Origin of the sequence: Lysobacter enzymogenes (assembly GCF_900106525.1) — a bacterium.
In the GTDB taxonomy this organism is placed as follows: domain Bacteria; phylum Pseudomonadota; class Gammaproteobacteria; order Xanthomonadales; family Xanthomonadaceae; genus Lysobacter; species Lysobacter enzymogenes.
The window spans coordinates 518,514-576,184 of the sequence record NZ_FNOG01000005.1; the positions used below are offsets into that span (position 1 = coordinate 518,514).

41 protein-coding genes (1 of these 41 only partly in view) are annotated in these 57,671 nt (G+C 69.2%); 16 read left to right on the top strand and 25 right to left on the bottom strand.

The features are described from left to right. Positions 1 to 24 precede the first annotated feature (24 nt). Entirely contained in the window at positions 25 to 549 is a 525-nt protein-coding gene (locus BLU84_RS15090; RefSeq protein ID WP_074868742.1) for a glycoside hydrolase family 108 protein, read from the top strand. A 72-nt stretch (positions 550 to 621) separates the two neighbouring features. Further along, positions 622 to 1,095, top strand: a complete 474-nt coding sequence (locus BLU84_RS15095; RefSeq protein ID WP_074868744.1) for a GNAT family N-acetyltransferase — start codon at positions 622 to 624, stop codon at positions 1,093 to 1,095. A gap of 259 nt (positions 1,096 to 1,354) precedes the next feature. Here BLU84_RS15095 and lolA read toward each other — a convergent pair whose 3' ends face one another. Beyond that, complete coding sequence (gene lolA / locus BLU84_RS15100) at positions 1,355 to 1,990, bottom strand: outer membrane lipoprotein periplasmic chaperone LolA (RefSeq protein WP_074868747.1); 636 nt, start codon at positions 1,988 to 1,990, stop codon at positions 1,355 to 1,357. Positions 1,991 to 2,167: 177 nt separating this feature from the next. On the opposite strand from lolA, the gene BLU84_RS15105 reads away from it, so the two are divergent. Further along, the gene (locus tag BLU84_RS15105; protein WP_074868750.1) at positions 2,168 to 2,398 is read left to right on the top strand and encodes a DUF6289 family protein; all 231 of its coding nucleotides are present in this window, start codon (positions 2,168 to 2,170) and stop codon (positions 2,396 to 2,398) included. 163 nt (positions 2,399 to 2,561) lie between these two features. Here the strand turns inward: BLU84_RS15105 and BLU84_RS15110 are convergent, their stop codons facing one another. Together BLU84_RS15110 and BLU84_RS15115 are read right to left on the bottom strand one after the other, a co-directional pair. Continuing rightward, positions 2,562 to 4,841 carry a DNA translocase FtsK gene (locus tag BLU84_RS15110; RefSeq protein WP_425479395.1) on the bottom strand — a complete coding sequence of 760 codons (2,280 nt, stop codon included), beginning with the start codon at positions 4,839 to 4,841 and terminating at the stop codon, positions 2,562 to 2,564. 370 nt (positions 4,842 to 5,211) lie between these two features. Continuing rightward, positions 5,212 to 6,282, bottom strand: a complete 1,071-nt coding sequence (locus tag BLU84_RS15115) for an alanine dehydrogenase (RefSeq protein WP_074868755.1) — start codon at positions 6,280 to 6,282, stop codon at positions 5,212 to 5,214. Positions 6,283 to 6,731: 449 nt separating this feature from the next. On the opposite strand from BLU84_RS15115, the gene trxB reads away from it, so the two are divergent. The 5 genes from trxB to infA all read left to right on the top strand — a co-directional run bounded on the left by trxB (position 6,732) and on the right by infA (position 10,670). Next, on the top strand, positions 6,732 to 7,685 hold the full coding sequence (trxB, locus tag BLU84_RS15120) for a thioredoxin-disulfide reductase (RefSeq protein ID WP_074868757.1): 954 nt from the start codon (positions 6,732 to 6,734) through the stop codon (positions 7,683 to 7,685). A gap of 92 nt (positions 7,686 to 7,777) precedes the next feature. After that, a complete protein-coding gene (locus BLU84_RS15125) occupies positions 7,778 to 8,233 on the top strand; it encodes a GNAT family N-acetyltransferase (RefSeq protein WP_074868760.1) in 456 nt (151 codons plus the stop codon). Next, complete coding sequence (locus tag BLU84_RS15130; protein WP_083382631.1) at positions 8,230 to 9,453, top strand: GNAT family N-acetyltransferase; 1,224 nt, start codon at positions 8,230 to 8,232, stop codon at positions 9,451 to 9,453. The genes BLU84_RS15125 and BLU84_RS15130 overlap by 4 nt, the downstream gene beginning before the upstream one ends. Next, positions 9,450 to 10,220 carry a leucyl/phenylalanyl-tRNA--protein transferase gene (aat, locus tag BLU84_RS15135; RefSeq protein ID WP_074868763.1) on the top strand — a complete coding sequence of 257 codons (771 nt, stop codon included), beginning with the start codon at positions 9,450 to 9,452 and terminating at the stop codon, positions 10,218 to 10,220. The genes BLU84_RS15130 and aat overlap by 4 nt, the downstream gene beginning before the upstream one ends. Positions 10,221 to 10,451: 231 nt before the next feature. Next, the gene (infA, locus tag BLU84_RS15140; RefSeq protein ID WP_031372296.1) at positions 10,452 to 10,670 is read left to right on the top strand and encodes a translation initiation factor IF-1; all 219 of its coding nucleotides are present in this window, start codon (positions 10,452 to 10,454) and stop codon (positions 10,668 to 10,670) included. Positions 10,671 to 10,791: 121 nt separating this feature from the next. Here the strand turns inward: infA and BLU84_RS15145 are convergent, their stop codons facing one another. Next, positions 10,792 to 10,992, bottom strand: coding sequence for a hypothetical protein (locus BLU84_RS15145; protein ID WP_139175022.1), 201 nt, complete (start codon positions 10,990 to 10,992; stop codon positions 10,792 to 10,794). A 69-nt stretch (positions 10,993 to 11,061) separates the two neighbouring features. Next, complete coding sequence (locus BLU84_RS15150) at positions 11,062 to 11,262, bottom strand: hypothetical protein (RefSeq protein WP_074868771.1); 201 nt, start codon at positions 11,260 to 11,262, stop codon at positions 11,062 to 11,064. A 638-nt stretch (positions 11,263 to 11,900) separates the two neighbouring features. On the opposite strand from BLU84_RS15150, the gene BLU84_RS15155 reads away from it, so the two are divergent. Continuing rightward, positions 11,901 to 12,251, top strand: a complete 351-nt coding sequence (locus BLU84_RS15155) for a DUF6491 family protein (protein WP_074868774.1) — start codon at positions 11,901 to 11,903, stop codon at positions 12,249 to 12,251. 360 nt (positions 12,252 to 12,611) lie between these two features. Here BLU84_RS15155 and clpA read toward each other — a convergent pair whose 3' ends face one another. Both clpA and clpS read right to left on the bottom strand, forming a co-directional pair. Next, complete coding sequence (gene clpA / locus BLU84_RS15160) at positions 12,612 to 14,891, bottom strand: ATP-dependent Clp protease ATP-binding subunit ClpA (protein WP_074868778.1); 2,280 nt, start codon at positions 14,889 to 14,891, stop codon at positions 12,612 to 12,614. A 90-nt stretch (positions 14,892 to 14,981) separates the two neighbouring features. Next, entirely contained in the window at positions 14,982 to 15,302 is a 321-nt protein-coding gene (gene clpS / locus BLU84_RS15165; RefSeq protein WP_074868781.1) for an ATP-dependent Clp protease adapter ClpS, read from the bottom strand. A gap of 185 nt (positions 15,303 to 15,487) precedes the next feature. Here clpS and BLU84_RS15170 point away from each other — a divergent pair, with 185 nt between their 5' ends. From BLU84_RS15170 to hflD, 4 genes are read left to right on the top strand one after another with little or no spacing between them, the layout of a single operon-like run. Then, complete coding sequence (locus BLU84_RS15170) at positions 15,488 to 16,120, top strand: hypothetical protein (protein ID WP_139175023.1); 633 nt, start codon at positions 15,488 to 15,490, stop codon at positions 16,118 to 16,120. A gap of 1 nt (position 16,121) precedes the next feature. Beyond that, positions 16,122 to 16,619, top strand: coding sequence for an NUDIX hydrolase (locus BLU84_RS15175; RefSeq protein ID WP_074868784.1), 498 nt, complete (start codon positions 16,122 to 16,124; stop codon positions 16,617 to 16,619). A gap of 5 nt (positions 16,620 to 16,624) precedes the next feature. Beyond that, on the top strand, positions 16,625 to 17,761 hold the full coding sequence (mnmA, locus tag BLU84_RS15180; protein ID WP_074868789.1) for a tRNA 2-thiouridine(34) synthase MnmA: 1,137 nt from the start codon (positions 16,625 to 16,627) through the stop codon (positions 17,759 to 17,761). Beyond that, the gene (gene hflD, locus BLU84_RS15185) at positions 17,761 to 18,369 is read left to right on the top strand and encodes a high frequency lysogenization protein HflD (protein ID WP_074868792.1); all 609 of its coding nucleotides are present in this window, start codon (positions 17,761 to 17,763) and stop codon (positions 18,367 to 18,369) included. Before mnmA ends, hflD begins: the two co-directional genes overlap by 1 nt. A gap of 255 nt (positions 18,370 to 18,624) precedes the next feature. On the opposite strand, the gene acnB is transcribed toward hflD, so the two are convergent. The 3 genes from acnB to BLU84_RS15200 form a co-directional block, all read right to left on the bottom strand. Beyond that, on the bottom strand, positions 18,625 to 21,222 hold the full coding sequence (acnB, locus tag BLU84_RS15190; RefSeq protein ID WP_074868795.1) for a bifunctional aconitate hydratase 2/2-methylisocitrate dehydratase: 2,598 nt from the start codon (positions 21,220 to 21,222) through the stop codon (positions 18,625 to 18,627). 121 nt (positions 21,223 to 21,343) lie between these two features. Next, complete coding sequence (locus BLU84_RS15195) at positions 21,344 to 21,742, bottom strand: type II toxin-antitoxin system VapC family toxin (protein ID WP_074868799.1); 399 nt, start codon at positions 21,740 to 21,742, stop codon at positions 21,344 to 21,346. Between the two features lie 4 nt (positions 21,743 to 21,746). Beyond that, a complete protein-coding gene (locus tag BLU84_RS15200; protein WP_074868802.1) occupies positions 21,747 to 21,971 on the bottom strand; it encodes an AbrB/MazE/SpoVT family DNA-binding domain-containing protein in 225 nt (74 codons plus the stop codon). A 906-nt stretch (positions 21,972 to 22,877) separates the two neighbouring features. On the opposite strand from BLU84_RS15200, the gene acnA reads away from it, so the two are divergent. Further along, a complete protein-coding gene (acnA, locus tag BLU84_RS15205; protein WP_074868805.1) occupies positions 22,878 to 25,646 on the top strand; it encodes an aconitate hydratase AcnA in 2,769 nt (922 codons plus the stop codon). Between the two features lie 1,102 nt (positions 25,647 to 26,748). Here acnA and BLU84_RS15210 read toward each other — a convergent pair. The 6 genes from BLU84_RS15210 to BLU84_RS15235 form a co-directional block, all read right to left on the bottom strand. Further along, positions 26,749 to 27,969: a VWA domain-containing protein gene (locus BLU84_RS15210; protein WP_074868808.1), complete on the bottom strand. Its 1,221-nt coding sequence runs from the start codon at positions 27,967 to 27,969 to the stop codon at positions 26,749 to 26,751. Further along, positions 27,959 to 30,331 carry a DUF5682 family protein gene (locus BLU84_RS15215; RefSeq protein ID WP_074868812.1) on the bottom strand — a complete coding sequence of 791 codons (2,373 nt, stop codon included), beginning with the start codon at positions 30,329 to 30,331 and terminating at the stop codon, positions 27,959 to 27,961. Before BLU84_RS15215 ends, BLU84_RS15210 begins: the two co-directional genes overlap by 11 nt. Positions 30,332 to 30,338: 7 nt before the next feature. Then, a complete protein-coding gene (locus BLU84_RS15220; RefSeq protein ID WP_074868815.1) occupies positions 30,339 to 31,418 on the bottom strand; it encodes an ATP-binding protein in 1,080 nt (359 codons plus the stop codon). A gap of 40 nt (positions 31,419 to 31,458) precedes the next feature. Then, complete coding sequence (locus BLU84_RS15225; RefSeq protein WP_074868819.1) at positions 31,459 to 32,997, bottom strand: DUF5691 domain-containing protein; 1,539 nt, start codon at positions 32,995 to 32,997, stop codon at positions 31,459 to 31,461. Next, positions 32,994 to 34,334, bottom strand: coding sequence for an SWIM zinc finger family protein (locus BLU84_RS15230; protein ID WP_074868822.1), 1,341 nt, complete (start codon positions 34,332 to 34,334; stop codon positions 32,994 to 32,996). Before BLU84_RS15230 ends, BLU84_RS15225 begins: the two co-directional genes overlap by 4 nt. Positions 34,335 to 34,484: 150 nt before the next feature. Further along, on the bottom strand, positions 34,485 to 34,961 hold the full coding sequence (locus BLU84_RS15235) for a Cif family virulence factor (RefSeq protein ID WP_139175024.1): 477 nt from the start codon (positions 34,959 to 34,961) through the stop codon (positions 34,485 to 34,487). A 304-nt stretch (positions 34,962 to 35,265) separates the two neighbouring features. Here BLU84_RS15235 and BLU84_RS15240 point away from each other — a divergent pair, with 304 nt between their 5' ends. Both BLU84_RS15240 and BLU84_RS15245 read left to right on the top strand, forming a co-directional pair. Next, positions 35,266 to 36,945: a long-chain fatty acid--CoA ligase gene (locus BLU84_RS15240; protein WP_074868826.1), complete on the top strand. Its 1,680-nt coding sequence runs from the start codon at positions 35,266 to 35,268 to the stop codon at positions 36,943 to 36,945. A gap of 200 nt (positions 36,946 to 37,145) precedes the next feature. Further along, positions 37,146 to 38,009 (top strand): crotonase/enoyl-CoA hydratase family protein, encoded by an 864-nt coding sequence (locus BLU84_RS15245; RefSeq protein ID WP_074868830.1) that lies wholly within the window; start codon positions 37,146 to 37,148, stop codon positions 38,007 to 38,009. A gap of 25 nt (positions 38,010 to 38,034) precedes the next feature. Here the strand turns inward: BLU84_RS15245 and BLU84_RS15250 are convergent, their stop codons facing one another. From BLU84_RS15250 to BLU84_RS15290, 9 genes are all read right to left on the bottom strand, one after another. Then, positions 38,035 to 40,230: an ATP-binding protein gene (locus BLU84_RS15250; protein ID WP_074868834.1), complete on the bottom strand. Its 2,196-nt coding sequence runs from the start codon at positions 40,228 to 40,230 to the stop codon at positions 38,035 to 38,037. A 7-nt stretch (positions 40,231 to 40,237) separates the two neighbouring features. Then, entirely contained in the window at positions 40,238 to 41,296 is a 1,059-nt protein-coding gene (gene rpfG, locus BLU84_RS15255) for a cyclic di-GMP phosphodiesterase response regulator RpfG (protein ID WP_074868838.1), read from the bottom strand. Between the two features lie 417 nt (positions 41,297 to 41,713). Beyond that, the gene (gene lysS, locus BLU84_RS15260) at positions 41,714 to 43,231 is read right to left on the bottom strand and encodes a lysine--tRNA ligase (RefSeq protein ID WP_074868842.1); all 1,518 of its coding nucleotides are present in this window, start codon (positions 43,229 to 43,231) and stop codon (positions 41,714 to 41,716) included. A gap of 310 nt (positions 43,232 to 43,541) precedes the next feature. Further along, a protein-coding gene (prfB, locus tag BLU84_RS15265) for a peptide chain release factor 2 (protein WP_096378748.1) occupies positions 43,542 to 44,670 on the bottom strand; the annotation gives its coding sequence in 2 pieces (ribosomal slippage) (positions 43,542 to 44,594 and positions 44,596 to 44,670; 1,128 coding nt in all). A 274-nt stretch (positions 44,671 to 44,944) separates the two neighbouring features. Then, entirely contained in the window at positions 44,945 to 47,893 is a 2,949-nt protein-coding gene (locus tag BLU84_RS15270) for a VIT domain-containing protein (protein ID WP_233431151.1), read from the bottom strand. A 257-nt stretch (positions 47,894 to 48,150) separates the two neighbouring features. Then, positions 48,151 to 50,796 carry a beta-mannosidase gene (locus BLU84_RS15275; RefSeq protein ID WP_083382634.1) on the bottom strand — a complete coding sequence of 882 codons (2,646 nt, stop codon included), beginning with the start codon at positions 50,794 to 50,796 and terminating at the stop codon, positions 48,151 to 48,153. Between the two features lie 330 nt (positions 50,797 to 51,126). After that, on the bottom strand, positions 51,127 to 53,994 hold the full coding sequence (locus BLU84_RS15280; RefSeq protein ID WP_083382636.1) for a TonB-dependent receptor plug domain-containing protein: 2,868 nt from the start codon (positions 53,992 to 53,994) through the stop codon (positions 51,127 to 51,129). Between the two features lie 189 nt (positions 53,995 to 54,183). Continuing rightward, on the bottom strand, positions 54,184 to 56,580 hold the full coding sequence (locus BLU84_RS15285) for a family 20 glycosylhydrolase (protein ID WP_074868850.1): 2,397 nt from the start codon (positions 56,578 to 56,580) through the stop codon (positions 54,184 to 54,186). A gap of 116 nt (positions 56,581 to 56,696) precedes the next feature. Next, positions 56,697 to 57,671 carry the end of a GH92 family glycosyl hydrolase gene (locus BLU84_RS15290; protein WP_074868855.1) on the bottom strand. The gene runs 1,503 nt beyond the window's last position, so 975 of the gene's 2,478 nt are visible here — the last part of the coding sequence; the start codon falls outside the window, past its right edge; it ends in the stop codon at positions 56,697 to 56,699.

A 57,671-nucleotide genomic window follows, 5' to 3' on the forward strand; every position in this document is an offset into this window, starting at 1 on the left:
CCGTCCGCATCGCCCCCGCCGACCATGGCCGACTTCTCCCTGTACTTCCCGCAGCTGCTGACCTTCGAAGGCGGCTACGTCGACAACCCCGCCGATCCCGGCGGCGCCACCAACCGCGGCATCACCCTGGCGGTGTTCCAGGCCAACGCGCGCGCCCTGCTGGGCGTGGCGCCGACGCTGGAGAACCTTCAGGCCCTGACCGAGCCGCAAGCCGCCGCGCTGTACAAGGCGCTGTACTGGGACCGCATCGACGGCGACGCGATCGCGTCGCAACTGCTGGCCGAGATCGTGTTCGACTTCTACGTCAACGCCGGCTTCCACGCGATCACCCTGCTGCAACGCCTGCTCGGCCCGCCGCTGGCCAGCGACGGCCTGTTCGGGCCGGACACGCTCAAGGCGCTGCAGGACGCCGATCAAGCCGCGTTGTACGCGCGCTATCGCCAGGGCCGGATCGACTACTACACCGAGCTGGCGCAAGCGCATCCGATCCTGCAGCGCTTCCTCGCCGGATGGCTGCGGCGCGCGACCTGGTTCCCGGCGCAGGCCTGAGCGCCACGGCGCCGTTGCCGCCCGCCGGCGCGGCGCCGACAATGCGCGCAGTCCCCCGCACCTGCCGAACCGATGTCCGACGCCCCGCTCGTCCGCCCCGCCCTGCCCGGCGACCGCACCGCGGTGCTGGCGCTGCTGGCGGAAACTTTCGCCGACACCTGGCGCCCGCAACTCACCGCCCAGGCCATCGCCGACTATCACGACAATCGCGTGGCCGAACGCTACGTCGACGCGCAGCTGACCCAGTTGCTGGTGGCCGAACTCGACGGCGACGTGCTCGGCTTCGCCGGCCGCGACGGCGGCTTCGTCGATTCGCTGCACGTCGGCGCGCGCGGCCGCCGCCGCGGCATCGCCCGGGCGCTGATGCAGGCGCTGGAGAACGCGATGCGCGCGGAAGGACACAGTCTGGCGAGCCTGGAAACCGACACCTTCAACACCGGCAGCCAGGCGCTATACCTGGCCCTGGGCTATCGCGAGACCGCGCGTTATCCCGACGAAGAATGGAACAGCGGGCTGACTACGATCCGTTACGAGAAGACGCTGTAACTGGGCCGCTAGCTCCTGTCGCCAGAAAACTACCTGTAGGAGCGACGCAAGTCGCGACCGCGCTCGTTCCGCTCGCGCCGAAAGCCCCCGCAACCCGGTAACACAGGCCACCCCGCTTTCGCCGTCACCTCAGTGGCGCGGTCGCGGCTTGCGCCGCTCCTACAGGTAGCCCATGTAGTCGCGCGGCCAGCATCAGCGCCAAAACGAAAAACGCGGGCCGAAGCCCGCGTTTCCCCAATCCCATATCGCGACCGCTGGCTCAACCTTCGCCGATCACATCCACACCCTTGCCCGGCGAGTACTTGAACGTGCTCGCCGGAAAGCTGGGATTGCGCTTCCAGCCCGAGAAACTGATCTCGGTCTTCTGTCCCAGCGCATCGACGATCTCCATCTTGCTCAGCACGCCGCCGCCGAAGCCCAGGCGCGCGCTGCGGAAGCTGGCCTCGCCCTGGCGCTTGGGCGTGAGCAGCAGCCAGTTCAGGCCGCCGTCGCCGCCGAGCTCCTTGACCGCGAACATCGCGTCGAGCTTGCTCGGGTCGACCAGCGCCGCCAGCGGGCTGTTCTGTTCTTCCACGCCTTGCGGACGCACGCTGACCTGCTGCAGGTCCGGTTCGTACACCCACACCTTGTTGCCGTCGGCGACGATCAACTGCGGATAGGGCTTGGCGTACTCCCAGCGGAACAGCCGCGGCGCCGACAGCGCGACCTGGCCGGTCGAGGATTCCTTGAGCTTGCCGTTGGGATCGAACACCTGCTGGGCGAACTGGCCGTCCAGGCCCTTGAGGCCGCGGGTGAAGGCGTTGAGGTCGTCGCGCGCGCCGGCGCTGGCGGCGCCGGCGAACAGGGTCGCCGACAGCGACAACGCGAGGGCGGCTTGGCGGACGAAACGGTTCACGGGGCGACTCCTGAGTGAGAGGACGGCAGTGTGCTGGGCCGAAACTGAACGGGCTCGCGACAGCCGAATACGGGTTCACGGCACATTTTGCCATGCCGGCCGCGGCTACCTTCGCACGGCAGCACCCGCAACGACGCGCCCATCCCATCGGAACACCCTTCAGAACAAGGAGTTCGCATGCGCATCAAGAGCGTTCTGTCCGCCGCCGCGCTGATCGCCGGCCTGTCGATCGCCGGCACCAGCGTCGCCAACGCGCCGCCCTACGGCACCGAGCAGTTCGAAGAATGGTTCGACGCCGGCGGCAATCTGGTCGGCTACGTCCACTGGACTTGCGACGGCCACCGCGAGACCTGGGGCAGCCGCAACGGCCGGCTCGAAGTCACCCGCCGCGCCTGCCCGCAGCCCTGAGCGGCGGCGCCGATGTTCGAACGGGCCGGCCGCGAGCGTTCGCGGCCGGCCCGTTGTTTTTCAGGCTGCGCGCGCGAATCCCGCGGCGCGTGGCCGACGCCGGGCGATTCCGCGATGCGACTTGCGAGGATCGCTCGAAGCGCGCGCTAACTACGCGCTCTACTCACTTCGGCGGCGGCGGCGCCAGCACCGAACGGTCGCCGTTGTGCTCCGGCGGCGTCACCACGCCGGCCGCTTCCATCGCCTCGATCAGGCGCGCGGCGCGGTTGTAGCCGATCTTGAGCCGGCGCTGCACGCCGGAAATCGACGCGCGGCGGGTCTCGGTGACGATGCGCACGGCCTCGTCGTAAAGCGGATCGGACTCGTCGCCACCCGAGCTGGGCGCTTCCGGCAGACCGGTCGCGCCGACCACGGTGCCGTCGCCCATGGTCTGGGTCTCGTCGAGCACGCCTTCGATGTAATCCGGGCCGCCACCGATCTGCTTGAGGTGCTCGACCACGCGATGCACTTCCTCGTCGGACACGAACGCGCCGTGCACGCGCTCGGGCATCGCGGTGCCCGGCGGCAGGTACAGCATGTCGCCATGGCCCAGCAGCGTCTCCGCGCCGGACTGGTCCAGGATCGTGCGCGAGTCGATCTTGCTCGACACCTGGAAGGCGATGCGGGTCGGGATGTTGGCCTTGATCAGGCCGGTGATCACGTCCACCGACGGGCGCTGGGTGGCCAGGATCAGATGGATGCCGGCCGCGCGCGCCTTCTGCGCCAGGCGCGCGATCAGCTCTTCGACCTTCTTGCCGACGATCATCATCATGTCGGCGAATTCGTCGATGAAGATGACGATGAACGGCAGCGTCTCCAGCGCGATCGGCACCTCGCCGAGTTCGGCGTTGGGCTTGAACAGCGGGTCCATCATCGGCTGGCCCGCGTCCTGCGCGTCCTTGACCTTCTTGTTGAAGCCGGCCAGGTTGCGCACGCCGACCATCGACATCAGCTTGTAGCGCCGCTCCATCTCGGCCACGCACCAGCGCAGGCCGTTGGCGGCCTCCTTCATGTCGGTGACCACCGGCGCCAGCAGGTGCGGGATGCCCTCGTAGACCGAGAGTTCCAGCATCTTCGGGTCGATCATCAGCATCCGCAGCTCTTTCGCGGAGGCCTTGTACAGCAGGCTCAGCACCATCGCGTTGACCGCGACCGACTTGCCCGAGCCGGTGGTGCCGGCGACCAACAGATGCGGCATGCGCGCCAGGTCGGCCACCGTCGGCCGCCCGGCGATGTCCTTGCCCAGCGCCAGCGTCAGCGGGCTGCCGGACTTGTCGTATTCCTTCGAGCGCAGCAGCTCGGACAGGAAGATCATTTCGCGCGTGGTATTCGGCGTTTCCAGGCCGATCACCGACTTGCCCGGGATCACGTCGACCACGCGCACCGACTTGACCGACAGGCCGCGGGCGATGTCCTTGTCCAGCGAGGAGATCTGGCTGACCTTGACGCCCGGCGCGGGTTCGATTTCGAAGCGGGTGATGACCGGGCCCGGATAGGCGCCGACCACCTGCGCGTCGATGCGGAAATCCTTGAGCTTGAATTCGATCTGCCGCGACAGGGTTTCCAGCGTCTCTTCGCTGTAGCCCTTGGGCTGCGGCTTGGGATCGTCGAGCAGCGCCAGCGGCGGCACGCCGGAACCGTCGCTGGTGTGGAACAGCGGGATCTGGGTCTCGCGCTTGGCGCGTTCGCTCTTCTCCACCACCGGCGCCGGCGGCGGCTCGATCTTGACCTTCTCGCGCTTGGCGCGCAGTTCGGTGTCGGCCTTGCGCGCTTCCTCGCGCTCCTCGCGCATGACCTGGGTCTGGCGCCACTCGGTGGCCTGCTGGCTGCTGCGCCGGAACAGCTTGCTCAGCAGCGGGCCGGCGGTCAGCACGCGCTTGCCGATCCAGTCCATCACCGCGAACCAAGACACGCTGGTGGCCAAGGTGAAGGAGATCAGCAGCAGCGCGGCCAGGAACAGATTGCCGCCGACCGGGCCGAAGCCCGAATACAGCGAACGCCCGACCAACTGGCCGAGGATGCCGCCCGCACCGGCCGAGAAGTTCTCGACCGTGCCGACGCGCAATTGCAGCAGCCCGGCCAGGGACACCAGCGAGCCGACGATGCCGACCAGGCGCAGCGCCGGGCCGAGATCGGCCTCGCCGTCGCCGTCGGTGTCCATGCCGAACAGCGCGATCCAGGCGATCGCGCCGAGCATGAAGGGCAGCAGGAAGGCGACATAGCCGCACAGGTACAGCAGCACGTCGGCGATCCAGGCGCCGACCCGGCCGCCGAGGTTGTGCAGCGGCGCGGTGATCGAGCCCGAATGCGACCAGCCCGGATCGGTCGGCGAGAACGTGAACAGACTCGCCAGCAAATACAGCAGCAAGGGCGCGATCACGATCAGCGAGATATCGCGCATCAACCGCTGCCGCTTCGGCGACGGCGGCGCGGACGCAGCCGCGCGCGACTCGGCCTCGGCCGGCGCCTTGGCCTTCTTGCGACTGGCTGTGGGTGCGGACGCCACCGTGATGTGCTGCCTTAGCTAGATTGCGTTAGTCGTTGAATATACAGGAAGAGCTGTGGAGTGAGTAACGCGAGGCGAGAAACGGCCGGCAAGCGCCCGGCGGCGCCCCGTTCAGTCGGACCAACCCAAGCCGGGAGCCGCCGTCCCACCATAAAAGCACAAAGGGTCGGACGGAATACTCCGCCCGACCCTTCGTTGGCTGCGTGAGCGCGTCCCGGGCGCGGAAACAGCGTCCGGATCCCGGTTTCCCGCTCGCGAATGCCGGCTCTTACAGCTTCATGTCCTGCAGCGCCGGATGGACGATCTTGCCGCCCTCGACGTTGATGCCGCGCACCAGCGCCGGGTTGTTGCGCCAGTCGGCGCCGGCGGCGAGCTTGTTGACCCACGGCAGGATCGCCGCGCAGATCGCCTGCGACGAGGTCTGCGGCACCGCGCCGGGCATGTTGGTCACGCAGAAGTGGGTGACGCCCTCTTCCACGTAGGTCGGCTCCTTCCAGGTGGTCGGACGCGAGGTCTCGAAGCAGCCGCCCTGGTCGATGGCGATGTCGACCACCACGCTGCCGTCTTCCATCTCGCGCAGCATCTCGCGGGTCATCACGTGCGGGGCCTTGGCGCCGGTGATCAGCACCGCGCCGATCACCAGGTCGGCCGAGGCGACTTCACGCGCGACCACATCGTGGTACGGATACAGCGCGGTGACGTTGTTGCCCAGGCGCATCATCTCGTCCATGCGGTCCTGGCGCATTTCGAACACGGTGACGTTGGCGCCGGCCGCGGCGGCCAGCGCGGCCGACGCGCCGCCGGCCTTGCCCGCGCCGAACACCACGACCTTGCCGCGCTCGGTCGAAGGCAGGCCGCCGAGCAGCTTGCCCTTGCCCGACATCGGCTGGTGCAGCAGGTGGGTGCCGACCTGGACGCCGATCTTGCCGGCGATGACCGACATCGGCGCCAGCAGCGGCAGGTCGCCGTTGGGCAGCTCGACGGTCTCGAAGGCGACGCCGGTCAGGCCGATGTCGAGCAGGTGCTTGGTCAGCGCCGGCTCGGCCGCCAGGTGCAGGTAGCAGAACAGCAGATGATCCTTGCGCAGGTGCTGCAGGTCGCCGGCGATCGGCTCCTTGACCTTCACGATCAGCTCGCCCTTCTCGTACAGGGCCGCCGCGTCCGGCGCGATCTTCACGCCCAGACGGGTGTAGTCGGCATCCTTGAAGCCGCTCTTGACGCCCGCGTCCTGTTCCAGCCAGACCTCGTGGCCGCGCTTGACCAGGTCGCCCGCCGCGGCGGGGACGAGCGCGACGCGCCCTTCGAGAGTCTTGGTTTCCTTCGGTACGCCGATACGCATTGCTGTCTCCAGTGCGGCCCAGAAAAAACGCCGCATAGGCGGCGCGACGAGCCAGGTTGTGTTTTTTGTGAGCGGTGTGGGGTGGAACGTTTGCAAGGTGCTGCGTGGCGAGGAGCGGCGCCGCACCATCCCATGCCGTGCGCAGCGCGCCCGTGACGCGGCTCCGTCCGGCGGGGCCGGCGCCCGCACACGCGGCTTTTTACTCTCACCATCGCCGCAATGCCAGCTACGGTTTGGCGGTTCGCGCCGGCGGCCGCGTCGCGCAACGTTGCGTCCGCGCGCCACGCCTTGTTTTGCCGGGTCCGCGCCTCCAAGCTATGCCCTGCCCCGGAATTTTCTAGACGCCGGCGTATGGGTCGATAAACCGATTACAAGACCCGGCGCTGCGCAAAAATCCCGCCCATTCCCTACTGCGCGCAGCGCATTCTCAACAGCCCGCGATTATATACATGAGCCCAACCAAGCACTCCCGCGTCGTCATCCTCGGTTCCGGCCCCGCCGGCTGGACCGCCGCCGTCTACGCCGCCCGCGCCAACCTCAAGCCGCTGGTGATCACGGGCCTGCAGCAGGGCGGCCAGCTGATGACCACCACCGAGGTCGACAACTGGCCCGGCGACGCGCACGGGCTGATGGGCCCGGACCTGATGACGCGCATGCAGGCGCACGCCGAACGCTTCGACACCGAAGTGCAGTTCGACCACATCCACACCGCCGACCTGTCCAAGCGCCCGTTCCGCCTGATCGGCGACAGCGGCGAGTACACCGCCGACGCGCTGATCATCGCCACCGGCGCCACCGCCAAGTACCTGGGCCTGCCCTCGGAAGAGGAATACAAGGGCCGCGGCGTGTCCGCCTGCGCGACCTGCGACGGCTTCTTCTACAAGGACCAGGACGTGGCCGTGGTCGGCGGCGGCAACACCGCGGTCGAGGAAGCGTTGTATCTGTCGAACATCGCGCGCAAGGTCTACCTGGTGCATCGCCGCGACACCCTGCGCGCGGAGAAGATCATGCAGGACAAGCTGCAGGCCAAGATCCAGGCCGGCAAGATCGAGCCGGTGTGGCACCACACCGTCGACGAGGTGGTCGGCAACGATGCCGGTGTCACTGGGCTTAAGCTCAAGTCGGTGCAGGACGGCTCGTCGCGCGAGCTGGCGATCCACGGCCTGTTCGTCGCCATCGGCCACACCCCGAACACCAGCCTGTTCGACGGCCAGTTGGAGATGAAGAACGGCTACCTGACCATCCGCACCGGCCTGGACGGCAACGCCACCCAGACCTCGGTGGAAGGCGTGTTCGCCGCCGGCGACGTCGCCGACCAGGTCTACCGCCAGGCGATCACCTCGGCCGGCTTCGGCTGCATGGCCGCGCTGGACGCCGAGAAGTTCCTCGACAAGGACGCCTGAGCGCGCCGCACCTCGGCCCTTCCGGCCGCCGGCCCGCCGCGACGATCGCGGCGGGCCGTTCGCGACGCATCCCTGCCGGATCCTCCCGCCCCATGGCCGCCACGATGCTGAGCTTCCGCGACGACGCCCTGTCCGATGCCGATTTCGCCGTCGTCCACAGCTTCCTGGCGCAGACCTACTGGGCCGCCGGCATCCCCGCCGCGACCCTGCGCCGCGCCCTGGACGGCTCGCTGTGCTACCGCGGCTACGTCGACGGCGAACTGGTCGCCTTCGCCCGCGCCGTCACCGACCAAGCCACCTTCGCTTATCTGGCCGACGTGTTCGTCGCGCCCGAACAGCGCGGCCGCGGCTACGGCCGCGCGGTCGTGGAAGCTTTGATGGCCGACCCGCGCGTGCAAGGCCTGCGCCGCTGGCTGCTGGTCACCAGCGATATGCAGCCGCTGTACGCCAAGCTCGGCTTCACCGCGCTGGCGCGGCCCGAGCAGCACATGCAGAAGCACGATCCCGACGTGTACCTGCGCGTCGCCGAGGCCTCGCCCGCACCGTGAGCGACGCTGGCGACGCGTTCTCGATCCGCCTGCTCGGCGCGCTCGCCGAGGTTCCGGCCGCGCACTGGGACGCGCTGCACGACGGCGCCAACCCGTTCGTCGCCCACGCCTTCCTGCACGGCCTGGAAGCCACCGGCTGCCTGCGCGCCGACTGGGGCTGGACGCCGCACCACCTCACGCTCTGGCGCGACGACGAACTGATCGCGGCGATGCCGGCCTACCTGAAGCAGAACTCGCACGGCGAGTTCGTGTTCGACCACGCCTGGGCGCACGCCTACGAGCAGCACGGCCTGGACTATTTCCCCAAATGGCTGGCCGCGGTGCCCTACTCGCCGGTGACCGGCCCGCGCCTGCTCGCGCGCGAGCCCGCGCACCGGCGCCTGCTGCTGCGCGCGATGGCGCAGTTGTGCGCGCGCCAGGAGCTGTCCTCGGCGCACGTCAACTTCCACCTGCAGGACGAGGACGCCGCGTTCGCGGCCGAAGCCGACGGCGACTGGCTGGCGCGCGTGGACGTGCAATACCACTGGCGCAACGAGCCCGACGCGCACGGCCGGCGCTGGGGCGATTTCGACCAGTTCCTCGCCGCCTTCGACCACAAGCACCGCAAGAACATCCGCCAGGAGCGGGCCAAGGTCGCGCGCGCCGGCGTGCGTTTCCGCGTGGTCGAAGGCAGCGACGCCAGCGAGGCCGACCTGGCGACCATGTACGGCTTCTACCGCAGCACCTTCGACCAGTACGGCAACCACGCCGCGCTGACTCTCGACTTCCTGCGCCACCTCGCCCAAACCATGCCGCGCGCGCTGGTGATGTTCCTGGCCGAATACCAGGGCGTAGCGGTCGCCGGCGCGCTGTGCCTGCGCGGCGCCGACACGCTCTACGGCCGCTACTGGGGCGCGCGCGCCGAACTGCCGGGGCTGCATTTCGAGACCTGTTATTACCAGGGCATCGAGTACTGCCTGCGCGAAGGCCTGCGCGCGTTCGAGCCCGGCGCCCAGGGCGAACACAAACTCGCCCGCGGCTTCCTGCCCACCGAAGTGCGCAGCCGCCACTGGATCGCCCACCCCTCGTTCCGCGACGCGTTGCGGCCGTGGTGCCGCGAGGAGGCGGCCTCGGTGCGGCGCTACGCCCAGACCCTGCGCGCGCATTCGCCGTTCAAGGCCGCCGGCGACGACGGCGGTCTCGGCGCGACGACGCCGGATCGGCCATCGTCGCGCGCATGAAGCGCCTGCCGTTCCTGTTGCCCAGCGACCCCGAAGCGCCGTTCCCGCCCGGCGAGCGCGCCCTGGACGAACCCGACGGCCTGCTCGCGGTCGGCGGCGACCTCAGCCCGGCGCGCCTGCTCAATGCCTATCGCAGCGGCGTGTTCCCGTGGCCGAGCGAGGGCTATCCGCTGCTGTGGTGGTGCCCGGACCCGCGCACGGTGTTCCACACCGATGCGGTGCGCCTGTCCTCCAAGTTCCGCCGCGGCCTGCGCCACAGCGCCTGGACGGTGCGCGCCGACACCGCCTTCGAGGCCGTCATCGCCGCCTGCGCCGCGGCGCCGCGGCCGGGCCAGGACGGCACCTGGATCGTCCCGGCGATGATCGAGGCCTATACCCGCATGCACCGGCTCGGCCATGCCCACTCAGTGGAAGTCTTCGACGGCGAGGCCTTGGTCGGCGGCATCTACGGCATCGCCATCGGCCGCATGTTCTATGGCGAGAGCATGTTCAGCGCGGTCTCCGGCGGCTCCAAGGTCGCACTGGCGGCGCTGGCGCGGCGCCTGCACGGCTGGGGCTGGCCGCTGCTCGACGCCCAGGTCGAGAACCCGCACCTGCTCAGCCTGGGCGCGCGGTCGCTGCCGCGCGCGCGATTCCTGGCCCAGGCCGCTGAACTGGCCGCCGCGCCGGGCTTCGCGCACGGCGCGTGGACCGGGCGCTTCGGCGAACTGGCGGTGGCAGAGCTGGCCGATCCGTTGCCGGCCGGCCTGGAGCTTCCCGCCCCCTGAGCCGAGCGCCCCGGAAGCGAGCGTTTCAGCACCGGCCGAGCCGCAATCCGCCGATCCCCACCCGCCCGTTCGCCCGCCAGACCCAGGCTGAGCGCCCCGGTTCCCAGCGCATTAACGGTTTTTTTGCGCCCGGGCCGCCTTCGTGGCAAAATGCGCGGCTTCGCGGGCGCGCGACACGCCCAACACCCGACTCCAGGACTCCTCTTGCGAGTCCACCTTCCTGGGAAACACATGGCAAAAGACGACGTGATCGAATTCGAGGGCACGGTGGCGGAAACTCTTCCGAACACCATGTTCCGCGTGCGTCTCGAAAACGGGCACGAAATCATTGCCCACATCTCGGGTCGCATGCGCAAGAACTACATCCGAATCCTGACCGGCGACAAGGTCAAGGTCGAGATGACGCCCTACGACCTGACCAAGGGCCGGATCACTTACCGCATGAAGTAATCGCGGTAACTCACTGAAAAAGGCGGCCAATGGCCGCCTTTTTCGTGTCCGCGCGAAACGCCCGGGCAAGGTTCGCCAAGGCCCGCGGACCTGCGCGGCGGCGCTGCCGCCGCCGCGCCGCTCACTCCAGCGGGCACCCCGCCGCGATCAGGCACTGACTGAACGGCGTTTCGCAATCGCGGGTGCCGGCTTCGCCGCCGTTGGCCTGGCAGATCTGGTACTCGGTACGGCATTGCTTGCAGCCGCCGCCCGGGCCGGCGACCGCCGCGGCCGAGAACACGAACGCGGCCAGCGCCGCGAGCAGCATGTGGCGAGTTTTCATGGACGCTCCTTTATTCGCTCATCGGCGCCGCGCCGCCCCGCTCGCGCGGGACGCGCGCGGCTACGGCGCTCACCACGGCGGGTTCGGGCAGCCGTTGTTCTTCAGGCACATCTCGACCTGGTACTCGCAGGTCTGCACGTCCATGACCGCCACGCACTTGTTGTAGCGCGTCCAGCAGGTCTGGCAGGCATCGCCGGCGGCGGTGGCGGTGGTGATCACCGCGCAACCGAACACGAATGCGGCCAAGGCCGCGAGAGAACGTTTCTTCATCGCATCGGACTCCTGTTCCCGGTTAAGACGGCCGCAGCGGCCGCCGCCCGCGATCTGCGGGCGTGCGGACGCTAGCACCGGGCCGCGCGCGCCCCCGGCGCGCACTGGCAAAACCGACAGGGCTCACGCGGGTTCGCGCATCGCGCCTGCGACGCAGGGCGCGTTTCGCGCGGGCTGGGCGCTGCAACGCAGCACGCGCGAGTGATGGCGCTCGCGCGTCGAACTTCGCCTTGCAACGATGCAGCGGGTTCGCGCGAGTCGCGCATGGGCGCGAGGCTTGCGCGTTCGGCGCAGACTGCGCCGCGCCGCATCGCCTCATCGCAGCGACCCGCACGCACCGCGTTGTCGTCGCTCCACTGCATCGCATCGAACTCGCATCGCGCGGTGCGCACCGTGCGCATGCGCAGGCGACGAGCGCGCAACGCGCTGCAACCATTCGACGCGCACATGCATCTACGCATCCAGCCAGACACGAAACGCCGCGCAGCAACGCGGCGATGGCGAAGCGCTGCCGCGCGTCTAGGCCGGAGGTCATGGCATGACGAAGGTCACCGCGACTTCCTCCAGATTCGGTCGCGCCGCGCACTCAATAGATTGATCCGCAAGCCCCGCCCTCTACCCACGCCAAGGATGCACGCATGAAGCTGTTGTCTGCCCTCACTCTCGCCGCCGCGCTTACCGTTATCGCCGCGCCCGCCTTCGCCGCCGATCCGCTGTCGGAATGCGTCGACCTGGGCGCCACGCACGTCGTGCGCCGCGCCGGCGACAGCGCCGTGGCGATCCAGGACGGCGCGCAGTACTACCGCGCCGAAATGCGCTACGGCTGCAACGACCTGGGCTATTCGGCCAAGCTCAAGATCTCCACCGACAAGCAGGAAGGCCGCTTGTGCCCGCAGGGCTCCAAGCTGGCCACGCAACGCGATCTGTGTTCGATTTCGCGTGTGGAAAAGATCGACGAACAAGCCTTCAAGCGCTACATCAAGCGCTGAGCCGTCGATCGCGGCGCTGTTCGCTCGCAGCGTCCGCCTTGAGCGGATCCGGCCCGCCGCGCGCGTCCCCGCGCGCGCGGCGACGCCGATGCCGCCGCGCCGCATGCGGAAGGTTTCGCATGCGGGTTTCTCGTGGCGGTCGCAGCGACGATGCGAAACGACGATTGCGGCGCAGTCGGGGTAGCGCGGTCGCGGCTTGCGCCGCTCCTACAGTCGGACACGTAACTTGCCGAAGTCCCTGTAGGAGCGGCGCAAGCCGCGACCGCGACACCGCGCTTACCGCGCAACCCGCGATGCCGGACAAGAAAAAAGGCGACCCGAAGGCCGCCTTTTCTTATGCCGCAACCGCGGCCGAAACACTCACACCGTCGCGGGCAGCAAACGCTCCGGCTCGGGCTGCGCCTCGACCACGAGCTGATCCTCGCGCACATCGATGCTGACCCGGCCGCCGCCGACCAGCTTGCCGAACAGCAGTTCGTCGGCGAGCGGACGCTTGATCTGGTCCTGGATCACCCGCGCCATCGGCCGCGCACCCATCAGCGGGTCGAAGCCGTGCTGGGCCAGCCAGTCGCGTGCGGCCGGGGTGGCCGACAGCGACACGTTCTTCTCGTGCAACTGGGTCTCCAGCTCGATCAGGAACTTGTCGACCACACGCAGGATGTGCTCGAAGCCCAGCGCCTGGAACTGCACCACCGCGTCGAGGCGGTTGCGGAATTCCGGCGAGAAGCTCTTGCGGATGATTTCCATCGCGTCGGTGGAGTGGTCCTGCTTGGTGAAGCCGATCGAGCGCCGCGAGGCCTGGGCCGCGCCGGCATTGGTGGTCATCACCACGATCACGTTCTTGAAGTTGGCCTCGCGCCCGTTGGTGTCGGTGAGCATGCCGCGGTCCATCACCTGCAACAGGATGTTGAAGATGTCCGGATGCGCCTTCTCGACCTCGTCCAGCAGCAGCACGCAGTGCGGGGTCTTGACGATCTTCTCGGTCAGCAGGCCGCCCTGGTCGAAGCCGACGTAGCCCGGAGGCGCGCCGATCAGACGGCTGACCGAATGCGGCTCCATGTACTCGGACATGTCGAAGCGCACCAGCTCGATGCCCAGCTGCAGCGCGAGCTGCTTGGTCACCTCGGTCTTGCCCACTCCGGTAGGGCCGGCGAACAGGAAGTTGCCGATCGGCTTGTCCGGATTGCCCAGGCCCGAGCGCGCCAGCTTGATCGCGGAAGCCAGGGTTTCGATCGCCGGATCCTGGCCGAAGATCACCATCTTGAGGTTGCGCTCGAGGTTCTTGAGCACGTCCTTGTCGCTGGCCGAGACCTGCTTGGTCGGGATGCGCGCCATCTTGGCCACGATCGTCTCGATCTCCTCGATGTCGATCAGGCTCTTGCGCGCGTTCTCCGGCAGCAGCCGCTGGCGCGCGCCGGCCTCGTCGATGACGTCGATGGCCTTGTCCGGCAGCAGGCGGTCGCCGATGTGCTTGACCGACAGGTCGACCGCGGCCTGCAGCGCGTCGTCGGCGTAGGTCACGCCGTGGTGCGACTCGTACTTGGGCTTGAGGCCCTGCAGGATCTGGTAGGTCTCGCCGACCGTGGGCTCGATGATGTCGATCTTCTGGAAGCGCCGCGCCAGCGCGCGGTCCTTTTCGAAGATACCGCGGTATTCCTGGAACGTGGTCGAGCCGATGCAGCGCAGCTCGCCCGAAGACAGCGCCGGCTTGATCAGGTTGCTGGCGTCCATGGTGCCGCCGCTGGCCGAGCCGGCGCCGATGATGGTGTGGATCTCATCGACGAACAGGATCGACTCGGGCTGCTTCTTGAGCTGGGCCAGCACCGCCTTGAGCCGCTTTTCGAAATCGCCGCGGTACTTGGTGCCGGCCACCAGCGCGCCCAGGTCGAGGGCGAAGATGGTGGCGTTGCGCAACACCTCGGGCACCTCGCCGTCGACGATGCGCTTGGCCAGGCCTTCGGCGATGGCGGTCTTGCCCACGCCGGCCTCGCCGACGTAGAGCGGGTTGTTCTTGCGCCGGCGGCACAGCACCTGGATGGTGCGCTCGACTTCGTCGGCGCGGCCGACCAGCGGGTCGATCTTGCCTTCTCGGGCGAGTTGGTTGAGGTTGCTGGCGAACTCGGCCAGGGCGTCGGACTTGCCCTCGCCCTCCATGCCTTCGGCCGGCTTGGGCTCTTCCTCGTGGTGGGCGTGGCCGTCCTCGCCGTTGTGCTTGACGATGCCGTGGGAGAGGTAGTTCACCACGTCCAGGCGGGCCACGTCCTGCTGGTTGAGGAAGTAGACCGCGTGCGAGTCCTTCTCGCCGAAGATCGCCACCAGCACGTTGGCGCCGGTGACTTCCTTCTTGCCCGAGGACTGGACGTGGTAGACCGCGCGCTGCAGCACGCGCTGGAAGCCCAGGGTGGGCTGGGTGTCGCGGTCGACGTCGTCGGGCAGCACCTGGACCGAGGTCGCGATGGCCTGCTCCAGGTCGCTGCGCAATCGCGCGAAGTCCACGCCGGTGGCCTTGAGGACGGCCTCGGCGGACGGGTTGTCGAGTAGTGCGAGCAGCAGGTGTTCGACCGTCATGTACTCGTGGCGCGCCTCGCGGGCGCGCTTGTAGCACTGGCCGATGCTGTATTCGAGATCCTTGCTGAACATGGGGCGGAGCCTCCAGGACGTATGCTCGCTACGTGGGGGCGCTCGCCGGCTTTTCCATGCCCCGCCCCGGGGGGATGCTTCAGCTCCCTTTTAGGCCTTTTCCATCGTGCACAGCAAGGGGTGCTGATGCATCCTTGAAAATTCGTTCACTTGCGCTACCTTCGATTCGGCAACTTCGCGCGTGAAGACGCCGCATACGCCGCGGCCGCGGGTGTGGACGTGCAGCATGATCTGGGTGGCTTTTTCGACGTTCATCGGGAAAAAGCGCATCAACACCTCGATCACGAAGTCCATCGGGGTGTAGTCGTCGTTGAGCAGCAGGACGGAATAAAGCGGGGGGCGCGCCAGTTCGGGCTTGCCGGCTTCCACCAGCACCCCGTGGCTGTGTTCGTGATCGGTCTGTTTGGCCATGCGTGGATTATAGACGCCGCCCTGTTCGGCGCGGCCGGTGCGAGGTGGGCCCTTGGCGGGACGAGGAGCGGCGGCGACGCGGCGTGGACGCGTGCACGGCCGCATTGCAAAATGCCGCAGCGCCGCCATTTGTAGCGGAGCCGTCGGTGCAGATTGCGCCGCCGTCGCAGAATTCAAGGACCCGCATGCGCCCGACTCCCGGCCTTCCGCCCGGCCCCACGTCCCGACTCGCCCGCGCCGCGCTGCTGTTGGGCGCACTCGCCGCCGCGCCCGCGTGGGCGTCCGTCGCCGCGCCGGCGGCGACGCCGGTGCTGCCGGCCGCCGAGGTCAAGCCCGCCGCCGGCCAGGCCAAGGCCCGCCAGACCGAGCCGCCCGGCGGCGACGGCGCGCGCGCCGTCTCCAAGGACGGCGATCCGCAGGTCCGCGCCCAGCTCGACGCGCTGGGCTACAAGTACCAGCTCGACGGCGACGGCGATTTCATCCTCACCTTCAGCCTCGACGACGACAAGCGCAGCCAGATGGCCTACGTGCTTTCGCGCACCCAGCGCTTCGGTTCGCTCAAGGTGCGCGAGATCTGGTCGCCGGCCTATCGCACCGGCGACGGCGGCGCGCTGCCGGCGGCGATCGCCAACCGCCTGCTCGAAGACGGCCAGCTGAGCAAGCTCGGCGGCTGGGTCAGCCAGGACGGGGTGGCGGTGTTCGTGGTCAAGATCGACGCCGACGCGTCGCAGCAGACCCTGGACGACGCCATCGACTACGCGGTGCGCGCCGCCGACCAGATGGAAGCCGAACTCACCCCCGGGCAGGACGAATTCTGACGTGAGCTATCGCGAAGGCCGCTTCTGGCAACCCGATGTGACCGTGGCCACCGTGGTGGTCGACGGCGGCCGCCTGCTGATGGTCGAGGAGACCGTCGGCGGGCGCCTGGTGCTCAACCAGCCGGCCGGCCACCTGGAACCCGACGAGAGCCTGGTCGAGGCCGCGTTGCGCGAGACCCTTGAGGAAACCGGCTGGCAGGTGCGCCTGACCGCCTTCGTCGGCGCCTACCAGTGGAAGGCGCCGGCGGCCGACGACGGCAGCGGCGGGCGCCATTACCTGCGCTTCGCCTTCGCTGCGGAGCCGCTGAGCTTCGATCCCGCGCGGCCGCTCGACGAGGGCATCGTCCAGGCCATCTGGATGACCCCGGCCGAGCTGCAGGCGCGCGCGCCGCAGCACCGCAGCCCGCTGGTGTGGCAGGTCGCCGCCGACTACCTCGGCGGGCGCCGCCATTCGCTCGACCTGCTCCAGCACTTCGCGGACGCCAGCGCGTCGACGTGACGGTCATGACTCGGTCGGCGGACACCATCGTAGGCATGTCGGGCGGGGTCGATTCCTCGGTCGCCGCGCTGCTGCTGCGCGATTCCGGGCAGGCCCTGTCGGGATTGTTCATGCAGAACTGGGCCGACGACGGCAGCAGCGACTGCCGCGCCGAGGACGACCGCCGCGACGCGGTGGCGGTGTCCGGCCGGCTCGGCCTGCCGATCCACTTCCGCGATTTCTCCGGCGAGTACTGGGCCGGAGTGTTCGAGCACTTCGTCGCCGAATACGCGGCCGGGCGCACGCCCAATCCCGACGTGCTGTGCAACCGCGAGATCAAGTTCAAGCATTTTCTCGACGCCGCGCGCGAACTGGGCGCCGACTACATCGCCACCGGCCACTACGCCCGGGTCGATGCGGCCGACGGCCGCTTCCGCCTGCTCAAGGCGCTGGACCGCAGCAAGGACCAGAGCTACTTCCTGCACCAGCTCGGCCAGGCCCAGCTCGGCGCGACCCGCTTCCCGCTGGGCGAACTGCTCAAGCGCGACGTGCGCGAGATGGCCCGCGCCGCGCAGTTGCCGACCGCGGCCAAGAAGGACTCCACCGGCATCTGCTTCATCGGCGAGCGCGATTTCCGCGAGTTCCTGTCGCGCTACCTGCCGGCGCGCGAAGGCGAGATCCGCACCCCGGACGGGCGCGCCATCGGCCGCCATCCGGGCGTGTTCTATTTCACCCTGGGCCAGCGCGAAGGCCTCAACATCGGCGGCGTGCGCGGGTTCGAACAGGCGCCGTGGTATGTGATCGGCAAGGATGTCGCCGGCAACGTGCTGTACGTGGATCAGGGCAGCGACACGCCGTGGCTGCGCTCGCACACGCTGACCACCGAGGCCGCGCACTGGATCGCCGGCGCGCCGCCCGCGCGCCGCTTCGCCTGCGCCGCGCAAACCCGTTACCGCCAGCCCGACCAATCGTGCGAGGTCGAGGTCGGCGATGACGGTACCCTGTCGCTGCGCTTCGCGCAGCCGCAACGCGCGGTGACCCCGGGCCAGTCGCTGGTGCTGTACGCCGGCGACGAGTGCCTCGGCGGCGCGGTGATCGCCGCCACCGACGCGCCGGTGCCGGGCCTTGGCAAGACTTCTCTTTCTTCGACGACGACTCAGTAATGGCCGAACTTTCCGAACGCACCCTCGCCCTCGCCGGCCTCGCCCAGGCCCTGGCCCAGGTGCGGCGCATCGCCGACACCGGCCAGGCCAACGCGAGCGTGCTGCAGACCGCGCTGGACTCGGTGTTCCGCATCGACGCCTCCTCGCCCTCGGCGGTCTACGGCGGCATCGCCCAGCTGCGCCCGGGCCTGATGCTGGCGCAGGACTACTTCAGCAGCCGGGTCAAGGACGAACACCTGCCGCGCCTGGGCCTGGCCGTGCTGCAGTTGGAGCGCCGCTTCGTCCAGGACGGCGCGATGACCGAAAAAGTGCTCAGCGGCATCCGCGCGCAGGCCGACAACGCCCAGCGCCTGGGCAGCGCCCATCCGGACGTGATCGCCGCGCTCGGCACGCTCTACGCCGACACCCTCAGCCACCTGCGCCCGCGCGTGCTGGTGCAGGGCAATCCGCATTACCTCGGCCAGCCCGGCGTGGTCGCCGAGGTGCGCGCGGTGCTGCTGGCGGCGGTGCGCTCGGCGGTGCTGTGGCGCCAGCTCGGCGGCAGCTACTGGGATTTCGTCCTGCGCAAGCGGGCGATGGTGGATTCGATCGACGCGCGCTTGGATTGAGGCGGGTCGCAGTCGCGGGCGCTTCGCGCTGGCGCGGGAGCATGGAGTTGCGCGGTCGCGGCTTGCGCCGCTCCTACAGGCGGCGGCCGTCGCCACGCAGCGGCATGGAGTTCCTGTAGGAGCGGCGCGAGCCGCGACCGCGCCAATCGACCGACCGCGCCAGCTCAGCCTCAGGCGATCCAATAAGCCAAGCGCAGACGCCCACAAAAAACCCCGGCCGAAGCCGGGGTTTTTCGTTTCAACCGACCTGAAGAATCAGGCCGCGACGGTGTCGGCGACCTGCTTGTAGTCGGCGATCTGGTCGAAGTTCATGTAGCGGTAGATCTTGTCGCCGTTGGCGTTGATCACGCCGATGTCGGCCATGTATTCCTCGCGGGTCGGGATCCGGCCCAGGCGCGAGCAGATCGCCGCGAGTTCGGCCGAACCCAGGTACACGTTGGTGTTGCGGCCCAGGCGGTTGGGGAAGTTGCGGGTGCTGGTGGAGAACACCGTCGCGCCCTCGCGCGCCTGCGCCTGATTGCCCATGCACAGCGAGCAGCCCGGCATTTCCATGCGCGCGCCGGCGGTGCCGAAGGTGCCGTAGTGGCCTTCCTTGGTGAGCTCGGACGCGTCCATCTTGGTCGGCGGCGCGACCCACAGACGGGTCGGGATGTCGCGCTTGCCTTCCAGCAGCTTCGCCGCGGCGCGGAAGTGGCCGATGTTGGTCATGCACGAACCGATGAACACTTCGTCGATCTTGGCGCCGGCCACGTCCGACAGGGTCTTCACGTCGTCCGGGTCGTTCGGGCAAGCGACGATCGGCTCGACGATCTCGTTGAGGTCGATCTCGATCACCGCGGCGTACTCGGCGTCGGCATCGCCTTCCAGCAACTGCGGGTTGGCCAGCCACGCTTCCATCGCCTTGATCCGGCGCGACAGCGAACGCGGGTCGGCATAGCCTTCGGCGATCATCCACTTCAGCAGCGTGATGTTGCTGTTGAGGTATTCGATGATCGGTTCCTTGTCGAGCTTGACCGTGCAGCCGGCGGCCGAACGTTCGGCCGAAGCGTCGGACAGTTCGAACGCCTGCTCGACCTTGAGCTGCGGCAGGCCTTCGATTTCGAGGATGCGGCCGGAGAAGATGTTCTTCTTGCCCTGCTTGGCGACGGTGAGCTCGCCGGACTTGATCGCGGCCAGCGGGATCGCGTTGACCAGATCGCGCAGGGTCACGCCCGGCTGCAGCTCGCCCTTGAAGCGCACCAGCACCGACTCGGGCATGTCCAGCGGCATCACGCCGGTGGCCGCGGCGAACGCGACCAGGCCGGAGCCGGCCGGGAACGAGATGCCGACCGGGAAGCGGGTGTGCGAGTCGCCGCCGGTGCCGACGGTGTCGGGCAGCAGCATGCGGTTGAGCCAGGAGTGGATGACGCCGTCGCCCGGACGCAGGGCGATGCCGCCGCGATTGCTGATGAAGGCCGGCAGCTCGTGGTGGGTCTTGACGTCGACCGGCTTCGGATAGGCCGCGGTGTGGCAGAACGACTGCATCACCAGATCGGCCGAGAAGCCCAGGCAGGCCAGGTCCTTGAGCTCGTCGCGGGTCATCGGGCCGGTGGTGTCCTGCGAGCCCACCGAGGTCATCTTCGGTTCGCAGTAGGTGCCCGGACGGATGCCCGGCTGCACGCCATCGACTTCGGGCAGGCCGCAGGCGCGGCCGACCATCTTCTGCGCCAGCGAATAGCCCTTGCCGCTGTCGGCCGGGTTCTGCGGCAAGCGGAACAGGGTCGACGGCGCCAGGCCCAGCGCTTCGCGCGCCTTGGCGGTGAGGCCGCGGCCGACGATCAGCGGGATGCGGCCGCCGGCGCGGACTTCGTCCAGCAGCACGTCGGACTTGAGCGCGAATTCGGCGATCAGCTCGCCGTTCTTGAACGCCTTGCCCTCGTACGGACGCAGCTCGACCACGTCGCCCATGTCCATCTGCGACACGTCCAGTTCGATCGGCAAGGCGCCGGCGTCTTCCATGGTGTTGTAGAAGATCGGCGCGATCTTCGAACCCAGGCACACGCCGCCGAAGCGCTTGTTCGGGATGAAGGGGATGTCTTCGCCGGTGAACCACAGCACCGAGTTGGTCGCCGACTTGCGGCTGGAGCCGGTGCCGACCACGTCGCCGACGTAGGCGACCAGGTGGCCCTTGTCCTTCAGCGATTCGATGAAGGCGATCGGGCCGCGCTTGCCGTCTTCTTCCGGCTCGATGCCATCGCGCTTGTTCTTGAGCATCGCCAGCGCGTGCAGCGGGATGTCCGGGCGGGTGGTCGCGTCCGGGGCCGGCGACAGGTCGTCGGTGTTGGTCTCGCCGGTCACCTTGAACACGGTGACGGTCAGCGACTGCGGCACTTCCGGCTTGCTGGTGAACCACTCGGCGTCGGCCCAGCTGTGCAGCACGGCCTTGGCGTTGGCGTTGCCCTTCTCGGCCTTGTCCTGCACGTCGTGGAAGGCGTCGAACATCAGCAGGGTGTGCTTGAGCGCTTCGGCGGCGACGGTGCCGACTTCGGCGTCGTCGAGCAGTTCGATCAGCGGATGGATGTTGTAGCCGCCGAGCATGGTGCCCAGCAGTTCGGTGGCGCGGGCGCGCGGGATCAGCGCGTTGCTCTCCGTGCCGAAGGCGACCGCGGCCAGGTACGAGGCCTTGACCTTGGCCGCGTCGTCGACGCCGGCCGGGACACGGTTGGTGATGAGATCCAGCAGAAAATCCCCCTCGCCCGCCGGCGGCGCCTTCAGCAGTTCGATGACCTCGGCGGTCTGCTGGGCGGTCAGGGGCAGCGGCGGAATGCCCAGCGCAGCGCGCTCGGCAACGTGGTGGCGATAGGCTTCCAACATAAACAATTCTCCGCGTGAATCTGGGTGGAAAAAATCTGGGTGGAACCGGCCGAATCGAACGGGGTGGGCAACGGGCTCGGTCGGAGCGCCAGCCATCGAAGCGACCGGGTGTCACATGGGCTCAGGCTTGCGGCACGATCAGCTTCAGGCCCTTGAAGTAGTCGCGGTAAAACGTGTCGTTCCAGGTGATCAGGCCGTCGCATTGCAGCAGCGCGTGGGCGCCGATCAAAAACCCGCCGAAGCCGCGCGAACCGTCGCCGCGCTGGCGATGGCGGCGGTGCATCTCGCCGGCGCGCAACGCCGACTTGGCTTCCAGCGCGCTGAAGTGGATGCCCATTTCTTCCAGCGCTTCCTGCGCTTGCGCGCCGCCGCGCAGCGCCGCGCAGATCTCGGCCAGGCTGACATCGCAGATCACCACCCGGCCGCCGACCAGGCTCTGGCGCAGGCAGGACTCGACTGCGTCGGCCTGCGGGCCGTCGCTCAACAGTTCGATCAGGACCGGCGAGTCGACCGCGATCACCGGCTCATTCCTCGTCGCGCATCGCGCGTGCGGCGTCTTCGCCGGAATCGAAGCCGTCCAGGGCGAACTTGCCGCGCGCCTTGGAGATCGCGTCGTCCACGCTCTTGCGCAGGATGATGCGGCTGCCGTCCAGCTCGACCTTGAGCAGCGTGCCCTTGGTCAGGCCGAGCGCGTCGCGCACCGCCTTGGGCAGGGTGATCTGGCCTCGCTCGGCGACGGTCGCTTCCATGAGTACGCTCCAGAAAGTATGCGCAGATTATACATACCTGGGGCGGTGGCGGGCTAAGGGCGGTGGCTGGGCTGGCTGGCTTGGGGCCCGGCGAGACGGTCGGACTCACAGATTAAAATCAATATTATTCAGTGAGTTACTGGGAATCTGGCGCCGACTGAGCCGCTGCCGACGCGGCTCACCCGAAATCGCCTGCCCCCGGCGTTCAGCTGGCGCTGGTATCGGCGGGCGGGTGCGCTGCCGGTAGTCCGCAACGGCGTCTGGCGGAACCAAGGCCCGGCCACGGACACCTGCACCGGGAACTCTCCACCACGCCTGTGACATACAAACGCGGGGCCAGCTTGAGACGCGCGCCGCCGCGAAGAGCGTCGCCACGTGCCCGACCGCCGGTAAAGCGACCCGCGCCCGCTCGCGACGCCGACAAAAAGTCAGCGCGAAGCGCCCGCCCCTACGCCGGCTCGACCGAGCCGGCGACCGTCCCGCAACAAAACCGCGGCACCATCGTCCGCGGCGAAACGTCGCGCGAACGAGCATCGACGCAACGTTCGCGAAGCAGCGGCGCGCCTAGCGGTTCGACCGAGCCGCGCGCACGCTCGAACCCGCCGGCCGCGCCGCCGCCATCGCGCGGCTTTACGCAACGCTGTGTTGTGTCCCGCGCCGGACCGCGCTCCCGAAAAAACTACGCGCCATCGAAACAGCCGAAAAACCCCGACCACCGACGCGCACCGCACCGCCGCACCCCGCGCACCGGCCGAACCACCTCGACACCACGTGCACATCCGGCCCTGCGCAACTGGTGGATAATCGGCCGACAGACCCCGCCACGCACTGCGCCGCCCGGTCCACCGCAAGCAGATCCTCGCCCGGCGCGAGGCGCGAGCCAGCACCTCCACAGGAGTTCAACGCATGAGCGACTCGTTTTCCACCCGCCGCCAGTTGTCCGTCAACGGCCGCGACTACACCTACTTCAGCCTGCCGGTCCTGGGCGAGCGCTTCGACATCGCCCGCCTGCCCTACTCGATGAAGATCCTGCTGGAAAACCTGCTGCGCCATGAAGACGGCGGCGCCACGGTCGGCAAGGACCACATCGAAGCGGTGGCGCGCTGGGAGCCGAAGAAGGAACCCGACACCGAGATCGCGTTCATGCCCGCGCGCGTGGTCCTGCAGGACTTCACCGGCGTGCCCTGCGTGGTCGACCTGGCGGCGATGCGCGACGCGGTCGGCAAGCTCGGCGGCAACGCCAAGCAGATCAACCCGCTGATCCCGTCGGAACTGGTCATCGACCACTCGGTCCAGGTCGACGTGTTCGGCCGCCCCGACGCGCTCGACCTCAACGGCAAGATCGAATTCGAGCGCAACAAGGAACGCTACAGCTTCCTGCGCTGGGGCCAGAAGTCGTTCGAGAACTTCAAGGTGGTGCCGCCGAACACCGGCATCGTCCACCAGGTGAACCTGGAAAACCTCGCCCGTGTGGTGATGGGCCGCGAGGTCGCCGGCGAACTGCAGGCCTTCCCCGACACCGTGTTCGGCACCGACAGCCACACCACGATGATCAACGGCATCGGCGTGCTCGGCTGGGGCGTGGGCGGCATCGAAGCCGAAGCGGCCATGCTCGGCCAGCCCTCGTCGATGCTGATTCCGCAGGTGGTCGGCTTCAAGCTGACCGGCCAGTTGCCCGAAGGCGCGACCGCCACCGACCTGGTGCTGACCGTCACCCAGATGCTGCGCAAGCACGGCGTGGTCGGCAAGTTCGTCGAGTTCTACGGCGACGGCCTGCAGCACCTGCCGCTGGCCGATCGCGCCACCATCGCCAATATGGCGCCGGAATACGGCGCGACCTGCGGCATCTTCCCGATCGACGCCGAGTCGCTGACCTACCTGCGCCTGTCCGGCCGCAGCGAAGAGCAGATCGCCCTGGTCGAGGCCTACGCCAAGGCCCAGGGCCTGTGGCACGAACCGGGCCAGGCGCATGCCGAATACTCGGCCACGCTCGAACTCGACCTGGGCGAGGTCAAGCCGTCGCTGGCCGGCCCCAAGCGCCCGCAGGACCGCGTGCTGCTGGAGAACGTGCACAGCAACTTCCAGGAAAGCCTCGGCCCGCTGATCGCCAACCGCAAGCCCAAGGGCGTGGGCTGCGCGATCGAGGAACTCAACGGCGAAGGCGGCAACCAGCCGCAGGCGAGCCACCTCGCGGCCAAGCCGGTGTCGAAGATCCGCATCCAGGAGCAGGACGCCGAACTGTCCGACGGCTCGGTGGTGATCGCCGCGATCACCTCGTGCACCAACACCTCCAACCCGGCGGTGATGCTCGGCGCCGGCCTGCTCGCGCGCAACGCCGCGCGCCTGGGGCTCAAGTCCAAGCCGTGGGTCAAGACCTCGCTCGGCCCGGGCTCGCTGGTGGTCACCGATTACCTCAAGAAGGCCGGCGTGCTCGACGACCTGGAGAAGCTCGGCTTCTACGTGGTCGGCTACGGTTGCACCACCTGCATCGGCAACTCCGGCCCGCTGCCGGAGGAAGTGTCCAAGGGCATCGCCGAGAACGAACTGGTGGTCGCCTCGGTGCTGTCGGGCAACCGCAACTTCGAAGGCCGCGTGCATCCGGAAGTGAAGGCCAACTACCTGGCCTCGCCGCCGCTGGTGGTGGCGTATGCGATCGCCGGCACGGTCAACATCGATCTGACCCAGGAGCCGATCGGCAAGAGCTCGGATGGCAAGGACGTGTTCTTGCGCGACATCTGGCCGTCGAACAAAGAGATCGGCGACACCATCGCCGCAACGGTTGGTCCGGAGCTGTTCGCGCAGAACTACGCCGACGTATTCAAGGGCGACACCCGCTGGAACCAGATCGCCTCGCCGGACGGCGAGTCGTTCCAGTGGGAAGAGTCCTCGACCTACATCAAGAACCCGCCCTACTTCGACGGCATGACCATGCAGGTCGGCAGCATCGACGACGTGCACGGCGCGCGGGTCATGGGCCTGTTCGGCGACTCGATCACCACCGACCACATCTCGCCGGCCGGCAACATCAAGAAGGATTCGCCGGCGGGCCGCTTCCTGATCTCGCGCGGCGTGCAGCCGGCGGACTTCAACAGCTACGGCTCGCGCCGCGGCAACGATGATGTGATGGTGCGCGGCACCTTCGCCAACATCCGCATCAAGAACCTGATGTTCGGCGGCGAAGAAGGCGGCAACACGCTGTACTACGGCAAGGACGGCGCCGCGCCGGAAAAGCTCGCCATTTACGACGCCGCGATGAAGTACAAGGCCGACGGCGTGCCGCTGGTGGTGTTCGCCGGCAAGGAATACGGCACCGGCTCCTCGCGCGACTGGGCGGCCAAGGGCACCAACCTGCTAGGGGTCAAGGCGGTGATCGCCGAGAGCTTCGAGCGCATCCACCGCTCCAACCTGGTCGGCATGGGCGTGCTGCCGTTGCAGTTCAAGGACGGCGAGAACGCACAGAGCCTGGGCCTGGACGGCTCGGAAGTGGTCAGCGTGACCGGGCTGGACGACGGCAAGGCCAAGACCGCGACGGTGACGGCGAAGAAAGCCGACGGCAGCGAGAAGACCTTCGAAGCCAAGGTGTTGCTGCTGACGCCGAAGGAAGCGGAGTACTTCCGCCACGGCGGCATCCTGCACTACGTGCTGCGGCAGTTGGCGGCGAGGAAGGCGGCGTAAGCCGGTTCGGCCGCACGAAAGGCCCGGGGCTTCGGCTCCGGGCCTTTTGCGTTTTTCGGCCTCGTGGCGGCGCCCGCTACGTCGCCGTTTCGGCGCAGGCGCGAATCCGCCCTGCCGTCATTCCAGCGCAGGCCCGAATCCACCCTGCCGTCATTCCGGCGCAAGCCGGAATCCATGTCGCTGTTGCTGTTGCTCTTCGCTCCCCCCGCCGCCCCGAACTCGCCACAGGCAACCGTAGACCCGAAGGGCGGCGCGCAGGACGCGCGCCGTGCGCCACCCAGGCCATGGATGGCCTGTGTGGCGCATCCCCGCGCCCGCTCCGAACCTTAGTGGCTCTTGATTCGAAAACAGGAAAAAGCACTTTCTTTGGTTACTTTCTTTGTTGCTTTGGACAAAGAAAGTGACCCGGCCGCTTGCGGACGGAAGCCTTTGATCTTCGCGGGTCGTCACTCGTTGTTACGAGAGAGGCAGAAGCAACAGCAACGTCAAAATGGGTTCCGGCTTTCGCCGGAATGACGGGCTGGAGGGTTTGGGGCTTCGGGTGGTTGTGGCGGGGCTGCGTTGCTTCGGTTGGTCGCGACTTGCGTCGCTCCTACAGGGGCTTCGGCGAGTTTCGTATCCGACTGTAGGAGCGGCGCGAGCCGGGACCAACCGCAGCGACGCAGCTCCGCCGCAACCTCCCGAAGCCCGCAACCACATGCCGTCATTCCGGCGAAAGCCGGAATCCATTTTGATGTTGTTTGTGCTTTTCTCGTAGCAACGAGCGACGACCAGCCAACATCAACAGCTTCCGTCCGCAAGCGGCCGGGTCACTTTCTTTGTCTTGCCAAAGAAAGTAACCAAAGAAAGGCGCTTTCCTTGTTTTCGGATCAAGAGCCACTAGCGGGCGGCGCGTGCGCGGGGATGCGCCACACAGGCCATCCCTGGCCTGGGTGGCGCACGGCGCGCGTCCTGCGCGCCGCCCTTCGGGTCTACGGTTGCCTGTGGCGAGTTCGCAGCGGCGGGGGGAGCGAAGAGCAAGGGCAACGGCGACATGGATTCCGGCTTTCGCCGGAATGACGTGGAGGTCGCTCAGCTACGTACAACAAGCGCAAACCGCGCCCTACCCCTCCGCCCGCGTCGGTACCAACCCGTTCACCGCCGCCCACTGATTGACATCGTCGCGGCGGATCGCGGCGGCCATCAGGCCCGGGAACGCATCGGGCGTGCAGGCGAACGAGGGCACGCCCAGCGCGGCCAGTTTCGCCGCCAGCGATTGGTCGTAGGCCGGCCGGCCTTCGTCGCTCAGCGCCAGCAGCACGATGAACTGCACGCCGGCCTCGACCAGCTCCTGCGCGCGCACCAGCAGCTTGGCTTCCACTCCGCCTTCGTACAGATCCGAGATCAGCACCAGGATGCTGTTGCGCGGCTCGCGGATCAGGCCCTGGCAATAGGCCACCGCGCCGTGGATGTCGGTGCCGCCGCCGAGTTGCACGCCGAACAGCAGGTCGACCGGGTCGTCGAGCTGTTCGGTCATGTCGACCACCGCGGTGTCGAACACCACCAGCCGCGTCGCCACCGCCGGCAGCGAGGCCATCACCGCGCCGAAGATGCTCGAGTACACCACCGAGGCGGCCATCGAGCCGCTCTGGTCGATGCACAAGGTGATCTCGCGCTGCGGCCGCCGCGATTTGCGGCCGTAGCCGATCAACTGCTGCGGAATGATGGTGTTGTATTCGGGCTGCCAGTGCTTGAGGTTGGCGCGGATGGTGCGGTTCCAGTCGATCTCGGCATGGCGCGGACGGCGCGTGCGGCGGGCGCGGTCGAGCGCGCCGGTCACCGCCGAGCGCATCGGCTCTTCGAGCTTGCGCATCAGTTCCTCGACCACGCGCCGCACCACCAGCCGCGCGGTTTCCTTGGTCTCGGCCGGGATCACGCCCGACAGCGAGACCAGGTTGGCGACCATGTGCACGTCGGGCTGGATGCCTTCGAGCATCTCCTTTTCCAGCAGCATCTGGCGCAGGTCCAGGCGTTGCAGGGCGTCGCGCTGCATGACCTGGACCACGCTGGCCGGGAAGTACTTGCGGATATCGCCGAGCCAGCGCGCCACGTTCGGCGCCGAGCCGCCGCGGCCCCCGCGTCGCGACAGGCAGCCCGGGCCGGTGGGTTCGTACAGCGCGGCCAGGGCCGCGTCCAGCGGCGACAGGCCGGCGCCGAGCGCGCCGCAACTGTCCTGGGCTTCGCTGCCCAGGACCATGCGCCAGCGCTGCTCGCGCGTGCTCGGCGTCGCCGCGTCGGCGGCGTCGGCGGCCGCAATCGCGTCGGCGTTCGTTTCAGCGCTCATGCGCGTCTCCCATGGCGCTCAGGCCGAACAGTTCGCGCAGCAGCGGCAACGCGCGCGCCGCACGCGCGGCGTCCCAAGTCGATTGCGCCGCCACAGCCGGCGCCGCGCCGAGCGGGCGCTTGACCCGCGCGCCAAGGTCGCGCCGGTCGGCGGCCTCGAACTCGGCGAAGCTGCGCCGCAGCAGCGGCACCACACGCAGGAAATGCTCGTGGCCCAGGTTCGAGATCCAGCCGTCGATCAGCGCCCACACCGCGTCGTCGTGCAGCAGCACGGCGGCGTTGCGGTTGAGGAAGCCGTCCAGCCACTGCGCCGCTTGCAGCGGCTCGGCGCCCTGCGACAGGTTCAGGCTGAGCTCGCGCGCCACCGCTTCGCCGTCGAACGCGCCGGTGTCGAACAGCAGCCGGGTGGCGAGGCCGCGCAGCAGCGGCGTGGCGCTCGCGGACAGCGCCAGCTGGCGCAGCGCGCCGCGCCAGGTCGCGACCTGGGTTTCGTCGTCGCGTAGTTCCACCGCGCGGTCGGCGCCGAGCAAGGTTTCGCGCGCATCGCCAGCGGCCTCTTCGTCGAGGCCGCCCAGCGCCAGGGTCAGGCCGATGCAGGCGCGCGCGAGCATGCCGTCGAACAGATGCCGCACCTGCGCCGCGTCGGTGTTGCGCACGTTGCCGTAGCGCTGCACGTTGGCCAGCGCCGGCAGCGCGGCCAGCAGCGACAGCGGATCGGCGTCGACCGCCGCGCGCGCTTGCAACTCGGCCACGACCGCTTCGACCGCACCGGGCAGGTTCGCCAGCAGCACGCGGTCGATCAGGCGCGACAGGACGGGCAGGCGCTCGGCCTGGCGCGCGTGCTCGATCGAGCGCGCGGTCGCAGCCTGTTCCACGCTCTGGCCGTAACGGCTGGCGACGATCAGCTCGATCTCGAACGCCGGCTGCCAGGCCAGTTCCCACACCTCGCGGAAACTGCCGCGCGAGCGCCCGGCGCCGCCGAGTCGGCCCCAACCGATGTCGAGCAGCAGCAGCCGGTGCAGCAGTTCGCTGCGCTGCAGGTCGGTGTCGTTGCGAAGGTCCAGCTCCAGCGGCTTGCTCAGCGCTTCGGGCTTAAGCCGCAGGCGCTTGCGCTGAGCTTCCAGATCGCGCTGCAACGGCACGGTCGGCACCGACTCGGGCACCGAGCCGATCCGTTCGCCAATCATCAGCGCCTGCTCGATCAGCCGCATCGGCGTGGCGTCGCCGTTGCACAGGATGCTCAGGGTGGCTTCGTTGAGCTCGTCCAGGCTCGGCGCCGGGCGCTCGCGCAGCGCGGCCAGCGTATCGGCCAGGCGCGCGGCTTCGATCAGGTGCGCGGACGAGCAGTCCAGCGCGTGCTCGCGCAACACCCGCGCGACCCGCGCGAACCAGCCGACCGTGCGCGCATCGCCGCCGCCGTTGCGCCACAGGTGTTCGTACCAGCCCGGCGAATCGATGCCGGCGCCGTAGCCGCTGGCGCTGCTGAGGTGGCGATAGGTCCACGGCACCCAGGTGGCGGCGGACTTGAGCTTGGGCAGGTCCTTGAGCAAGGCCTTGTCGGCCGCGGCGGTGGCCTTGCCGGTCAACGCCGGCACGTGCCACGCGCCGCAGACCACGGCGATGCGTTCGAAGCCCTGCTTGGCCGCTTCGCGGATGCCGCTGCGCATGTGCGCCTCGCGCAAGGCTTCCTCGTGCGGGTCCAGTCCATTGCGCAGTTCGGCGTTCTCGCGCAGCTCGCCCATCGCCGCGGCGATGGCTTCGAACAGGCCTTCGCCGTCGCCGCGCTCTTCGACCATGTGGTTCCACCAGCTCTCGCCGTCGGCGTAACCGGCGGCGTGGGCGAGCCAGTCGAGCGGGTCCTGGTGCGGTTCGCGGCGCTCGGCGGCGGCCGGCTCGGTCGTTTCTATAGCCTCGCGTTCGTCCGTCGCCGATTGCGCAGCCGCCGCGTCGTCGGCCAGCTCCTGCGGCGCCGCCTCGCCCTCGCCCGCCGTCGGCGCGGGTTCGCCGCCGCCCAGTCGCTCGTGCCGCGCGCGCTGCCAGGCCAGGCTGGCGCCGGCCGGCACGTCGATGAAACGCAGCGCCGCGCCCTGCTCCGCCGCCCAGCGCATCGCCTGCCATTCCGGCGAGAACTCGGCGTACGGATGGAACACGGCCAGTTGCGGATCGTCGGCGCCGTAGGACAGCAGCGCCACCGGCGGCTGCAGACCCGCATCGCGCAGATGCTCGACCGCCAGCGCTTCGGCGCCGGCCGGGCCTTCGATCAGCACGCAATCCGGCCGCAACGCGTCCAGGGCCTTGCGCAGGCTGCGCGCGCAGCCCGGGCCGTGGTGGCGGATGCCGAAGTAATGCAGCGTGGCGCTCATGCGCGGATCACAGCTGCTCGCGGAAGGCGCGGTAGAGATCCTTCCACTCGGCGCGTTCCTTGACCACGGTTTCCAGATACTCCGTCCACACCACCTGGTCCTGCACCGGATCCTTGACCACCGCGCCGATCATGCCCGCAGCCATGTCGGCCGGACGCAGCACGCCGTCGCCGAAGTGGCCGGCCAGGGCCATGCCGTTGTTGATCACCGAGATCGCCTCGGCGGTGGAGAGCGTCGAGCTCGGACTCTTGAGCTTGGACTTGCCGTCCTCGGTCTGGCCGTTGCGCAACTCGCGGAAGATGCGCACGATCCGCGCCACTTCCTTCAGCGCCGGCGGCTCGGCCGGCAGCTCCAGGGCGCGGCCGAGTTCGTGCACGCGCTTGACCACGATCGAGACTTCCTCTTCCTCGCTCGACGGCACCGGCAGGATCACCGTGTTGAAGCGGCGCTTGAGCGCGCTGGACAGTTCGTTGACGCCCTTGTCGCGGTTGTTGGCGGTGGCGATGACGCTGAAGCCGCGCGCGGCCTGCACTTCGCTCCCCAATTCCGGCACCGGCAGGGTCTTCTCCGACAGCACGGTGATGAGCGTGTCCTGCACGTCGGCGGGGATACGAGTAAGTTCCTCGACCCGGGCGATCTTGCCGAGCTTCATCGCGTTCATCATCGGGCTGGGCACCAGCGCGTTCTCGCTCGGGCCGTGCGCCAGCAACTGCGCGTAGTTCCAGCCGTAGCGGATCTGTTCCTCGCTGGTGCCGGCGGTGCCCTGGATCAGCATGGTCGAATCGCCGCTGATCGCCGCGCTGAGGTGTTCGGACACCCACGACTTGGCCGTGCCCGGCACGCCGAACAGCAGCAGCGCGCGGTCGGTGGCGATGGTCGCCACCGCGATCTCCATCAGCCGGCGGTTGCCGATGTACTTGGCGCTGATCTCGAAGCCGTTGTCGAGCTTGCCGCCGATCAGATAGGTCACCACCGCCCACGGCGACAGCTTCCAGTTGGCGGGACGCTGGCGGTCGTCGGCCTTGGCCAGTTGTTCGAGCTCTTCGGCGAACTGGATTTCGGCGTGTTGGCGCAGGACGGCGGTCATCGGAACTCCATGTAAACAGGTGTGATTCGAAAGAAGCGGCTCAGGCGTGCAGCAGGCCGCGCACGTGCGCGGTGCGCTCCAGGCCGGCCAGGCAATCGGCCAGGGCCGAGGTGTCGTCGGGCCCGCGCGGCGGCGCGCGCCAGCCGCGCAGCGCCTGCGGGTGCAGCACTTCCAGCAGCGATTGCGCGTTCTGGCGCAGGCTCCAGTCCTGGCGCAGGGCCTCGCCGGCCTGCTCCAGGCCGGCGCCGACCAAGCGCGAATACTCCAGCGGCAACCACTGGCCCGGCGCGCAGGAGCCGACCACTTCGTCGAAGCGGCCGCTGCGGCACAGCAGTTCGAAGCTGCTCGGCCAATGGCGCACGCGCTGCGCCGGCGGCAGCAGGCCCAGCAAGCCGGCGTGATGGCCGTGGAAGGCGCGGCCGGGCGCGTCGAGCATGGCCGCGGCCCAGTCGCCGTCGTCGCGGTGGATGCGCTCGAGCCAGCCGCGATGCAGCGCTTCCTTCCAGTCGCTCTTGGCCGCCCAGGCCAGCAGCGCGGCCGCGTCCATGCCGGTGTGTTCGCACCACCAGCGCAGCGGCACCTGCCGCACCAGTTGATACAGCCACCACGCGCGTTCGCCGAGCGCATCGTTCTGCGGCCGGGCGACGTCGATGGCGGCGGATGCCCACTCGGGGTCGGCGGCCTGCGGCGCGTCGACCACCCAGCGCTTGACCAGCAAGGCGCGCTCCTGGCTCACCCGCGGCGCCAGCCACGCGCGCAGGCGCTGCGCGTGCGCCGACTGCGGCAGGCGCGCCAGCAGCGCGGCGGCGAAGCGGCGCACCTCGCGGCCGCGGTCCTTGAGCAGGCCGGCCAGCAGCGGTTCGTCGTCGAGGCTCAAGCCGGCGTCCAGTTCGGCGACGAACGCGGCGCGCTCTTTCGCCGGCAGTTCGCCGAGTTGCGCCTGCAACAGCGCGCGCGCCCGCGCCGGATCGGCCGCGCGCAACTGCGCGAACAGCGCCTGGCGTTGCTCGAAGCTGCCTTCCTGCCAGACCTGTTCGGCCTGCGCGAACGGATCGGCCGATTCCTCCACGGCCGCGCCGCCGCGATCGGCGTAGCGCCAGTCGGGATTGAGCCGGGCCAGCCACAGGCCGCGCTCGCCCAGCACCGGCAGCAGCGCCGTGCGCAGGCGCGCGCGTTGCCGACCGGCGTCCAGCGCCGACGCCAACGCGCCGGCCGGCAGCGCGCGGCCGAGTTCGGCCAGACGCTGGCAGGCTTCGTGGTGCAAGCGCTCGCTGTCGCTGCGGAAAATCGTGCGCAGCGCCGCCGCCAACGGTTCGCCTTCGCCGAGCATGCGCGCGTCCTCGGGCGCGGCCGGCGGCGGCTCGTCAGCGGCCGGCGCCAGCTCCACCGCGGCCAGACGGCAGGCGGCCATCGCCGCGGCGCCGCGGGCGTAGCGCGCCAGCGCGTCGTCGTCGCCGGCTTCGTCCAGCAACGCGGCGACCGGCGCCGGAAACGCCGGCGAGCGCGCTGCGTCGACGCCGACCAGGGCCGGCTTGATCCACTCGGCGGCGGCGCCGCTGTCCGTGCCCGCGCCGCTCATGCCGCCAGACTCCAGTTCTGCGCGGTGTCTTCGCCGCACCAAGCGCTCAGCGGCCGCAGACTGCGCCCGTCCCATTCGCCCATCACCTGCAAGGCCTGCCCGCCGCTGTGCGCGAGCAGGTTCCAGCCGGCCGCCTCGCCCAGCGCCAGCGGCAGGCGCCCGGCCGCGGTGTGCAGCCACCAGCGTTCGCGCTCGCGCACCGGCACCGCGTCGGCCAGGCTCAGCGGCCACCACGGCAACCACGGATTGGCGGCGAAGGCCAGCGAGGCGCGTTCGATCGCTTCCACCGCCGGCTGCGACCAGCGCGGCGCCGGCTGCGCCGCGCCCTGCTCCAGCGCCAGCGCGCGCAGCGGCGCGCTGCCGGGGAAGAAGCGCAGGTTCGCCTCGACGCTGCGCCCGTCCAGCCACTGCTGTTCCCAGCCGCGGCCGCCGTAGGCGTAGTCGTGCAGCAGCGCGTCGCGGCCGCTGGCCTGTCCGCGCAGCCATACCCGGCGCTCGAACAGGCGGTCGTCGCGTTCGTCGATGCGCTGGCCCTGGACGATCCAGCGATCGCTCACGCTCTCGCCGAGCGTGGCCAGATCGTCCTTGTCGTAGACCCAGCCCAGCGCGGTACGCACGTCGGCCAGGCGCGACGGCGACAGCGTCTCGCGCCGGGCCACCGCTTCGCGCAGCAGCCAGATCAGGCCGAAGCGCTCCAGCACCGCCGGCGCGCCGGCCACGCCGCTCGCCATCGCATCGGCCGCGGCCAGGACCTGCGTCGACAGCGCCGGCGCCTGCGCGTCGACCATGCGCGCGGCCATCGCCGTCCACTCGGCGCGCTGCTGCGGGCCGAACGAGGCCAGGCCGCGACGCAATTGGTCGCCGATCCAGCGCTGCAGTTCGGCCGTGCCCTGGTCGATGCGCTTCCAGCGTGCGGCCTCGCGCTTGGCCGCGCCGGCCGCGGCGGCGTCGGGGTCGGCCGCCTGCGCGGCGGCGGCTTTGACCGCGGCCTGTTCCTTCTTTTCGGCGCGGTCGCGGCGCGAGTTCAGCCACTCCTCCACCCACGCCGGCCGCGGCGCCGCGGCGATGCCGCCGCGCGCGTGCATCAGCAGCAGCGCCAGCGCGTGCTTGCACGGAAATTTACGGCTGGGGCAGGAACAGCGGGTGACCAGCGCGGCCAGATCGACCTGCGCCTGGTAAGGCTTGGCGCCGCTGCCTTTGCATTCGCCCCACAGGGCCTCGGCGTCGCCGCCGAGCGCGACCCAGTGGCGGTCGGAGGCCAGGCCGGTCGCGGCCTTGGCCGAAGCGCCATCGGGCGCCAGCGCGAGCGCCTGTTCGGCGGTCAGTGCAGAATCCATTGCGAACCGGTCCCCGCCGGCGTCGTCCTTGCGTTGCTCGTAAGCATAGCGTAACGACCTAGGAGATAGCGGTCAGGAGTTAGGAGATAGCTAGAGCAGGCGGCGAATCGCTGTTGCTATCTCCTAACTACTGACCACTACCTCCTAGCTTCAAAGCCGTGGCTTCCACTCCGCCGAAATCATCCGCCACTCGCCGTCGCGTTCGCGCCAGCCGGTGCGCACCTCGTAGAGTTGCGCCGCGTCCGGCAGCGCCGCGCCCGAGCCGCCGCCGAGCGCGGCTTCGAACACGACCGTCGCGCGCTCGCCCTGCACCTCATAGCGCACCGCGGCGATCTGCAGCCACACATCGCGGTAGCGCAGGAAGCTCGCCGCCGCCAGCCGCCGCGCACCGTCGCGGTCCAGGTTTTCCGGGCCGACGAAGTCGTCGGCCAGCCGCGCCTGCACCGCCTTGGCGTCGCGCGCCTGGATCGCGGTCTGCAACTCGTCCATCGAAGCGCGCAGGCGCTGCTCCGGCGTGCCGCCGCCGCACGCGGCCAACAGCAACAGCGCCGCCGCCCAGCACGCGAACGCCGGCAGCCGGGCCGCGACCGCAGCGGCCGGGCGCCGCATTCGCACAAGCGCGGGCATGTCGCCGGCCTGCCCCGTCCATCCGCCGAACATCGCTGCAAACATCGTCGCTTCCCCTCGGATTCATGCTCGGATTTCGCCCCGGGTTTGGGCTCGAAACCGGCGCCGGGCAAGATTCGCACGACCGTTCGCCCCGGCCCGCGCGCACTCGATCCTGACAGGTCGGCCGCACCCGCGGCAACGTCGCCGGGCACCGCCTTGCCACCCGCTAGAGCCTATGCTCCAATCGAGAAAACACACCGTACGCCGGCGCACTTGCGCGGCTAGCGGACAGAATCGACGAGCGATTAAAGAGGGGATCGCGATGAGTTTGAACCGTCCGTGGCTTGCCCACTATCCGCAAGGCGTGCCCGCACAGATCGACGTGGAGGAATTTCCTTCCGTGGTTTCGGTGCTGGAAAACGCGATCGAGAAATTCCGCGATCGCCCCGCCTTCCGCAACTTCGGCAAGACACTGACCTACGGCGACATCGACCGGCTCAGCGCCCAGTTCGCCGCTTATCTGCTCGGCGAACTCAAGCTCAAGAAGGGCGATCGCGTCGCGATCATGATGCCCAACTGCCTGCAGTATCCGATCGCGACCTTCGGCGTGCTGCGCGCCGGCCTGACCGTGGTCAACACCAATCCGATGTACACCCCGCGCGAACTCAAGCACCAGCTCGAGGATTCCGGCGCGAAGGTGGTGTTCGTGCTCGACAACTTCGGCAAGACCGTGCAGGAGGTCGTCGCCGGCACCCAGGTGCAGCAGGTCGTCACCACCGGCCTGGGCGACATGGTCGGCGGGCTCAAGGGCCCGATCATGAACTTCGCGCTGAAGTACGTGAAGAAGATGGTGCCCGACTACGACATCCCGGGCGCAGTGCGCTTCCGCGATGCGCTCACCCTGGGGCAGATGCACCAACTGCCGCAGATCGACATCGCGCCGGGCGACATCGCGTTCCTGCAATACACCGGCGGCACCACCGGCGTGGCCAAGGGCGCGATGCTCACCCACCGCAACCTGGTCGCCAACATGCAGCAGGCCGCGGCGTGGATCGGCACCAACGCGCGCATGGGCGAAGAAATCATCATCACCGCGCTGCCGCTGTACCACATCTTCGCGCTTACCGCGAACGGTTTGGTGTTCATGAAGTTCGGCGGCCTCAACCACATGATCACCAACCCGCGCGACATGCCGGCGTTCGTGAAGGAACTGCAGAACAACCGCTTCACCGCGATCACCGGCGTCAACACGCTGTTCAACGGCCTGCTCAACACGCCCGGCTTCGACAAGGTCGATTTCTCCCACCTGCACCTCACCCTCGGCGGCGGCATGGCGGTGCAGCGCTCGGTCGCCGAGCGTTGGAAGCAGGTCACCGGCGTGACCTTGGTGGAAGCCTATGGCCTCACCGAAACCTCGCCGGCGGCGTGCATCAATCCGATGGACCTGGCCGAGTACAACGGCTCGATCGGCTTTCCGATCTCCTCCACCGACGCCTGCGTCAAGGACGAGGAAGGCAAGATCCTGCCGATGGGCGAAGTCGGCGAACTGTGCATCATGGGCCCGCAGGTGATGAAGGGCTATTGGCAGAAGCCCGAGGAAACCGCCAAGGTCATCGACGACGACGGTTGGCTGCACACCGGCGACATGGCCAAGATGGACGAACAAGGCTTCTTCTATATCGTCGATCGCAAGAAGGACATGATCCTGGTGTCGGGTTTCAACGTGTACCCGAACGAAATCGAAGACGTGATCGCGCTGATGCCCGGCGTGCTGGAAGTGGCCGCGGTCGGCGTTCCGGACGAAAAATCCGGCGAGGCGGTGAAGGTGGTGATCGTCAAGAAGGATCCGGCGCTGACCGCCGAGGACGTCAAGGCCCACGCCCGCGCCAACCTCACCGGCTACAAGCATCCCAAGCTGGTCGAATTCCGCAAGGAACTGCCCAAGACCAACGTGGGCAAGATCCTGCGCCGCGAGCTGCGCGACCCGCCGCCGGCGGGGTGAAGACGCGTGAGCATGCGTAGGGCCGTGGGCGGGTAAAATACCCGCCGCGACGCACCCGATCCCGTGCAAGCCCCTCTCCGGAGGGGCTTTTATTTTTGCTGCGGGAACGGGGTGTAGCATCGATGCGTGGGCTCCCAAAATCGCCGCTCGCGGCCCACCGCATCCAGCCTTGCGGGCGGCCATCGCCGAGGACCGCATCCATGAGCTCTATCGAAAAACTGCACCGCGTACGCGCCTACCCCACCCTGCGCCTGGAATCCTCCGCGGACGGCCTGGCGCATTGGCTGTACATGCACGAGGACATCGGCCTCGGCGTGCGGCCGTGCTTCCGCACCGAATTGATGGAAGACATGTGGGCGTTCCTGTCCTCGATCAGCTTGCCCGAAGAACAGCGCGAGAGCGGGCGGCTGCGCCATGTCGTGCTGGCCTCGTCGGCGCCGGCGTTCAACCTGGGCGGCGACCTGGAGCTGTTCTCGCAGTTGATCCGCAACCAGGATCGCGACCGGCTGCTGGCTTACGCGCGCCGCTGCGTCGACGGCGTGCACCACATCCACGACGGATTGGGCGGCGACGTGCACACCATCGCGCTGATCCAGGGCGACGCGCTCGGCGGCGGGCTGGAGCTGGCGCTGTCGTGCCACACCATCGTGGCCGAGGAAGGCGTCGACATGGGGCTGCCGGAAGTGGTGTTCGATCTGTTCCCGGGCATGGGCGCGTACTCGTTCCTGTGCAAGCGGGTCAGCCCGCGCGTGGCCGAGCGGCTCATCATGGAAGGGGCCTTGCTGAGCAGCGAGGAAATGCACCAACTCGGCGTGGTCGACGTGCTGGTGCCGCGCGGCCAGGGCGAAGCGGCGGTGGCCGACCTGATCCGTCGCCAGCAGCGCTCGCCGCACTCGCAGCTGGCGATGAACAAGATGCGCCAGATCGCCCAGCCGACCAGCTACCAGGAACTGATGGCGATCACCGAGCTGTGGGTGGACACCGCGCTGGCGCTGCCCGACAAGGCGCTGCGGACGATGGACCGGATCGTGCGGGCGCAGGAGCGTCGTACCGTGGCCGCGTAACCGCCATGCCCCCCTCGACGGCGTTTCAGGGGGAGCGCTCGTCGCCTTCGCGCGCGTGGCATTGCCGCTCGCGTGCATCGAGCGCTTCCCTGCCCTGGGCCAGCCGCTCGTTCAACGCACCCTGCCGGGTCCGCCACTCGGCGGCGACCTGCCAGTCCGGCAGCTGCATCAGCTCGCCGGCCACGGTCGCCAATTTGACCAACCCCAGGTTGCTCGCCACGCCCTTGAGTGCGTGGGCGTGCTCGCGCACGCGTTCCCATTGGCCGCGCTCGCCCGCGTCGGCCAAGGCGACGATGCAGCCGCTGGCGTCGCGCAAACATTGGGCGATGAATTCGCGCTCGAAGCCCTCGCCCATGCCGAGGCTGCCGAGCTCGTCGAGCACCGAAGGATCGAACGCGCTGTCCGCGCCCGCGCTTCCCGCCGCCGGATCCGGCCGCTGCAGCACCACAGGAACCGTGGCGATGCGCGCATTGGCGGCGATGTCCGCCAAGATGTCGAGCAAGCGCACGGTCGACACCGGTTTGGCCAGGAACGCGCGCGCACCGGCCTGCTGGCAGGCCTGAATCGAATCGGGCGTGACATCGGCGCTGAGCACCACCACCGGCGTGCGCCGGCCGGCCCCGGCTTCCATCACCCGCAGCTCCCTCAGCAAGTCCAGGCCGCTGATGTCGGGCATGTGCAGGTCGGCGATCACCGCGTCGTAATCGCTCACCGCCAGCGCGTTGAGCACTTCCTCGCCGCCTTCCACGCAGACCGCGCGATGGCCGGCTTTCTGCAACAGCCGCTGCAACACCATGCGGTTGGCGGAGTGGTCGTCGGCGACCAGCACCTGCAGGCTGCGCACCCGCGCGCGATGGCGCAGGAACGGGTCGGAAAAGGCGATGACGTTTTCCGGATCGTTGCGCGGCGTGGCCTCGACCGCGTCGGCCTCGGCCAACGCCGGTTCCGGCAGCACGGCGACGCGCTGGAACGGCAGCTCCACCCAGAATCGGCTGCCGCGCTGCTCGGTGCTTTCGAACCCGATGCTGCCGCCCATCGCCTCGGTCAGGCCCTTGGCGATGGTGGTGCCCAGGCCGGTGCCGCCGTAACGGCGCGCCAGGCTCACGTCGGCCTGCTCGAAGGCTTCGAACAGGCGCTGGCGCATCGCCATCGGAATGCCGATGCCGGTGTCGGTCACAGTGAAGCGCAGCCGCACCCCGCCGTCGGCCTGCCCGGCCACGCCCAGTTCCAGGCGCACGCTGCCGTGGTCGGTGAACTTGACCGCGTTGCCGGTGAGGTTGAGCAAGACCTGGCGCAGATGGCCGACATCGCCGCGCAGCAACGCCGGCACGTCGGCGGACACGCTGGATTCGTAGCGCAACTGCTTGGCCCGGGCCTGCGGCTGCAGGATCAGGCCGATGCCGTCGATCAGTTCGCGCGGAGAGAACTCGGCCAGATTCAGCTTGAGCTTGCCGGCTTCGATCGCGGAGATGTCGAGCACGTCCTCCACCAGCGCCAGCAGGCTGCGGGTGGAGGCCTGGATGGTGTTGACGCATTCGCGCTGCTCGGCATCCAGGCGCGTGGTCGCCAGCAGTTCGGACATGCCGGCCAGGCCGTTGAGCGGGGTGCGGAACTCGTGGCTCATGTTGGCCAGGAACCGGCTCTTGGCCTCGTTGGCGCGCTTGGCTTCGTCGGTGGCGCGGGTGAGCGCGCGCAGCAGGCCGGTCAGATACAGCGGAATCGCCGCCAGCCCCAGCGCCAGGCCGATGCCCAGCACCGGGTTGGCGCGCCAGTAGTCGTTGAACACGATCACCGAGCCGAAGCTGACCAAGGCCATCGCGACCGCGCCGAACAGATAGCCGGTGCCGAAACGCAGGCCGTTGCCGATGGTCACCCACATCAGGATCACATAGACCCAGGCCAGCGGCTCGCCGATGTGGATCATCGCTGCGGCCATCAGGCCGTAGTCCGAGCACATGCCAATGATCCGGCGCAGGTGCGAGCGGCCCGGCGCCAGCAGGATCCAGCCGATCAACGCCAACCCGACCGAGAAGCCGGTGACCACCATCAGCAGCACGTTGTTGTACTGATAGACCGGCATGCTGCTGCCGCTGCCGCTGCCGCGCGCGAGCATGTAGGCCAGCACCACGAACAGCACGGCGATGCGGACGAAGGCCTGGCCGTGCTCGCTGTCGCCGCGTTGCGACAACCTCGACCGGAACCAGTTCAGCAGGCGGATCATGGGGGATTTACTCCAGGCCGGGCCTGTTCGGTATCGTGGAATACCGGGTGCACAACTCGTCCAGGCGGGTGCGGCTGCGGATCAGCGCGTCCACGCAGCGCGGGTCGAACAGACGGCCGCGCTGGGCGTACAGATAGCCCAGGGCCGCGTCCACGTCCCACGCCTTCTTGTACGGCCGCGGCGAGATCAGCGCGTCGAACACGTCGGCTACCGCCACGATACGCGCTTCCAGCGGGATTTCCTCGCCGACCAGCCCGTCGGGATAGCCCGAGCCGTCGTAGCGCTCGTGATGGCGCAGGGCGATCAGGGCGCCGGCCTGAATGAAGCGGTTCTGGCTGCCGCTGAGCAGTTCGTAGCCGATCTTGGGGTGGCGGCGCATGATCGCGGTCTCCTCCTCGGTCAGCGGGCCGGGCTTCATCAGCACCGCGTCGGGGATGGCGATCTTGCCGATATCGTGCAGCGGCGCGGCCATCTCGATGACCCGGATCTCGTCCTCGAACATGCCCAGCTGCTCGGCGATCAGGCCGGCGATGTGGGCCATGCGCTCCAGGTAGGCGCTGGTGCCGGCGTCGCGGAACTCGATCGCCCGGGCCAGCCGCGACAGCGTTTCGCGCTCGCGTTCCTCGACCTCGTGCATGCTCGACAGCAGCCGCTGCTCCAGCGACAGCGCGCGCTGCTTGACGTTCTCGGACTGCTGGCGCAGCGCCAGCAGGTTGCGGCAACGCGCGCGCAGCTCGCGCGGGCGCACCGGCTTGACCAGGAAATCGATCACCCCGGCCTCCAACGCGGCCTGGCGGACCGGTTCGTCGCCGACCACGGTCACCAGGATGATCGGAATGTCGCGGTGCATCGGCAGGCGGCGGAAACGGCGGGCGAACTCCAGGCCGTCGATGCCGGGCATGCGGTAATCGAGCAGCAGCAAGTCAGGCTGATGGCTCTCGCACCAAGCCAGCGCCGCCTCGGGCTCGCCGAAATCGTGCACCTGCAACTCGGACGCAATGTCCTCGATGATGTGGCGCAACATCGTCCTTGCGGACGCTTGGTCATCGACGATAACGACGTTCACTCAAGCGGTATCCGTAGAGAGGCCGCCCCCTGCGGCTGCCGACCTGCGAGCATACTCTGCTGCGTCGCGCCGGGGCAGCCGCCGAAAGTCCCGGCACGCCCGAGGCGGCCGGCATTCACGTAAAGCGCGCGCGCAATGCGCGGCGTTCATCACGTTTTGTACGTAACCTGCATGAACCAACGGCCAGCGCACGCTGGCCGTTGCCGATGATGCACGACGTTGTGGCCGGCCGCTCTGGGCCGTGCGGGCTCAGTGTACGAGAGCCTGTAGTGTGCGACCGGTCGGTCGCAGGGCCTGCGATAAGCGCGGGCCTCCCGCGCCGGGCGCGCCGCGGCGGCGGTATCGCCCACGGCGCGTTGCGGCGGCCGCCGCAGGTGCGGCCGCCCTGCCCGGCTGTCCGGGCTCAACTATCCGAACTCAGCCGCCGGCTTCCGGACGCATGTACGGGAACAGCAGCACGTCGCGGATCGAGGACGAGCCGGTCAGCAGCATCACCAGCCGGTCGATGCCGATGCCCAGGCCGCCGGTCGGCGGCAGGCCGACTTCGAGCGCGCGGATGTAGTCGGCGTCGAAGTGCATCGCCTCGTCGTCGCCGCCGTCCTTCTGCGCCACCTGGGCCTGGAAGCGCGCGGCCTGGTCCTCGGGGTCGTTGAGCTCGGAGAAGCCGTTGGCCAGTTCCTTGCCGCCGACGAACAGCTCGAAGCGGTCGGTCAGTTCCGGATCCAGGTCGTTGGCGCGCGCCAGCGGGCTCACCTCGACCGGGTGGTCGGTGATGAAGGTCGGCTGGATCAGGGTGTGCTCGACGGTCTTCTCGAAGATCTCCAGCAACAGCTTGCCCCAGCCGTAGGACGGCTTGACCGCGACCTTCAGGCGCGCGGCGTGGGCGCGCATGGCGGCCAGGTCGCGCAGTTCCTCGCGCTTGATCTCCGGGTTGTGCTCCAGCACCGCGTCGGTCATCGACCAGCGGCGGAACGCCGGGCCCAGATCGATGAGGTTGCCGTCCCACTCGACCTGGGTGACGCCCAGCACCTGCTGCGCGGCGTCGCGGATCACCGCCTCGGTCAGATCCATGATCTCGGTGTAGGTGGCGTAGGCCTCGTACAGCTCGAGCATGGTGAATTCGGGGTTGTGCCGGGTCGACACGCCCTCGTTGCGGAAGTTGCGGTTGATCTCGTAGACCCGCTCCAGGCCGCCGACGGTCAGGCGCTTGAGGTAGAGCTCCGGCGCCACGCGCAGGTACAGCTGCAGGTCGAGCGCGTTGTGGTGGGTCGTGAACGGCTTGGCCGCGGCGCCGCCGGGGATGTAATGCATCATCGGCGTTTCCACTTCCAGGAAACGGCGCGCGTCGAGCCAGGCGCGGATGGCGCGGATGATCTTGGAGCGCTTGACGAACACCTCGCGCGAATCGGGCGAGACGATCAGGTCGACGTAGCGCTGGCGGTAGCGTTGTTCGACGTCGGCTAAGCCGTGGAACTTGTCCGGCAACGGACGCAGCGCCTTGGTCAGCAGGCGCAGCGATTCGGCCTTGACCGACAGCTCGCCGGTCTTGGTCCGGGTCAGCGGGCCTTCGGCGGCGACGATGTCGCCCGCATCCCAGCCCTTGAACTTGTCGTAGGTCTCGCCGAGCACGTTGGCCTGCAGGAACAGCTGGATGCGGCCGGATTCGTCCTGGATCTGGACGAAGCTGGCCTTGCCCATCCCGCGCTTGAGCAGGATGCGGCCGGCGATGGCGACGCGATGGCCCTGCGCGTCGAGCGCTTCCTGGGTCCAATGCTCGGCATCGGCGTACTGCGCCTGCAGATCGCCGGCGTAATCGGCGCGGCGGAAGTCGTTCGGGAACGCGATCCCCTCCCCGCGCAGCGCCGTGAGTTTCGCCCGGCGCTCGGCGATCAGGTGGTTCTCGTCGATGGGCGGCAACTGGGTTTCGTCGGTCATGGTCTTGGCGATGGGGGTGGGATTGCGTGAGGGGGCAGATTACTTAAGTCCGGCGACGCTTGCGCGAAGGGGCGGCGTTGGGCGGTCTGGCCGGGGATGGACGCGGATATCGCCGACGGCAGGATCGTCGCGATGGAGCCCTGGGTTCCCGCTTTCGCGGGAACGACGGCGGCAGGCAGACGAACAATGCGCGGGCAGCGCAACGGCCGGAGCGGACGCGGGAAGCCGGAGGACGCAGCGGGCCGCAGGCGCGCGGCGGCGCCCACGACCGGGCCGGAAGGCGGCGTCGGGCCGCCCCCGGCCGCGCGGCTCAGACCGCGTCGGTGCGTTTGGCGCCGACCTCGAGGCCGGCTTTGAGGCTGGCCTCGACGAACTCGTCGAGATCGCCGTCGAGCACCTTCTGGGTGTCGCTGCGCTCGATGCCGGTGCGCAGATCCTTGATCCGGCTCTGGTCGAGCACGTAGTTGCGGATCTGGCTGCCCCAGCCGATGTCGGACTTGGTCGCCTCGACCGCATCGCGCTCGGCGTTGCGCTTCTGGATTTCCAGCTCGTACAACTTCGCCGCCAGCATCTTCATCGCGCGGTCGCGGTTGGCGTGCTGGCTGCGCTCGGTCTGGCAGGCCACCACGATCCCGCTGGGGACGTGGGTGATGCGCACCGCCGATTCGGTCTTGTTGACGTGCTGGCCGCCGGCGCCCGAGGAGCGGTAGACGTCGGTCTTCAGGTCCGCCGGGTTGATCTCGATATCGATCTTGTCGTCGACTTCCGGCGACACGAACACCGAGGTGAAGCTGGTGTGGCGGCGGTTGTCGGAGTCGAACGGCGACTTGCGCACCAGGCGGTGCACGCCGGTTTCGGTCTTGAGCCAACCGTAGGCGAAATCGCCTTCCACGCGGAAGGTGGCCGACTTGATGCCGGCGACGTCGCCGCCGCTGACTTCCATCAGCTCGGCCTTCCAGCCGCGCGATTCGGCCCAGCGCAGGTACATGCGCAGCAGGATTTCCGCCCAGTCCTGGGCCTCGGTGCCGCCGGCGCCGGCCTGGATGTCGACGAACGCCGAGGCGCTGTCCATCTGGCCGGAGAACATGCGCCGGAACTCGAGCTTCTCGACTTCCTTGCCGTAGCGGTCGACGTCGTCGACCACGGCCTGCGCGGTGGACTCGTCGTCCTCCATCTCGGCCAGCTCCAGCAGCTCCAGGCCGCCGAGCAGGCCCTCGGTGAGGGTGCGGATGCCGTTGACGACCTTTTCCAGCGCGGCGCGCTCGCGGCCGAGGTTCTGCGCCCGTTCGGCGTCGTTCCAGACGTCGGGGCTTTCCAGCTCGCGGTTTACTTCTTCCAGACGCTCGACTTTGGCGTCGTAGTCAAAGATACCCCCTGAGCGAATCCAGCCGGCCCTTGAGGTCGGCGATTCGCTGGCGGACGGGATTGAGTTCGATCATGTCCGGGTGTGTGGTTGTGCGGATGAACCGGCGATTCTAGCAGGTCGCCGGCGGCTCCGGCCGCCGCCCCCTGTAGGAGCGGCGCGAGCCGCGACCGCGCCGCCGCCCGAAGCGACGCGACCGGCCGCAGCCCGCGCCGCGCCGGGCGTTGCGGACCGCGCAGGCGTAGCCTTCGCGGGCGGATCGGACCTCGCAGGTCCGACGCGGCGGGCGGTGGCGCAGTCGCGGCTTGCGCCGCTCCTACAAAGGGCCACCGCCGCCGCCTCGGAGCGGGTCACTTCACCTCGAACTCGCCCACCAGCACGGTTTCCCTGGCGTTCTTGAGCCGCAGGGTGACCTTGCGGTCGACCTGCCCCGCCCCACCGAAACCGGTGCTCAACCACAGCTGCAACGTGGTCGCGCCGGTCACCAGTTGCTGGCGGTCGCCGAAGAAGTTGGCCTCGACCTTGTACTTGCCCGGCTTGGGCGTGCGCAACGAGAACTCCTCCGGGCCGTAGCCGCCGGTGAAGTCGTCGGTGATGCGGCCGCCCTGATAGGTCAGCTTGTGGCCGTAGTAGCACTTCTCGCCGTTGGGGTCGGTCACCCACAGGTCCATGTCGGAGTTGTCGCTGTCCCAGCTCAGCACCGCGCGCAGGCCCAGCGGCAGGTTGCGACGCAGGCGCGGGTCGACCCGGCTCAGGTCGGTCTGGCCCGGGTGCGCGGCGGCGATCGCGTTGAGCTCGGCCAGGGCGATTTCCTCGATCCCGGGGAAACGCGCGTCCCAGTCGCGCTGGGCGACTTCGTACAGATGGTCGACCGCGCGCTGGTACTGGCCGGCGGCGGCGTAGGCCAGGCCGAGGTCGCGGAAGCTCTGCGGCTCCTCCTCTGCCAGGCTCAGCACGCGCTCGAACACCGGCAGCGCCAGCGCCGGCTCGTTGGCCTGCAGCAGGCGGTAGCCGAGCACGCGCAGGATGTGGCGGTTCTCCAGGTCCAGCTCGGCCAGGTTCGACAGCACCCGCAGCGCCAGCGCGTGCTGGCCCTTTTCTTCCAGCACGTCGGCCACGTCGAGGTAGAACGCGGTGCTGGCGGCGTGCGAGTCGCGCTCGTCCAGGTACAGGCGATAGACCAGCTCGGCCGGCGCGGCGCGCAGGCGGCGGGCGTAGGGCGAATCGGGCTGCCAGGGTTGCAGGGCGATGGTGGCGCGGCGGGCGCCTGCGCCGCCGTCGCTCTCGGCTTCGCTCTTGTCCATGCGGCTGCCGGTCACCACGATCGACTCCAGCGCCAGAGCCTGCGCCTCCGCAACGGGAGCGGGAGCCGGCGGCGGCGCCATCGCCGCGACCGGCGCTACGCCGGCCGCATCGGCGACGTCGCTTGCGTAGCGCTCGCTCTGCGCGCGCCGACGCGCCAGCTCGTTGCCGGCGATGGCGCCGGCCGGCTTCGGCGGCGGCGGCAACGCGCTCTTGGGCCAGTCGCGCTGCCACCATTCGATCCGCCGCGCGTACAGCCCGGCGACGCGGTCCAGACTCGCCTTGCGGGTGCTGTCGCGCTCGCCGGCCTGCACCGCCTTGAGCCGCAGGAACTCGTCCTGGCCGTCGGGCGGCGCAATGTCGTAGCGCACGTAGTCGGCGAGGCTGTCGAGCACGATCAGCGAGGTTTCGCCGGTGACCACGCCGAAACGCTGGCCCAGGCGGGCGATGGCGGCGCGGTTGAGCTCGGGCTCGGCCTCCAGCGCGGCGATCGACCAGTTCGCCCACAACCGCGCCGGGAACGCGCTGGGCGCCGAGTCGGCGTCGACCGCGACGCGCTCTGTGCGCACGATGTCGCCATCGCGCAGATGCACGGTCAGCTCGGCGCGGCCGTCGCGCAGGCGGCCGGCGATGCGCAGCATGCCGTCCTGGGCGAACGACGCGGCGGCGATCACCTGATCGGCGCCGAGCGCGTCGATGCCGGTCAGGCTCGGGCCCTGCTCGAGCAGTTCGGCGGCAGCGCGGTCGAGCTCGCCGGCGCGCTGCCAGCTCACCAGCCGCCCGCCCGCGCCCTGCGCCAGCGCGCTCAGGCGCACGGCGTCGGCGTTCGCGCCGGCCGAATTGAGCGCGTACAGGCGCTGCTGCGCGCCGAGCTTGGGGAAGCCCTCGGCGCCGAAGTTGAATAGGCCGTCGCCGACCAGCAAGTACTCGCCGATATCGGCGCGTGGCGTCCAGCCGCCGGCGGCGCTGGCGCCGTCGTAGACCGTGCTGTCCAGTTCGCGCCGCAACGCCGACCAGTCGCCGTTCGCGACCCGGAACGCGCGCGGCGCCTCGGCGCGGTCGCGCAGCCGGATCAGGCTCACCTCGACGTTGCCGGCGCGACGGAAATAGCGATCGAGCAAGGCCAGCTCGCTGGCGTGGTCGCGCTTGCGCCCGGACGCCGAGCTGTCCCACAACAGGCCGACCGCCGCCGGCAGCGGACGCGGCGCGCTGACACCGGGCAACGGCACTTCGGCGAGGAAATAGCGCTCGCCGGCGTAGTCCTGGACGTAGGTGCGCGGCTTGGCCGCGGCCGGCACGCTCAGCGCCAAGGCGCCGCCGGCCGGCGCGCGCGCCAGGCTCAGGCGATAGCCGCCCTTGGCCTTGTCGATGCGCGCATCGCCGCTGAGCCCTTCGGCCTGCGGCTGCTCGGCGCTGCGCAGTTGCAAGTCGAAGCGGCCGGCGTCGGCGGCGAAGGCCAGCGGCAGTTCGAAGCGCCAGCGGCCGCCATCGCGACGCAGCGCTTCGCGCAGTTCCAGCCGCACCCGGCGCGTGCCCTGGGCCGGGATCGGATAGATGCGCAGCTTGAATTGGTTGCCGGCGGTGCGCTCCAGCAGCGCCGGGTCGACGCCGCGCCGCTCGATCTGCTCGAACACCGCGCGGCCCTTGTCCTTGGGCACCGGCACCGCCGGGCGCAGCTTGCCGTCGATGTCGAGGGCGAAGCCGTCGATCTGCTGGCCGTCGCGCAGCGGGAACTGCAGCTCGCCTTCGAGTGCGCGGTGGTTGGGGTTGCGGAACACCAGTTCGATCGCGGTGTGGGCCAGGCCGCCGCTGAGTTCGGCGTCGATCTGCGCCGATTCCAGGCGGATCGGCGTTTCCGCGCCGCGCACGAGCAGCAGCGGCGGTGCCGGCGGCGGCGCGGTCACATCGCCGCGGACGTGGGGTTGGCCGATCGCGGCCAGGCCGGTGGGCAGGGCCAGCAGCAGGCCGGCGAGCGTGGCGGGGAGACGGGAAGTCACCGGGTTGCGTCTTTGTAGTGGGCGATGCAGCTGTCAACGCGCGAGCCGGCGCGGTGGGGTCAGCGGTCCTGCCGCGCAGCATCTACGAGGCCGCGGCGCAAGGCAAACCCTGGCGCTGCGGCGTCGTCGACTGCATTGGGATCGCAAGCGCGGCGCGAACGGCGCCGGCGCAGGGCCGCCGGGTTGCGGCGGCCGCAAGCGCGCGGTATCGCCCCGCGCGCAGCGGCGGCGCGATCGCGCCGCCGCCTTCGCCCGCCTCAGCGGCGGTACAAGGAGCGCAGGTTCAAGCCGGCCTGCAGGCTGGCCAGGTCGGCCGCCGACTTCAACGCGATCTCGACCGTCTCGCCCGGCAGCAGAGTCAGCGCGTTGTCGGCCAGCTCGACGTCGTGGTCGCCGAAGTCGATCCACACCGCGCGCGCCAGGGTCTTGGCGCGCAGCTTGAGCACGTAGCCCGCGCCGTCGCGGCGCAGGGTCGCCTGCAGCTTCGGGTCTTGCCACGCCAGCGTCTTGGATTCGCCGAAATACACCACGTTGCGCGACACCGCGCGGCCGTCGACGAACAGCTCGAACACCGCCGCGGTGCGCGAAGGGTCGGCGCCGCGCAGCAGTTCGGCGTCGCTCCAATGGCCGGCGCGGGTCGCGCTCAGCGGCGCCAGCACCGCCTTCTCTCGCTGCTCGTGGCGCACGCGCCCAGCGAAGTCGATCACCCGCAGCCGCCACTCGCCCTGCACCGCTTGCTGGCGGTCGGAGATCAAGGTCAGCTCGGTCTCGCGCTTGCCCGGCCGGCGCAGCGGCGCGACCGCCAGTTCGGCGAAGAAACGCTTGGCGTGGAAGTGCAGCGGTTTCCAGCGGCCGAAGTAGTCCAGGCTCGACCACGACGCGCCCGGCCAGACATCGTTCAACTGCCAGTACAGCGAGCCCATCGTGCGCGGGCGCGAGGCGCGGTGGTGCAGCGCGGCCAGTTCGATGCCCTCGGCCTGGACCTGCTGGCTCAGATACACGAAGTCGGCGAAATCGCGCGGCTCGCCGTATTCGCCGCGCACGTACTTGAGCAGGCGGCTGTTGCCGTCGCCGGCGAGGAACTTCTGGTGCGCGCGGATCACCGGCGCGTCGATGCCCTGCTCCTCGGGTTTGGCGAACGCGCCGATGGTGCGCAGCGACGGCCAACCCTGCAGGCCGTACTCGGACATGAAGCGCGGGGTTTCGTCGAGATAAGCCGTAGCCGGCAGCGCCGGGCCGCCCCACACGTCCCAGTAGTGCTTGTCGCCGTTGTTGGAATCGTTGGCCTTCTCGGCCAGGTCGTTGCTCGGCGAGCTCGACCAGTACGGCACGCCCGCGCCTTCCTGCGCAACCACTTCGCGCAAGTCCTTGCCGAACAGCGCGACGTAGCCGTTCCAGACTTGTTCGGCGAACTTCGGATCGGCTTCCTTGAGCTTCTTGCCGTGGCCCCAGTCCTTCCAGGCGGTCTCTTCCTCGTTGTTGCCGCACCACAGCACGATGCTGGGGTGGTTGCGCAGCCGGCGCACGTTGTCGCGGGCCTCGGCGACGACGTTGGCGCGGAACTTGGGATCGAACGCCGGCGGCATGCCGCCGCCGAACATGAAGTCCTGCCACACCATCAGCCCGAGTTCGTCGGCGATCTCGAAGAACTCGTCGGACTCGTAATAGCCGCCGCCCCAGTTGCGCAGCATGTTCATGTTGGCGTCGCGCGCGGACTGCAGGTCGCGGCGCAGGCGCTCGCGGGTCACCCGCGCCGGGAACGCGTCGAAGGGAATCGCGTTGGCGCCCTTGGCGAAGATCTCGATGCCGTTGACGACGAAGGCGAAGCCCTGCCCGCTCGCGTCGCGTTCGCGCTTGATCTCGACCCGGCGCAGGCCGGTGCGGCGCTGGGCCTGCGCCTGCACACCCTCGGCGTCGCTGAGCGTGGCCTTGAAGGTATACAGCGCCTGCTCGCCGTAGCCGACCGGATACCACAGCCGCGGGCGTTCGATCGCCAGCGGCACCGCCACGGTGTTGCGCCCGGCGCGCAGCCGCGCCGGCTGGCGCAGCGTCGCCGGCGCGCCGTCGGGGCCGCGGTATTCGATATCGACCGTAGCCACGCCGGCGGTAGCGCTTTCGATCTCCACCTGCACCTCGCCTTCGGCGCGCTCGCGGCTCACCGCGCGCGGCTGCACGTGCAGGTCGGCGATGCGCAGACGGTCCCAGCTTTCCAGGCGCACACCGCGCCAGATCCCGGCGGTGACGTAGCGCGGGCCCCAGTCCCAGCCGTAGTGATAGCCGGGCTTGCGCGCGAAGTTGCCGGTCATCGCGTCCTTGGGCTCGTCGCCATACGGCGAGGGGTAGTTGCCGGCGATCTTGTTCGGCATCGCCAACACCCGCGGCAGCAGCTTGCGGATCGGCGACTGGAACACCACCCGCAGTTCGTTGCCGCGCGCGCGCAGGCGCCCGTCGACCGGCACGCGCCAGGTGCGGAAGGAATTGTCGGCGCGCAGCAGCTCGCGGCCGTTGAGGGTGACGGTGGCGAAGGTATCCAGGCCGTCGAACACCAGCTCGTTGCGCGCGCGCTTGAGCGTGGCGGCATCGACATCGAAGCTGGTGCGGTATTCCCAGCCGGCCAGGCCGATCCATTGCAGCTGCGCTTCGCGCGCGCCGACATAGGGATCGGCGATCAGGCCCGCGGCGAGCAGGTCGGTGTGGACGTGGCCGGGCACCTGCGCGCCGCGCCATTGGGTGGCGTCGCGATGCGCAGCGGCTTCGGGATCGTCGGGCAGCAGGCGGAACTGCCAGCCCTGGTGCAGTTCGACGCGGTCCAGCGGCGCGGCCTGAACGGCGGCGACGCACAGCAGCAACGCGAGGGCGGCGAGCATCCGCCAGGAGGACGAGGGCCGTGCGGTCTGGGGCATGGGATCACCTGGGTCGTCGGTTCGGAGCGCGCGCCGCGACGGCGGCCGCGCTGCGGCGTCGGCGCGATATCCGCGCGACAACCGCGATAGTCGGATGCGGCGCCGGAAAAAGACGGGAGCGCGCTTCCCGCGCTCCCGTTCCGAGTTCCGGACAAGACCTCGCGGCACGCATTCCGAGGGTGGCCGCGAGGGTGTACACCGCCTTGCCCGGGAGGTCCGCCGCCGCACCGATGCGCATCACTGGAGGAGATGCGCGCCGGCCCGGCCGCGGGGTGCTGCCGTCCGCGCGGGCCCGGGCGGCCCGCGCGTCCGATTCGATGCGACGAACGCTCAGTCGAACTTGTAAACGAATTCGGCCGAGATTTCACGACCCACGCGCTGGAACACCCGCTCGTTGGCGTAGGCGAAGAACTTCTTGTACGGGTCCTTGTAGTCGGCTTCGTCGAACAGGTTGTCCACGTACAGGTTGACCCGCGCCTGCTCGGTCAGCTGATAGCCGGCGGTCAGGTTGAAATACACCGGCGCCTTGAGCTTGCCGACCATGCGGCAGGTGGTGTCGGTCTGGCCCGGCAGGATCGGCGCGCACTCGTTGTAGTTGTCGCCGTTGACGTGGCCGATGCGGTTGGCGAACAAGGTCGCGTTCCACGGGCCGCGGCTCCAGCTGGCGCTGGCGCGGGCGAAGGTGCGCACTTCCTTGTCGCGGTTCTCCTGCATCGGCGAACCCGGGTCGCGCTGCTCGTTGTTCTTGAGCTGGTTGGTGTAGTTGAACTGGAAGCTGAAATCGCCGAAGCGGGTCGCCGGGATCTTGTAGCGCGCGGTGAAGTCGACGCCGGCCACTTCGCGGTAGGCGATGTTGATCGGGCCGCTGAACACCGACACCACCTGGCCGAGCGGATAGTTCGGATCGGCCACGCCGAAGGAGTTGGTGCCCGGCGCGCTGCGGGTCACGCGCGAGACGATGTCCGAACAGGTCGACGAGCCCGGGGTGACCTGCATGCGGTCGCTGGCGCGGCGCGGGCGGCCGTTGCGGCACTGGCTCTCGAGGTCGAGGATGTCGGCGATGTCGAAATCGCGGACCTGGTTGTCGATGGTCATGCGCCAGTAGTCGGCGCTGAACGACAGGTTTTCGGCCGCGTCCCACACCAGGCCGGCGCTCCACGACTTGCCGGTCTCGCTTTCCAGCTTGAGGTTGCCGGTGCGGGCGATGTTGTGACGGTAGTACAGCGCCTGCGAGCTGCAATCCGGGCCGAGGCCGCGGTTGATGCAGGTCGCCACGTCGGAGTCTTCCTGAGTGCCGGTGCCGCTGGTGGCGAACAGGTAATGCATGTCCGGCGCGCGGAAGGTGGTGTTGTAGGCGCCGCGCACCAGCAGGCTTTCGATCGGCCGCCACTCGATGCCGGCGTTCCAGGTGAAGTTGCTTTCCTTGCGCGCATCGTCGTCGTAGCGGTCGAAACGGCCGGCGCCGGTCACGTCCAGGGTCTTGAACACCGGCACCTTGAATTCCACGCCCACCGCGTAGCGCTTGCGGTCGCCGCCGCCCTGGTTGGTGCCGCCGGGCTGGTCGTAGAGCTTGTTGGCGCCGAAGGTCAGCGGATCGGGGGTGAGGCGATAGCCCTGCGAACCGGCTTCGATCACGCCGGCGAAGCCGACCGGGCCGGCCGGCAGGTCGAACAGGTCGCCGTTGACCGAGAACTGGGCCTGGTTCATCCACGACTCGGCGCTGCTCTTGCCGCGCGTGGTGAGCTGGCGGAAGGTCTCCGGCGTCATCGGATTCCAGAACTTGTTCTGGTCCAGCGCGTACACCGGCAAGCCGTTGTTGGTGCCCAGCTGCGGGCCGAGGAAATAGCTGTCGACCGCGCTCTGCAGCATGCCCGGGAAGCTGAAGTCGACCTTGTACTCGGTGCGGCCGACCGTGGCGTCCCAGTTGAAGCGCTCGCCGAAGCGGCCGCGCAGGCCGGCGGCCAGATCCCAGGAACGCTCCTTGGTCTCGAACAGGAACGGATCGCGGCTGCCCGCTTCCGGCACGGTGAAGGCGCGGCGCGCCTGGTAGGTGCGGCCGGTGTTCTGGTCGTAGAACGCGCCGCCGCGGTTGAGCTCGAAGCGCAGCGCTTCGTCCTGGCGCGATTCGCCGGTGCTGTCCCAGACCGAGGCGCTGACCCAGGCCTGCATGCCGTTGTCGAAGTCGTAGCTGAAGTTGCCGAAGCCGGAGCGGTTGTCCGAGCCGTTGCGCAGGCTCCACAGCGAGTTGCCGCGCGATTGCGAGCAGCTGTAGCCGGGGAACTCGGGCGCGTTGCCGTCGTTGCCGAGGAAGTTGTGCAGCGGCAGGTCCTGGAAGCGGTCGCAGGCGCCGGCCGGCGGAGTGACCCGGCGCTTGGACGCGGTGTCGATCAGCTCCACGCCCCACACCCACGGCCACGGATCGTTGACCAGCGGCTTGACCGTCGCCGCCGGTTCCAGATCGGAGGCGAGGAAGCCGCGCTGGCCGGCGAAGATGGTTTCGCGGCCGCTGAACTGCACGCCGTAGGTCGCGCTCCACTTGTCGCCGGTGCGCCCGCCGGTCCACGACAGGTCGTAGGAATCGCCGCCGCCGCGGGTGGTGGTGCCGCCCTTGATGCGCACCTCATCGCCATTGAAGTTCTTCTTCATGATGATGTTGATGACGCCGGCCATCGCGTCGGAGCCGTAGATCGCCGAACCGCCGCTGGCGAGCACTTCGATGCGCTCCACCGCCGACATCGGGATGTTGTTGAAGTTGGCGAAGTTTCCGCGGCCTTCATACGGCAGCGGGTAATCGGCGACGCGGCGGCCGTCGATCAGCAGCAAGGTGCGGCCGGGGCCGAGGTTGCGCAGGTTCAGCGGGCTGGCGTTGGGCGTGGGGCCTTTGTTGACGTCGGCCTGGACGGAGCCGGTGACTTCGGTCAGCGAGCTCAGCGCCTCGTACACGTTGGCGAAGCCTTCGCGCTTGATCTGCTCGGTGGTGATCACCGTCACCGGCGCCGGGCCTTCGAGCTCGGCGCGCTTGATGCGCGAACCGGTCACGGTGATCTTGTCCACCGTCTTGGCCTCGCCGGTCGGCGCGGCGTCCTGCGCCTGCGCCGCCAGCGGCAGATACAACGCGGCGAGCAGCGCCGCGCAGAGCGCATCGCGGCGCGCGTGGTGGCCTCGGCGTTGCGGCGTGCGGTCGTTTTGCTGAGTCATTGGCTACCCCTCCCAATCGCGGCCGGATCGACGGCCCAGGTTTATGTTTTTGTGATGTGCGCGGCCGGTGCGGCCGGCGCTGCGCGGCGGTGTTGCGTGGTGCTGCTGTGCGGCTAATTTGGATCGATCTAAATCAACGGCAAAAAAAATCCCTGCGACTTCGTCCGCGGGCGCCCGCGCGCGCGGCGTTCAATGCTTCACCTCGGCGGCGTCCAGCGCCTTCCAATCCTGGTTCGGCGCGGCCATGCGCAGGCTCAGGCTCATCCCGCCCTCGCGCTGGTACCAGTCCAGGCGCAGGCGGTGCCAGCCGGCGCGCAGCGGCACTACGGCCTCGATCGTGCGGTCGTAGGTGTCGTTGCCGATCGCCAACGCGCCGTCGATGTACAGCGCCGAGCGGTCGTCGCCTTGCAGCGCGAAGCGGTACGCGCCGTCGGCCGGCGCGCGCACATAGCCGTCGAAGCGCACGCCGAAACGGCTGCGGCGGCCGAAGCGGGCCAGGTCGAGCGAATCGGCCACGCCCTGCGCCGCCGGCGTCTGCGCGCCGGCGAACTGGTCGAGGTTGGCGAACAGGCCTTCGTACACGCGATATTCCCATCCGGCGGAGGTGGGCTGCGGCGCGTCGCTCGCCGGCAGGTAACTGCGATAACGCAGCGTGGCGGCCTGCACCCCACTACGGCGGCCGTCGGCGAGCACGGTGACGGTGCGCAGTTGCACCGGCTTGTCCAGTTCCAGGACGACTTCGATCGGCGCGGTGTAAACCTGCGCGCCCTCGCCCGGGTCGCTGCCGTCGAGGGTGTAGCGGATCGTCGCGCCGGGCACGGCCGGGCTCAGCGTCACCGTGTGGCGGTGCTGGTGCGCCTGGCCCTGTTGCACGATCAGCGCGTCTTCCAGGCCCCGCGGCGCGGGAATGCGATAGCCGACCGCGTCGCGGTCGAGCCGCGCGAACTGCCCGCCCAGGCGGCGCTGGAAGTCCGGCCAGGCGCGTTGCGCCTGCGGCGTCCACGCCACTTCGGCCAGCGCGAGCAGGCGCGGGAACGTCATGTACTCGACCATCGCCGCGGTCTTGAGGTGTTCGGTCCAGACGTTGCCCTGCACGCCCAGCACATGCCGCGCCTGCGCCGCGCTCAGCGCCGCCGGCACCGGGTCGTAGGCGTAGACCTTGTCCAGGCTCAGCTCGCCGCCGAGGTTCCACTGCTCCTGCGCGGCCGGACCCTGGCCGTAGTCGAAGTAACAGCACTGGGTCGGGGTCATGATCACGTCGTGGCCTTGCTGCGCGGCGGCGATGCCGCCGGCCTCGCCGCGCCAGGACATCACCGTCGCATCCGGCGCCAGCCCGCCTTCGAGGATCTCGTCCCAGCCGATGATGCGCTTGCCGCGCGTGTGCAGGAACTTCTCCATGCGGCGGATGAAATAACTCTGCAGCTCGTGTTCGTCCTTCAGCCCTTCGCGGCGCATCACCGCCTGCGCTTCGGCGCTGGCCTTCCAGCGCGTCTTCGGCGCTTCGTCGCCGCCGATGTGCAGGTAGGGCGCGGGGAAGATCGCCACCACCTCGTCGAGCACGTTCTGCAGGAACTCGAAGGTCGCTTCCTTCGGGCAGAAGATGTCGTCGTACACGCCCCAGTTGGTGCCGACCTCGAACGGGCCCGGCGTGCACGCCAGTTCCGGGTACGCGGCCAGCGCGGCCAGGGCGTGGCCCGGCATTTCGATTTCGGGGATCACGGTGATGTGGCGGGCGCGCGCATAGGCGACGATCTCGCGCGCCTGCTCCTGGGTGTAGAAGCCGCCATAGGGCTTGCCGTCGCCGACATAGGGATCGATGTTGCGGCCGACCACGGTTTCCTTGCGCTGCGCACCCACGCCGGTCAGTTTCGGATAGCGCTTGATTTCCAGGCGCCAGCCTTGGTCGTCGGTGAGGTGCCAGTGGAAGGTGTTGAGCTTGTAGCGCGCCATCTGGTCGAGGTAGCGCTTGATGAAATCCAGCGGGAACAGGTGTCGGCCGACGTCGAGATGCATGCCGCGATAGGCAAAGCGCGGCGCGTCGTCGATGGTGGTCGCGCCGACCCGCAGCGGCGGCGCCGTGCGTGCGGCCGGCAGCAGCTGGCGCAAGGTCTGGTAGCCGTAGAACAGCCCGGCCGGCGGCCCGGCGAGGCGGATGCCGCGCGCGGTCACTTCCAGCCGGTAGCGCTCGTTCGCACCGGCGTCGGCCTTGGTCACGGCGGGCTCGGCGACGAACTGCACGTAGCGCGAGGGTTCGTCCTCGCCCTTGCCGTGCTTGGGCGCGCCGCTGCGCAGCGTCAGGGTCAGGCCTTGCTGGGCGGCGAGCTCATCGCGCAGCAACTGGGCGACGGCGCGGGCTTCGGCGTTGTTGGCGTAGATCGTGGTGGTGGCGTCGAGCGCGAACGCGCCCTCGCCCGGCTGCACGCGTGCGGGCAGCGGGACGAGTTCGGGCGTGGTTGCGGCGTTGCGCGATGCGGCGCTTTCTTCGGCGGCGTTCGCGGCCGGGCCGAGGCCGACGGCCGCGCCGACCAGGCCGAACAACGCCAGCGGCAGGCGCGCGCGGGTCAGTTTCGCCAGGGTGCGTTTCATCGCGCGGTCTCCGGCAACGGCGGTGCGGCGGTGTCGCGGTGAAGCCCTGGATCCCCGCTTTCGCGGGGAGGACGGTTGGGGGCAACGTCGAGGGTCCAGGGCTTCATCGGCTCATCTCACTTCGGCGACGCGCAGGCCGAGACCGGCAGGGCGGCGGCCTGCGTGCCCCACCCGCCCGTGGCCGGCTGCTGGCCGAGGTCGAAGCGCAGCGTTCCGCCGGCGCGCAGCGCGCTCCAGTCCAGCCACACCTTGTCCTGCGGCTTGCCGTCGAAGCTCGCGCCTTGCACGTACTGCACGCCGCGGCCGTCCGCGCCCGGCGCTTCGATGCGCAGGGTCTTGCCGTTGCCCAAGTCCATCTCGACTTTCTCGAAGCGCGGCGCGTGCAGCAGCAGTTCGCCGGTGCCCGGCACCGCCGGGTACAGGCCGATCGCGCTGAACAGATACCAGGCCGACATCGTGCCCAGGTCGTCGTTGCCGGTGACGCCGTTGGGCGCGTTGGTGAACAGCGTCTGCGCCGCGCGCAGCACGGTCGCGGTCTTCCACGGCTGGCCGATCAGCGTGTACATCCACGGGCTGTGCAGATCGGGTTCGTTGTTGGGGTTGTAGCGGTACTGGTTGTAGTAGCTGTACGGCCCGACCACCCACTGCTTGCGCGCCGCCCCGTTCGGGTCGGCCAGCAGCGCGTCGTAGGCGAAGAACGCGTCCAGACGTTTGCCGGCCTGCTCGGCGCCGCCCATCGCCGCGACCACGCCGGGCACGTCCTGCTGGGTCAGCCACTGGTACTGCCACGCAGTGCCCTCGTGGAAGCCGTGGTGCGAGCGCGGGCTGTAGCTGCCGTCGGTCTCGGAGTAGAACGCGCCGCCGTCCACGCGCGGACGCGGGAAGCCGCGGAAACCCAGCTCCGGATCGGCCGCGTCCTTGTCCCAGACCTTCGTCCAGTTGCGGCCGCGCTCGCGCAAGGTCGCCGCATCGTCGTTTTTGCCCAGCGCCTGCGCCATCTGCGACAGCGCGCAATCGCCGAGCGCGTACTCGAGCGTGGACGAACCGCCGTGATGCGGATCCACGTCCATGCTCTTGGCCGGGAACGCGCG

Excerpts from the sequence above, each read along its gene's own strand:
- BLU84_RS15090 (WP_074868742.1), top strand. The coding sequence starts at position 25 with ATGGCCGACTTCTCCCTGTACTTCCCGCAGCTGCTGACCTTCGAAGGC.
- BLU84_RS15095 (WP_074868744.1), top strand. The coding sequence starts at position 622 with ATGTCCGACGCCCCGCTCGTCCGCCCCGCCCTGCCCGGCGACCGCACC.
- BLU84_RS15105 (WP_074868750.1), top strand. The coding sequence starts at position 2,168 with ATGCGCATCAAGAGCGTTCTGTCCGCCGCCGCGCTGATCGCCGGCCTG.
- BLU84_RS15115 (WP_074868755.1), bottom strand. The coding sequence starts at position 6,282 with ATGCGTATCGGCGTACCGAAGGAAACCAAGACTCTCGAAGGGCGCGTC.
- trxB (WP_074868757.1), top strand. The coding sequence starts at position 6,732 with ATGAGCCCAACCAAGCACTCCCGCGTCGTCATCCTCGGTTCCGGCCCC.
- BLU84_RS15125 (WP_074868760.1), top strand. The coding sequence starts at position 7,778 with ATGGCCGCCACGATGCTGAGCTTCCGCGACGACGCCCTGTCCGATGCC.
- aat (WP_074868763.1), top strand. The coding sequence starts at position 9,450 with ATGAAGCGCCTGCCGTTCCTGTTGCCCAGCGACCCCGAAGCGCCGTTC.
- infA (WP_031372296.1), top strand. The coding sequence starts at position 10,452 with ATGGCAAAAGACGACGTGATCGAATTCGAGGGCACGGTGGCGGAAACT.
- BLU84_RS15145 (WP_139175022.1), bottom strand. The coding sequence starts at position 10,992 with ATGAAAACTCGCCACATGCTGCTCGCGGCGCTGGCCGCGTTCGTGTTC.
- BLU84_RS15150 (WP_074868771.1), bottom strand. The coding sequence starts at position 11,262 with ATGAAGAAACGTTCTCTCGCGGCCTTGGCCGCATTCGTGTTCGGTTGC.
- BLU84_RS15155 (WP_074868774.1), top strand. The coding sequence starts at position 11,901 with ATGAAGCTGTTGTCTGCCCTCACTCTCGCCGCCGCGCTTACCGTTATC.
- clpA (WP_074868778.1), bottom strand. The coding sequence starts at position 14,891 with ATGTTCAGCAAGGATCTCGAATACAGCATCGGCCAGTGCTACAAGCGC.
- clpS (WP_074868781.1), bottom strand. The coding sequence starts at position 15,302 with ATGGCCAAACAGACCGATCACGAACACAGCCACGGGGTGCTGGTGGAA.
- BLU84_RS15170 (WP_139175023.1), top strand. The coding sequence starts at position 15,488 with ATGCGCCCGACTCCCGGCCTTCCGCCCGGCCCCACGTCCCGACTCGCC.
- mnmA (WP_074868789.1), top strand. The coding sequence starts at position 16,625 with ATGACTCGGTCGGCGGACACCATCGTAGGCATGTCGGGCGGGGTCGAT.
- hflD (WP_074868792.1), top strand. The coding sequence starts at position 17,761 with ATGGCCGAACTTTCCGAACGCACCCTCGCCCTCGCCGGCCTCGCCCAG.
- acnB (WP_074868795.1), bottom strand. The coding sequence starts at position 21,222 with ATGTTGGAAGCCTATCGCCACCACGTTGCCGAGCGCGCTGCGCTGGGC.
- BLU84_RS15200 (WP_074868802.1), bottom strand. The coding sequence starts at position 21,971 with ATGGAAGCGACCGTCGCCGAGCGAGGCCAGATCACCCTGCCCAAGGCG.
- acnA (WP_074868805.1), top strand. The coding sequence starts at position 22,878 with ATGAGCGACTCGTTTTCCACCCGCCGCCAGTTGTCCGTCAACGGCCGC.
- BLU84_RS15210 (WP_074868808.1), bottom strand. The coding sequence starts at position 27,969 with ATGAGCGCTGAAACGAACGCCGACGCGATTGCGGCCGCCGACGCCGCC.
- BLU84_RS15215 (WP_074868812.1), bottom strand. The coding sequence starts at position 30,331 with ATGAGCGCCACGCTGCATTACTTCGGCATCCGCCACCACGGCCCGGGC.
- BLU84_RS15220 (WP_074868815.1), bottom strand. The coding sequence starts at position 31,418 with ATGACCGCCGTCCTGCGCCAACACGCCGAAATCCAGTTCGCCGAAGAG.
- BLU84_RS15225 (WP_074868819.1), bottom strand. The coding sequence starts at position 32,997 with ATGAGCGGCGCGGGCACGGACAGCGGCGCCGCCGCCGAGTGGATCAAG.
- BLU84_RS15230 (WP_074868822.1), bottom strand. The coding sequence starts at position 34,334 with ATGGATTCTGCACTGACCGCCGAACAGGCGCTCGCGCTGGCGCCCGAT.
- BLU84_RS15235 (WP_139175024.1), bottom strand. The coding sequence starts at position 34,961 with ATGCCCGCGCTTGTGCGAATGCGGCGCCCGGCCGCTGCGGTCGCGGCC.
- BLU84_RS15240 (WP_074868826.1), top strand. The coding sequence starts at position 35,266 with ATGAGTTTGAACCGTCCGTGGCTTGCCCACTATCCGCAAGGCGTGCCC.
- BLU84_RS15245 (WP_074868830.1), top strand. The coding sequence starts at position 37,146 with ATGAGCTCTATCGAAAAACTGCACCGCGTACGCGCCTACCCCACCCTG.
- BLU84_RS15250 (WP_074868834.1), bottom strand. The coding sequence starts at position 40,230 with ATGATCCGCCTGCTGAACTGGTTCCGGTCGAGGTTGTCGCAACGCGGC.
- lysS (WP_074868842.1), bottom strand. The coding sequence starts at position 43,231 with ATGACCGACGAAACCCAGTTGCCGCCCATCGACGAGAACCACCTGATC.
- BLU84_RS15275 (WP_083382634.1), bottom strand. The coding sequence starts at position 50,796 with ATGCCCCAGACCGCACGGCCCTCGTCCTCCTGGCGGATGCTCGCCGCC.
- BLU84_RS15280 (WP_083382636.1), bottom strand. The coding sequence starts at position 53,994 with ATGACTCAGCAAAACGACCGCACGCCGCAACGCCGAGGCCACCACGCG.
- BLU84_RS15285 (WP_074868850.1), bottom strand. The coding sequence starts at position 56,580 with ATGAAACGCACCCTGGCGAAACTGACCCGCGCGCGCCTGCCGCTGGCG.